This window comes from Mesorhizobium sp. M7A.F.Ca.US.010.02.1.1 (genome assembly GCF_004023085.1).
Classification (GTDB): domain Bacteria; phylum Pseudomonadota; class Alphaproteobacteria; order Rhizobiales; family Rhizobiaceae; genus Mesorhizobium.
On sequence record NZ_RZRV01000026.1, the window covers coordinates 1 to 57671 of the forward strand.

Consider the following 57671-nt stretch of genomic DNA (forward strand, 5'->3'; position numbering starts at 1 on the left):
GTTGAGATAGACCGAGGCGATGCCGATGACGCCCATCACCAGAACGGCGATGCCCGCCAGCATGGCGAGGCGCTTCACGCCAAACCCGCGGAGATTCGAGATGATGCTCTGGATCTGTTCCGGCACGGTTCAACGACTCCCAGCATGATTGTCCGCTGGAACTCTAGTCTTCGAAGCTTGTGCGAAAATGAAATCGGGCCGCGCTTGCGGCGCGGCCCGATTATCTGATGGGAAGGTGGGCGCCGGTGGCGCCCGTGATCAGCTCTTGAACAGAGACAGGATCGACTGCGAGGCGGCGTTGGCGATCGACAACGCCTGGATGCCGAGCTGCTGCTGCACCTGCAGGGCCTGGAGACGGGTCGATTCCTTGTTCATGTCGGCATCGACGAGCTGGCCGACGCCGCGGTCGATGGAGTCCATCAAGCTCTGGGTGAAGGTCTTCTGCAGGTCGATGCTGCTCTTGGCCGAGCCGAGGATGGTGGCGGAGTCGGTCAGCTGGGCCATGACCTTGTCCATCCTGGTTACCATCTGCGTGATGATGTCGTCGGTTACCCCTGGGGCCGTGATGTCGAGGTTGTAGGCGGAAATATTGTCGACCTTGGCGACCGCTCCCGCCGCCGTCTGGCCGGCTGTGTTCGCGGCGATATCCGTTCCTCCGCCCGCGATCACGCCCGCATAGGCGTTGTCGTACAGGGTCTGGGCGGCGCCCGTGGAATAGATGGAGGTTTTGCGATCGAGGGTTCCGGAATTCTTCACCTCGGCGGCGAGGCCGTAGTCGAAAAGCTTGGTGCCCTCAACATCGATGTTGATCGTTCCGATCGACACTGCGCCGGATGAGGAGCGATTGAATGAGGACACGATCTGCGAGTCGGGCTGGACGCCATCATTGGGGGCGGCAGTCTGCTTGGAGGTCACCGCCAGGAAATTCGAGCCGGAGAAGGTCGCCGCATCGGCGAACGACTTCATCTGCGTCTGAAGCGCCTTGATCTCGGTCTGGGTTTTTGCCTTGGCGGCATCCGTCTGGCCGACCATGGACAGCACCTTGGTCTTGATCTGCCCGATCGTTGTCAGCACATTGTTCATGCCGGTGTAAGCGGCGTCGACCTTCGAGGCGCCGAGGCCGAGTGCATCCTGCACGGTCGACAGGGCCGCGTTGTCGGAGCGCATCGTGGTGGCGATCGACCAGTAGGCGGCGTTGTCCGAGGCCTGCGAGACCCGGTAACCGGTCGATATGCGGGCCTGCGTCTGTTCGAGCGACTTGTTGGTGGCGCTGAGGCTTTGAAGTGCGGTTAACGCCGAAGCGTTGGTCATGATGCTCGCCAAGAAAGTCGCTCCTTCTCAAAAGCCGACATGCTCAGACATGCCGGATGGGCCTGTTCAACGGGTGGCATCGTGCCGGTCGGACCGATTCGCCAACTGTCGTAAGCTATTGGTTAACCATAACTAGCGCGGCATGGTTAACAGCCTGTTAAAAGCTGGCTTTTGAGAGTTAAGCATCGAGGGTTGCGTGGGGCTGGAGCAAAACGCAAATCGGGCCGCGCTTTTGGCGCGGCCCGATTTTTTTGTGCGAACTGTGGTTGAGCGAAGGCGATTAGCCGCGGAAGAGCGACAGGATCGACTGCGACGAACCGTTGGCGATCGACAGCGCCTGGATGCCGAGCTGCTGCTGGACCTGCAGGGCCTGGAGGCGGGTCGATTCCTTGTTCATGTCGGCATCGACGAGCTGGCCGACACCGCGATCGATGGAGTCCATCAGGTTCGAGGTGAAGGTCTTCTGCAGGTCGATACTGCTCTTGGCGGCGCCGAGCGTGGTGGCGGCGTTGGTCATGGCCTTGAGCGCGGCGTCGACGACGTTCATCTGCTGCGCGATCTGGCTATCGCTGGCAGCCGTGCCACCCGAAAAGATAGTGAGCGAGGCAACCGAATAGGTGTCGGTTGCCGCTGCTGCAGCACCCAGGGTGGGGTTCGAGGCCGTGGCAACAGCAGCGCCCGTGGTGCCGAGGCGAGCCGTGTCGAGAATACCCTTGGCGGTTGGTGCCGCGCCGGCATCGTACAGCTTGATGCTTTCCACATTGACATCGATCGTCGAGATCGAAGCCGCGCCGGTCGCGTCGCGGTTGAAGGCCGAAACAATCTTCACGTCGGCCGCGGTGCCTGTCGCAGTGGACACCGAAAGCATGTTGGTGCCGGAGAAGGTGGCGCCATCGGCGTAGGCCTTCAACTGGTTCTGAAGGGCGGCGATTTCGACCTGGGTCTTTTCCTTGGAGGCGTCCGTCTGGCCGTAGGACGCGACCAGCTTGGTCTTGATCTGGTTGATGGTATCGATCGCGCTACTCATGCCGGTATAGGCTGTGTCGACCTTGGAGGCGCCGAGGCCGAGAGCGTCCGAAACGGTGGACATTGCCTGGTTGTCGGAACGCATTGTGGTGGCGATCGACCAGTAGGCGGCGTTGTCCGAAGCCTGCGAGACCTTGTAGCCGGTCGAAATGCGGGCCTGGGTGTCGGTGAGGGATTTGTTGGTGGCATTGAGGCTCTGCAGAGCCGTCAATGCGGCGCTGTTCGTCATGATGCTGGACATGGTACTCGTACCTTGATTTTACAGGTATTTTTTACATACCGGCTCTACCGGTATGACGGTGCGGCATCATGCCCATGATCTCTCAAAATCGATCACCCGCCATCTGCGAGCGAATATGCGGGCAAGTCCCTACCAAAGGGCTAAACCGAACGGTTAATCGAAAATATATTGCTGGAATTTCGAGCCGGCGCGGCAGGATCAGTTGAAGGAGCGCACCAGGCTGCCGACAAGCAGGTTCCAGCCGTCGATCAGGACGAAGAACAGGATCTTGAACGGCAGCGACACCACTGTCGGCGGCAGCATCATCATGCCCATCGCCATGGTGATCGTGGCGACGATCAGGTCGATGACCAGGAATGGCAGCACGATCAGGAAGCCGATCTCGAATCCGCGCCGGATCTCCGAGATCATGAAGGCTGGCACCAGGATGCGCAGGTCGACGGTGTCACGCGAAACGGTCTGGCCGCGCTCGCGGGCGAGGTCGGCGAAGAGGTCGAAATCCTTGTCACGCACATTGTGCAGCATGAAGGTGCGGAACGGGTCCGAAATCTTGTCGAAGGCTTCGGTCTGTGTGATCTGGTTGTCCATCAGCGGCTTGACGCCGGTGTTCCAAGCCTGATCGAAGGTCGGCGCCATGACATAGAAGGTCATGAACAGCGACAGCGAAATCAGGATGAGGTTTGCCGGTGTCGACTGCAGGCCGATGCCGGCGCGCAGGATCGAGAAGGCGATGACGAAACGGGTGAAGCTGGTCACCATGATCAGCAGGCCTGGCGCCACCGACAGAACGGTCAGCAGGCCGAACATCTGGATGATGTAGCCGACGGTGGTGCCGTCAGCCTTGCCGATGCCGCCGAGATCGAGTTGCTGGGCCGCCGCGATGGAGGTGGCGGCGGCGATCATGGCCGTGGCGAGAAGGAGTTTTCTCATTCGAGCAGCAATGTCCTGATGAGTACCTGTTTGGCGTGACCCTGGCTGCGGATCGCGGCGCGGTCTTCGAGGTCGGCCTTCAGGTGCTGGTAGCCGCTGGCGCCCTCGATCTGATGCATCTTCAACGTGCGCACCAGGGCCAGAAGGTCCTGGTGGATGTCATCCGACATTGCCTGTGGCTGCGGCGCGTCATAGACGATGGACACCTCCATCCTGATCCAGGTGCCGGCAGGCGAGGCGATGTTGGTGGTGATCGGCGCCAGCACGACCAGTGTAGGCCCCACGACTGGCTGCTCGGCAGAAGCCGGCTGCTCCGTCTTGCCTTCATTCTCGGGCGCCGCCGGTACCGACGACGGTGCGTCGACACCCTTCAGATAGCCGCCGGACATCCAGCCCATGCCGATGGCGGCCGCCGTCACAACCAGCAGCATGCCGGCCTGAATGGCAAGGGAGGGACCCTTGCGCGGCTGGACCTGTTCGACATTTGCCACTGTGCTCTGTTCCCCAACCCTAGAACGGAAGAACCTGGTCGAGAATCTGCTGGCCGTAGGCAGGCTGCTGAACCTCGGTGATGCGACCGCGTCCGCCGTAGGAGATGCGGGCCTCGGCGATGCGTTCGTAGGGGATGGTGTTTTCGGCGCCGATATCGGCCGGCCGCACGATGCCGGCGAGCGTCAGCACCCTGAGCTCGGCGTTGACGCGCACTTCCTGCGATCCGGTGATCATCAGATTGCCGTTGGGCAGCACATCGGTGACGATCGCCGCGACATTGAGCTCAAGCGTCTCCGAGCGCTTGATCTCGCCGTCGGCGGTCGTGTCCGTGGTGGAGCTGAGAGCCCCAGCGCCCTTGCCGGCGGTGCTCCACTTGTCCCACTGCGCGCTGAGGTCGTAACCGAGCTTGCGATTGGCGGTGCGGCTCCTGTCGTTCTGGTTCTTGAAGTTGGCTCGATCGTTGATCTTGATCTTGACCGTCAGGATGTCGCCCTGGGACAGCGCCCGCGGGTCGGTGAACAGCCGGCTCTGGCGGTCGTCCCACAACGAGAATTGCTTGACCGGCGCGGGCGGCGTTTGCGGATAGCGATAGAGGGAGCCAGTGCTGCCGCCATCGATGCCGGAGCCGACCGGGGACAGGGCCGGCTCCCTGCCGACCTCCTTGAGGTTGGTTCCGCAACCCGACAGCACGGTGACCGCGCACAGGACAAGCATTTTCCGGATCATGACGGATCTACCCTTCGGGCTGCGCTGGCCATAATGCCGGTGAGCGTCGCCGCCGCCTTCTGGTCCATTTCGTTGAGGATGACGCTCGCCTTGCGTGAATCGAGCTTCATCAATATGGCCGCAGCCAGATCGGCGTTGACGATGGCCAGCCGCTCGGCGGCGGCGTCGGGTTTCATGCCGGCGTAGATCTGGACGACGCCGTCCTCGGCCCGGGCCAGGAAAACCTCGCGCCGCTTCAGCCAGGTCTCGTACTCGGCTTTTTTTGCATCCAGAGCTTTCATGCGCTCGTCGATGCCGGCCTGGAGCTGCTTCAGTTCCTCCGCCTGCAAGACATAGCGGCGGTCGCGGGCGGCGTCGGCGATGTTGGAGCAGAAGCGCTCGATCTCGCTTTGGTCCGGCGCCTTTTCCCGTGTCAATTGCCGCGGCGGCGCTGCCACCGGTGCTCCCGGCAGAACCTGGCGGACCGTCTCCTCGCCGCGTGCGGTGTCGCCGGCAAAGGGCAGCGCCGCGAGAATAGCGGTCGCAAGCAGGATCGCGGCTTTGCGGTGTCTGCCGTCATGGCGTGGGAAGGAGCGCGTCATCGGCATCGCCTATTGCAGAACCAGGTCGGCCTGCAGGGCCCCGGCCGACTTTATGCCCTGCAAAATGGCGATGATGCCGTCCGGCTTGACCCCGAGGCGGTTGAGGCCGGAAACGAGGGTCTGGAGATCGGGTCCGTCAAGCACGGCAACGCGGGCGTCGGGCCGGCTGGCGTCGATGGCGGTGAACGGTTCGACGGCGGTTTCGCCCTTGGAGAAGGGCTCGGGCTGGACGACGCGCGGCGCTTCGGTGATGCGTACGGTGAGCGTGCCGTGGCTGATGGCGACCCGTGAGATCTTGACGTCATTGCCGATGACGATGGTGCCGGTGCGCTCGTCGATCACGACACGGGCCGGCGTGTCGGATTCGACCACAAGGTTCTCGATCTCGGCATAAAAGCGCGCCGCCGAGACACCCTTCGGCCTTCTGATCTGAACGGTGCGCGAATCGCGCTCGGCCGCGACCCGCATGCCGAAGCGTTGGCCGGTGTAATCGTTGATGGCGTCCGCGATGCGGATAGCGGTCGAGAAATCGGGATTGCGCAGTTGCAGCGTCAGGATCGCCTGATCGTCGAACTCGGCCTGGACAGCACGCTCGACGATGGCGCCGTTCGGCACGCGGCCGGAGGTCGGCACGCCTTGCGTCAGCTGCTCGGCCTGTCCCTGGGCGGTAAAGCCGGACACGATGACCGAGCCCTGGCCGACGGCATAGATCTCGCCGTCCGCCGCCTTCAGCGGCGTCATGATCAGCGTGCCGCCGGAAAGCGAGGTCGCGTCGCCCATCGAGGAGACGTCGATGTCGATGCGGGCGCCCGACTGCACGTAGGGCGGCATGTTGGCGGTGACGATGACGGCGGCGACATTCTTGGCGCGTGCACTGCCGCCTTCGGTGGCGATGCCGAGGTTTTCGAGCATCGCGCGGATAGACTGTTCGGTAAATGGCGAGTTGCGCAGGCTGTCGCCCGATCCGGCAAGGCCGATGACCAGGCCGTAGCCGACGAGCTGATTGTCGCGCGAACTCTGCAGCTGGGCGATGTCCTTGATGCGCGAGGCAACCTGGCCCGGCGGCAGCGAACTCGGCCCGGTCGAAACCCGGAACATGCGGCTGGTGGTGGCCGGATCATATTCGGGATCGTTGTAGACGCCGCCATTCTTGGCGGCGAGCTCGCGCTTGGCCTTCGGCGTCAGGCCGTCGGCCAGCGCCGGCTGCAGGCCAAGCACGGCTGCCAGCATCAGGGTAAGCCCGCGTATCATGACGCGCTGACCTGGATGGTTCCGTCCGCCATCACCGTGCCGGACAGGATTTTGCCGCTGTCGATGTTGCGAACCTTGACGAGGTCGCCCGCGGCTCCCGGCTGCAGCGTCACGGCGGTGGCCGAGATCGTCAGCCCGCCGGCGATGAAGAAGATCTGCACGGAAGCACCCTGTTCGACCAGCCAGGCCTCGCGGATCGCGGTGGAGGGAATGTAGCGGCCGGGCAGCAGCGTGCGCTTGGCAACCTTGCCATCCAGTTCCTCGACCCGTGTGGCGACCGCCTCCGGCTTGTGCTTGCCGACGATAAGGGTGACCTGTTTCAGGGCAGCCAGGTTGATGGTCTCGCCGGGATAGATAACCCGGCTCGGAATAAGCACCACCTCGCCGACAGCTTGATTGCTGGCGATCTGGGTGGCCGATTGGTTGGCCGACTCCTGGGCAAAAGCCGGCAGGCCGCCGGTCACCAGCGCAAGGACGAGCGCGGTGCGGCGGAATGCGGACAGGAGGCCGGGCGTCGACATCATGCTTTACCTGATGTTCTTGGAGACCACGGAGGCCATGTCGTCGGCGGCCTGGATGACCTTGGAGTTCATCTCATAGGCGCGCTGCGCCGAGATCAGCTCGGTGATTTCCTTGACCGGGTCGACGTTGGAGGCTTCGAGATAGCCCTGCTGGATGGTGGCAAAGCCGGGATCGCCAGGCACGCCGACATTGGCTGGCCCCGAAGCCGTGGTTTCCTGGAACAGATTGTCGCCGAGCGGCGCCAGGCCGGCCTCGTTGGCGAAATTGGCGATCTGAAGCTGACCGAGGTTCTGCAGGTCGGTCTGGCCGTCGATGCGGGCGAAGACCTGGCCGGTCTTGTTGACGATGACCTCGACGGCATCCACGGGGACATTGATTGCCGGAATGACGGCAGCGCCGTCGACCGTCACCAACTGGCCGGTGGCGTTGGTGTTGAGAGCTCCGGCGCGGCTGTAGAGCGTGCCGCCGTCGGCACCCTCGATCTGAAACCAGCCCCTGCCGGTCAGCGCCAGGTCGAAACTGTTGCCGGTGCTGGTCAGTTCGCCCTGGGTGTGCACGTTGCGCACGGCCGTCGTCTTGACGCCGAGGCCGATCGAGACGCCCTCCGGCACCAGCGAGGCGTTGGAGCGGTTGGGCACGCCTTGCGTGCGGTCGACCTGATAGAGCAGGTCGGAGAATTCGGCACGGGCGCGCTTGTAGCCGGTGGTGTTGATGTTGGCGATGTTGTTGGCGATGACTTCCAGATTTGTCTGCTGGGCATTCATGCCGGTGGCGGCGATGGCGAGTGCTTTCATGGCGGAATCCTCAGATGCCCATTCGGCTGACTTCGAGATAGGCGGAAACCACCTTGTCGCGGATGGCGACGGCGGTCTGAAGCGCCTGCTGCGCGCTCATCACGGCGTCGACCACCTGGCGGGTGTCGGCGTCGCCCTTGAGCGCCTGCAACGATACCTGCTCGGCATTCTGCAGCGTGTCGACGGTCTTGGAGGCTGCCTGGCTCAGCGCCTCGGCGAAGGAGGTGCCGACATTGCCGCCGGCCGAGGGTGCCGCGCCGCCCTGGAGCAGGCTTGTGGCCGCGTCGTCGCCGCCGATCGACGGCTTGAACTGAAGCGCTCCGATACCGCTGATCATTACTGGTTCCTCATCAGGTCGATGGTCATGGAAATCAGGTCGCGGGCCTGCTTGACCACCTGAAGGTTGGCCTCGTAGGAGCGATTGGCCTCGGTCATGTCGGCCATTTCGATCAGCACGTTGACGTTGGGCATCTTGACATAGCCCTTCTCGTCGGCGGCCTCGTTGCCGGGCTGGAACTCGACTGGAAAGTCACTGGGATCTCGATCGATCGAGTTCACTGCAACAGTTGAACTGCCGGAGGCCCGGTCAAGCTCGGAGACGAAGCTGATGGTCTTGCGGCGATAAGGATCGGAGCCGGGCGCGGTGCCGGTCGACTGGGCGTTGGCGAGGTTTTCGGAAACCACGCGCAGGCGCTCCGACTGGGCGCCGAGGCCGGATGCTGCGACTTTGAGGGCTGCGGTCAGTGCGTCCATGGTCAGCTCTTCACCGCCATCATCATCATCGTATGAAAAGCCTTGACGATCGCCGTGTTGAGTTCGAAGGAGCGGCGCACCTCGCCGGCTTTCAGCAACTGGTCTTCCAGAACGACCGAGTTCTTGGACGGCATGACGACGCCGTCATCCTCCTGCGGCTTGATGGTGAAGCCGGCATTGGTCGCTGCATTGCCGAGATGGCCGGCCTGGGTGGCCTGCAGCGATACGGCGGCGCGGTCGAGCACCTTTTCGAATGGCTCGACGTCGTTTGCCGTATAACCCGGCGTGTTGGCATTGGCGATGTTGCCGGCGACTGCCGACTGGCGCACGGCCAGCCATTGCGCTTGCTTGGCGGCGAGGTCGAAAAGGGAAACGGGCTCCATGGGAATCTCCGAGCAGGTACCCAGAGACTAGGCCGCCAGTCTTGCGCGGGCCTTGCGGATGGCCGGAAGCCGGAGATCGTTTATCTGGAGAGTTCGATTACCCGGTCGGCACTGGTGACCATGACCCATTTGCCGTTGCGCTGCTCGATGGAGGACACTTGGCTGGAGTCAGGCAGTATCGAGCCGCGCTGGACGATCCAGAGGCCAGCGTCGTCCTGGATCATGGCACGGCCGTTGGCGACATGAACCATGCGGAATTTCGCCGCGTCGGCCGGAAACGGTTGCTCGTCGGGTGCGGCTGCGGGATTGGCATCATCCCGCACCGTCCCCGTGGCAAGAAGATCGAGATTGGCCGCGGGAATATCCTTTGCCGTCAGCGGCGCGCTGCGTTCGGCGACCACGCCGCCGCCCGCTCGCCCGGAATTGGAGCCGGTGCCGCCGAACTTCATCGCCTGGACGCCAAACTGATCCTGGTTGAAGAAGATGTACCAGGGAAACAGGGCGCAGATCAGGCCGAGCGTGATGCCGAGCGCGGCTATGACGAAATCGCTGCGTCGGTCGGACTTCTTCTTCAGTCGGGGAAACGGTGCCTTTGGCGGCTGCGGCCATTCGGTGCGCGGGAACAGCCCGTCGATCAGCGAGTCGCGGCTGGCCTGCGTCATCTCGGCAGCCACCGCCCGGGGAGCCCGGGGCAGAGCGGGTTCGACGGGCCTGGCCAGATCAGGATCGGCTTTGCCAGCCCGTGGCAGGATTGGCTTGACGGCTCTGGCCAGAACGGCCTCGGCTTTCGCTGCGATGGTACGGGCAGCCTTTGCCTTGGCGGTTCTCGTTTCGTCAGCCTCGGCTTGCTCCACGGCATTGGCCTCGGCGATCATGTCGCGCAGGATGCGCTCGGTATATTCGCGTTCAGTCTCCGGCATCGGCGTTCAGCTTGCTCTTGAGGTGGCGGGCGAGATCGGAGAAAGGGTCGGCCGACGGGCGATCCTTCGGCGCTTGCGTCAGCGCCTCATAGATCAGCGGCACCTGGCGCACGGCGATGTCGAGTTCGGCATCGACGCCCCCCTGATAGGCCCCAAGCAACCGGATATCGCGCGTGTCCTCGAAGCGCGAGATCATCGACTTCAGCCTTGTCACCAGCGCGCGCTGTTCGACGCTCCAGGCCTTTCCGGCCAACCGCGATATGGACGACAGCGGGTTGACGGGGGGATAGCGACCCTGTTCGGCGATCGTGCGATCGAGCACGACATGGCCGTCGAGGATGCCGCGCACGCAATCGGCGACCGGGTCGTTGTGATCGTCGCCGTCGACCAGCACGGAAATGATGGCGGTGATCGACCCTTTGCCTTCCGTACCCGGCCCGGCGCGTTCGAGCAGCTTGGGCAGTTCGGTGAACACCGAGGCCGGATAACCGCGCGCGACCGGCGGCTCGCCGGTTCCCGTCGCCACCTCACGCAGGGCGTGAGCGAAGCGGGTGATCGAATCCAGCACCAGCAAAACGCGATGCCCCTGGTCGCGAAAGTGCTCGGCGATGCGCATGGCGGTGTCTGGCGCACGCCGGCGCATCATGGCGCTTTCGTCGCTGGTGGCGACGACGGCGACGGTCTTGGCCATGCTGTCGCCGATCGTGTCCTCGAGGAATTCACGGACTTCGCGGCCGCGTTCGCCGACGAGCGCCACCACGACGGTATCGAATGCGTCGGCGCCGGCGAGCATGGCGAGCAGCGTCGACTTGCCGACGCCGGAGCCGGCAAAGATGCCGAGGCGCTGGCCGAAGCAGAGCGGCGTGAAGATATCGATGACCTTGACGCCGGTCATGAAGGCAGTGCCGACGCGTTGCCGCGCCATGGCCCCCGGCGTCGTCTGGGCGCCGCGCGTCGTGTCGTCTCCCCGGGCGAGTGGCGGGCCGCCATCGATGACCCTGGTGAGTGCGTCGATGGTGCGGCCGCGCCACGAGGCATGCGGCGCCACCACGAGCGGACCGCGGCGGAACACGGCATCACCGATGCCGGAATCGGCGCTGCGTTCGAAGGGCGCCACGACGGCCTCGTCGCGGCCGATCTTGACGATCTCGCCGCGGCGCGCACCGGCATGGCCGCGCTGCTCGACGATGTCGCCCAGCCTGGCGAAACCGGAAAGGCCGTGCACCTTGTAGTGCGTGGGCGTGACTTCGATGACGCGGCCGCCGCGCTTGAGCAGCGCCTCGGCGTCGGCGAAACGCCGCCAGACCCGTTCCAGCGCGGCAAGCCGGTCTTCCGGCGCCGGCTGGAGTTGTCTTTCGAGTGCGCGCAGGGATGGCTGGTCGAGCGACATGGATTATTTCGAGCCGAGCGTCTTGATCGCCTCGTCGGTGGACGAGTCGGTCTGCCGCATCAGGGCGGCGGTGTTCTCGAAGGCGCGCTGGACCATGATCAGCCTGGTGATCTCCAGCACCGGATTGACATTGGACTCTTCGAGAAAGCCCTGGGCAACGCCGATATCCGAGCGATCGGTGACAGGCTCCGGGGTGCGTGCCGGAACGATGCCGGAATTGCCGTAGCGGACGAAGTTCGCGCCTGGATCGAAATTGTAGAGACCGATCGAGCCGACAAGCTGATCGTTCTGGCGCAACGAACCATCGGCCCCGGCCTTGGGCGGGCCGTTGCGGGGGTCAAGCTGGATCGGCGAGCCCCCGGCATCGAGCACCGGGTGGCCCTCGAGCGACATCAACTCGCCGTTCTCGTTCATCGAAAAGCGTCCGTCGCGGGTCATGACGGTGCCGACCGGCGTCTCTATGGCGAACCAGGCATCGCCCTGGACGGCGAAATCGAAGGGATTGCCGGTCTCGCTCAAGGCACCGTGGGCGCCGGAAAGGTAGGTCTTGCCCGGAGAGGCGAAGGATACCGATTTCTGCCCGGTGCCGGAGACGACGTCCTCGAACTTCACCCCGGTGGCGCGAAAGCCGATCGTCGAGGCGTTGGCGACGTTGTCGGCGATGGTGTCGAGGCGCCGCTCGAGCGCGATCTGCGACGAAAGGGCGACGTACAGGCTGTCCCGCATGATGGTCTCAGAACCTCAGTTTCTGCATGGCCATCATCAGGTCGGTGGAGATGCCGACGGTGAGTGGCTGGGCAAACAGCACGCTGACCGAGGCGACGGCCGATGAAGTCGGGTGGTTGATCTCGTACATGCTGGTGAAGCGCGTCAGGAACTTGCCGATTTTTTCGGGGTCGGAGAAATCCGAGATGTCGAGTTTTTGCTCGAACAGCTGCGCCTGCTTGTCGACGTCGGCGGTGGCGAAGGAATCGGGCAGGCCGAGCACGGTGCGCACGACACTGGCAAGCGCGGTGTCGGCCAGCACGTCATACCAGCTGGTGATGGTCGGGGCCTTGCGATCGAAATAAAGCGCCAGCCGCACGCCCTGGTTGGTCTGACCGGCATCCTCTTCGAGGGTCTGGCGCATGTATTTGTCGACGGTCGGCTGTTGCGCCGGATTGATGGTGGTGGTGTTTTCGCCATAGGCTTCGAAGTTGAAGGCGGAGGCAAGCGCGGCATAGGTCTTGTCCGTCATCTTGTTGGCGACACTGTCGGGGTCGCGGACGCCGCCCTGCAGAACCCGCTTGATGAGATCCTTGTCCTCCGTCGCCGAATCGAGACCGAATGACGCCAGCGCGTATGTGTAGAGCCGGTTGTTCGACATCAGATCGTCGATCGACTTCACCTTGGTGATGTTGGCAAGATAGTATGTCGTCTCGCCCTTCACATAGGCCGAATTGGGATCGAGGCCGGCGATCTGCGCCTGGGTGGCATAGTTCTTGGTCACCAACTGCTGTGTCTTGTTGTAGATGGTCGCATCGGCGCCGTTGGCGGCGAAGTTGAAGGCGCTGACGAATTCGGCGTAGCGCTTGTCGGTCAGCTTGTTGGCGAAGCTGTCGGGATCGGAGACGCCTTCCTTGAGTGCCTTGACCATGAAGGCCTTGGCGTAGTCCATGTCCTCCAGCCCGTAGGCCTTCATGGCATACTTGAACAAACGGTCGTTTTTGACGAAATCGTCGATCGATTTCACCTTGGTGATATTCGCGAGATAATATTTGGTGTCGCGATCAACCACGGGCTGCTGCTCGATCCTGTCGATCGATTTTGAAATGTCCTTGGTGATGAGCTGGTAGCTGGTAAAGGTATTGAGCAAAGACGTGCCTCCGGCCGAAGCTATGCCGGCACAATACCCCTACTTCCTTGCGCGAAACTGAATCGCTTCCAAGCCCTCGATTCAAGCCTCACACAAGGCACGGGGACTATCCCTAGCTCCTGATGTGAAATGCGGAAGGACCTGTCGTGGGCATTCTGATTGGACTGGTGGTAACGCTCGGCTGCGTCCTTGGCGGCTTCATGGCCATGGGCGGCCATCTTCATGTGCTGATTCAGCCATGGGAAGCCGTGATCATCTGTGGTGCGGCTTTTGGCACCTTCCTCGTCGCCAATCCGATGAAGACGGTCAAGGACACCGGCAAGGGCATCCTCGAAGCCTTCAAGCAGGCGGTGCCGAAGGAACAGGACTATCTCGAGACGCTCGGCGTGCTGCACTCGCTGATGCGCGAGCTGCGCTCGAAATCCCGCAGCGAAGTCGAGGCGCATATCGACAATCCGGAAGAGTCGGCGATTTTCCAGGCGTTCCCAACCGTGCTGCATAACCACGACCTGACGCATTTCATCTGCGACTACTGCCGTATCATCATCATCGGCAATGCCCGCTCGCACGAGATCGAGGCGCTGATGGACGAAGAAATCCAGACCATTAAGTCCGACAAGATGAAGGCCTATCACGCGCTGGTGGCGGTGGGCGACGGCTTGCCGGCGCTCGGCATCGTCGCCGCCGTGCTCGGCGTGGTCAAGGCGATGGGCGCGCTCGACCAGTCGCCTGAAATCCTCGGCGGTTTGATTGGTGCCGCACTTGTCGGAACGTTCCTCGGCATCTTCCTGTCCTATTCGGTGGTCGGGCCGGTCGCCACCAAGATCAAGACAGTGCGCGAGAAGAAGAACCGCCTCTATATCATCGTCAAGCAGACGCTGCTGGCCTACATGAACGGTGCGCTGCCGCAGGTGGCGATCGAGTTCGGCCGCAAGACCATCTCGTCCTATGAACGGCCGACGATCGACGCCGTCGAGCAGAGCACGATGAATACCGGCACCGTCGAAAAGAAGGCCGCCTGAACGATGCGCGGCAGATCGGTCCCGGCACTGTCATGACCAGCCTGGGCAGTCCAGCGGAAGCGCGTTCGCTGATCATCGAGCGTCTGGTCGGTGACAGCGGCGAGGCCGCGCAGGTCATCGACGCAGGCCGCGCCATGGCCGAACGCGCCGTACCGCTGTTGCAGAAAAGCCTGACCAGCGAGCTTGGCGTTCCGGTCGTCGTCGAACTCAAAGCGATCGAGGTCAGCCGCGTTCCCGAGGCGCGTTCGCGTGCCGGCGACACGTTTGCCATGACCGTGATCGGCTCGTCGGCGTCCTCCGATGCGATGACCCTGGTGATCGATGCTCCGGCGATCGCGATCATGGTCTGCACGCTGTTCGGCGGCGACCCGGATCTGCCGGCATCGCCGATCGAACGCGATCTGTCGCAGATCGAAATCGATGTTTCGACCATGGTGTTCCAGCAGGTCGCGCAGGCCCTCAACGGATCGGGAAAGCGCTCGCTCGACCTGCGCCTGCCCGCGCCGCGAGCAATGTCCGGCACCGAGGCGAAGCGGTATGTGCTGCGCGATGGCGCGGCAATCCGTATCGTGCTTGGCATCTCGACGCCGGCCGATAGTGGCACCGTCACGGTGACGATGCCGCAGCGCGTCGTGCTGGCCAGCCGCGACGGAGCCGTTTCTGTCAGCGACGACGATCACGGCCCCAGCTGGCGCGCCCGCTTTTCGGAAGAGGTGATGCGCTCCACCGTGGCGCTCGAGGCCACGATGCCGCTGGCGCGGCTGACGCTCGGCGAGCTCGCCGGTTTCCAAATCGGCGACGTCATCGAATTCGAGGAAACGGCCCAGTCCCAGGCGCGTCTCAGCGCACGGGGCAAGACGCTGTTCGTATGCGAGTTCGGCAAACTGGGACAGAACTACACCGTCCGGATCAGGCATCCTTACGACGCCGGACAGGACTTTATCGACGGGCTGATGCCGGCAGCCGCCGGACGCGCCTGAGAATTTGGAGACGATCATGGCCAAAACCAAGGCGGAAGCCGACCTCGACCAGCCGGACGAGCAACTCGACCGTGCCATCGAAGAGTTGCGCGGTGTCCTGCATGAAGAGGAGCAGCGCCCCGATGCGGCGTTCAGGGCGGCCTCATCAGCCAATTCGAGCGTGATCATGAACATCCCCGTCGATGTCCAGATCATCCTCGGCAGCACGGAGATGCCGGTCTCCGATCTGATGGCGCTGCAAAAAGGGTCGACCGTGGCGCTCAATCGCCGCATCGGGGAACCCGTCGACGTCGTGGTCAACGGCCGCAAGATCGCGCGCGGCGAGATCACCGTGCTGGAAAGCGATCCGTCGCGTTTCGGCATCAGGCTGACCGAAATCATCGCCGGCACGAAGGGCGCCTAGACATGGTTTGCGGGGCTTGCCGGTGGCGGCGGAGGCGAGTGGCATGACGGCGCCGGTGACCTTGACCCGCGCGCAGAAGGCGGCCGCCATACTTGTGGCGATGGGCAAGCCGTCGGCCAGCCGCCTGCTGAAATTCTTCAAGCAGGAAGAACTGAAGGCCCTGATCGAGGGCGCCCGCCTGCTGCGGACGATTCCGCAAAGCGATCTTGAGCGCATCGTCGCCGAGTTCGAAGCCGAGTTCACGGAAGGGGCGGGGTTGCTCGATTCCGCCGACAGGATGGACACCATCCTCAACGAATCGCTCTCGCCCGAAGAGATGAGCGCGATCATGGGCGACAAGAAATTCGAGGTCGCACCGGAAGGCCCGCCGCCGATCTGGCCCGAGCTCGAAAAGCTCGAGCCGGCGCGGCTTGGTGCCTTCATGGCCGGTGAGCATCCGCAGACGGCGGCCATGGTGTTGTCGAAGCTGGCACCGCAGGTGGCGGCCAACGTGCTGCTGACACTGACCAAGCCGATGCGTGGAGAAATCATTAAGCGCATGGTGACGATGGCCAATGTTCCCGACGCTGCCGCCAGGATCGTCGAAAACCGGCTGCGTACCAGCGTGCTGGCGGAAACCTCGACCAAGGACACCTCGGCCGGGCAGGCGCGTGTCGCCAGCGTTCTCAACGAACTCGACAAGCCGCTGCTCGAGGAGGTCATGCAGGATCTGGAAGCCGCCGGCACGCCTGATCTCGACGGTGTGAGGGCCCGCCTGTTTGCTTTCGAGGACTTGCCGCTGCTCACTCAGAAAGCGCGGGTGCTGCTGTTCGACGGGCTGTCGACGGAGTTGGTCACGCTGGCCCTGCGCGGCACTTCGGCCGCACTCGCGGAATCGGTGCTGTCGGCCATCGGCGCCCGCTCGCGGCGCATGATCGAAGCCGAACTCGGACAGGGCTCGGACGGGGTCCCTCTCGCCGACATCACGGCGGCCCGCAAGACGATCGTTACGACGACGATCCGGCTGTCGCGCGAAGGCGCCTTCGAACTACCCTCGACCCAAGACGCCGCCTAAGACCGCGCCATGGCTGACGCGGTCGACAAGGATTCGAAAACCGAAGAGGCGACGGAAAAGAAGATCCGCGACACCGTCGAACAGGGCAAACTGCCCCATTCGCGGGAGACAGCGCTCTTTGCCTCGTTCGTTGCCATACTGGTGTTCACCGTCTTCTACGCCAAGGATGCGATCATTGATCTCGGCATGTTCCTGTCGATGTTCCTGGAGAAGCCGGAAGCCTGGCCGATGGACACGGAGACCGACGTCATCGCGCTCTACAAGATCGTCCTCCTCGAGGTTGGCCGCGCCGTCCTGAGCCTGATGGTGCTGCTGACCGTCGCCGGCGTCGGCGCCTCGGTGTTCCAGAACATGCCGCAATTCGTAGGCGAGCGGGTCCGGCCGCAACTCTCGCGCATTTCGATCGCCAAGGGGTGGAACAGGCTGTTCGGCATCCAGGGTTGGGTCGAGTTCCTGAAGTCACTCGGCAAGGTCGGGTTTGCCATCGTCGTGCTGAGCTTCACGCTGTCGGAAGACCACCGAAAGCTGCTCGCCGGGATGATCACCAATCCGGTCGCCTTCGGTCTCGTCATCCGCGGCATCGCCGTCGACATCCTGGTGGCGATCGTCTTCGTCATGGGGCTGATCGCGGCAATCGACATCGTCTGGTCGCGCTTCCACTGGAAGCAGGATCTGCGCATGAGCAAGCAGGAGGTCAAGGACGAGTTCAAACAGTCCGAGGGCGACCCGATCGTCAAGTCGCGGCTGCGCTCGCTGGCGCGCGACCGGGCGCGCAAGCGGATGATGACGGCGGTGCCGCGCGCGACGCTGATCATCGCCAACCCAACGCACTTCTCGATCGCGCTGAAATATGTGCGCGACGAGGACTCGGCACCCATGGTGCTGGCCAAGGGCCAGGATCTGGTGGCGCTGAAAATCCGAGAGATCGCGCGGGAACACAACATCCCGGTCTTCGAGGACGTGGCGCTCGCCCGCTCCATGTACAAGCAAGTTTCGGTCGATAGTGTGATCCCATCACAATTCTACCAGGCCGTCGCCGAACTGGTGCGGATCGTCTACTCGAAAAAGGCTGAGCGCAGACAGATTTCATGAACCGGCAACCGCACGCAAAATCCCGCGAGATCATCGTCGCCAGCGCCATCGAGCAGGTGGTGGGGGAACTCAGGCTGATCGATGTCGCCGACTACATCGCCTTTATCCGGCTGGAGCATTTCGCGTGCCTGTCGGACCTGGTCGATTCAGCGGTTGAGTTGTTCTTCATGCCGGGCACTCTACGGCTCGGCCATGGTGGTGAGGCGCATGTCGACTGGAGCGGCAGCCCGCGCATCGTGCTCGATCTGGAACTGAGGCCGCCCGGCGTCACCGTCTATTTCCAGCTGACGCTGAGCGAGCTCGGCGCATCGGTGGCGGTCAACTACGTGTCGTTCGAGAAGCCGGGCGAAGACCCGGAGCACAATACGGCGCTGCTCGAGGCGGTGATCGAAGAGGCGCGTATCCGCAAGGTCGAGCCGCTCGCCTATCGCTGACCGTCGGTCGCCTTTCGAAGCGCTGTCGAATTCCCCTATTCGATCAAGCCCAGCCGCAGCGCCTTGGCAACGGCCTGGTTGCGATTGACGGCGTTGAGCTTCTGGGTCGACTGGGTCAGATACTGGTTGGCGGTGTGCACCGACAGTTTCAGGAGCCGCGCGATCTCCTCGCTGGTGTTGCCGTTGGCGGTCAGCTTCAGGCATTCGAGTTCGCGCTTGGAGATTGCGCGCATGCGGCCGGTATCGCCCGGACGGATGCGGGCGACGGCGGCGAACAGCGAAAAGCAGCGGGCGTGTATTTCGTAGAGCGCATCCTGCTGCATGGTCATCTCCGAGCCGAGGAACACGACAAGGCCGCATTGGCCGCGGTCGGCGTGAACGGGAAAAGCGATGCCGCTGGTTCCGGGCACCAGCGCCGCCATCTGCTCGGTCCAGGTGAGATCGCCAAACAGCTCCGCCATGGCAGGGACGCCGTCATCCGTCCACCAGCGCGGTTCGGTCGAGATGCGGGTGTGGCGCACGATCTCCTCGCCGTTGGCGCCTGAGATGAACTTGGTCGCCACGGCAATGCCGGGATAGTCGGAATCAAAGCATGGGACTAGCCGCGCCCGCTCGGGCGAGGGGCTTACGAAGAAGAGGCCGAAAGCCGAGGCATTCATGTCAACGGCGATCCAGCGGCAGCGGCGCACGGCATCGGGAATGGTGACCGCGTGATGGGTTTCGGAGCCAAGGGTGAAGGCTCCGAACGGGTTGCGCTGCTCGTTGAAAAGGGCTTCGGCCGTTTCCTTGATATCGGCGTGTTTCAAATGATGCCGCTCCTGATCGCCGTGGCGATGGCCATCGCGCGGTTGCTGGCCGCGAATTTCTGGATGGCGTGGGTGATGTAGCTGTTGACGGTGTTGGAGGAGACGCCAAGGATGACGGCGACCTCGTCGGTGGTCTTGCCTTCGGAAACCCAGAACAGGCATTCGCGCTCGCGATCCGACAACGGATCCTGCATGGCGGCAGCGGCAATGAGTTGCGGGATGTGCGAGAGCGCGTAGCAGCATTTCAGCTGCGCCCGCATCAGCGCCGGCTGGTCGATGCTGCCGGCGGTCGCCGCAGAGAACAGGGCGAACAGGCGCTGGCGACCGACATTGAGGCGCAGCGAATAGATTTCGGCATGGCCGAGCACGTCGAGAAGGCGGGCTTCCTCGCCGGTGATCAATCCGTCTGTTTCTGGTGCCCGGGATGCCACCAGCGGCTGTGGGCGGATGCCCGGCGCGACGGTGAGCGCGCCTTGCGCAAGCCCGGCGATCAGCCGCTTGCCGATCAGTTCGATGGCATCGAAAATCCAGTTGGAGGAGACGATGCGCGCATCGTTGCGGTCCTGGTCGTGGACAATGGCGACCAGCATGTAGCTGTCGGCGCCGATCTCGGCGGTCAGTTGCATGAAAAAGCTGGTGAGATCGCCGCGCGACGTCAGGCGCGAGCCCAATGTGTCGGATTGAAGAAGTGCGGCGGGACTGCTCATTCTTGTTGCTTTTGGCCGGAATCGTTTCTGCTGTCCGGATGCTGGAAGCCAGCCGCCGAACCCGAATACGCATTACTTTGACGAAGACACACGCGTGGCGCAGGGCTGCGCCGAACCAAATCCCGAATCCATTCAGGGAACGCGAAGCCGTCCGCGTCTGGTGCCGGAAAAGCTCCGGAACAAGAGACTTTGGGTGGTCGCCGCGCCCCCCGAGGACCGGCTGATTCGGGTCTAATCTACCCGCAGTTGAATCTGACATCAAACGCGATTTGACAAAATCGAATCCGATGGACTCAGGTGCGACTCAGAGGTCGGTTTTCGCGCCTTGGACAGAAGACCGGGACGCGAAAGTCTTCGCCGGCCCTCTCGGCGGCTGGTCGATTTCGCCAGGCTCGGGAGCATTGAACAGATGGGCGCGCCGGTTGCTGTGCCGAAGGCTGGTGCCTTGGCCCGATAGTGGGAACCGGGCGATGTTGCCGTCCGGTCCCGGTGGTCCTTTGCTATGCCTGTCGTTGTCCCAAAATCGCTAGATGCTCCTGGACGATAGGCATTTACCGATCCTCGAACCCGGTCAGCACGCCGACCGCGTTGATGCCGATCTCCTCGACGGCATAGCCGCCTTCCATGACGAACAGCGTCGGCAGGCCGAGCCTGGCGATGCGGCGGCCGATCTTGGGATAATCAGATGTCTTCAGCTTGAACTGGCTGATCGGGTCCTTCTCGAACGTATCGACACCCAGCGAGACGATGACGACATCCGGTGCATAAGCGGTGAGCCTGGCGCAGGCATCCTCGAGCGAGGCGTTCCATGCATCCCAGTCGGTGCCGAAGGGCATCGGATAGTTGATGTTGAAGCCTTCGCCTTCGCCGGCGCCGCGTTCGTCGGCATGGCCGAGGAAGAACGGGTACTCGACCATCGGATCGCCATGCAGATTGAGCACCTGCACGTCGGCACGGTCGTAGAATATCTCCTGCGTGCCGTTGCCGTGGTGATAGTCGACATCGAGGATCGAGATGCGTTTGGCGCCCTGGTCGCGGAACCATTGCGCGGCGACGGCGGCGTTGTTGATGTAGCAATAGCCGCCCATGAAGTCAGCCCCGGCATGGTGGCCGGGCGGACGGCAGAGCGCGAAGGCGGAAGCCTCGCCATCCTTGACTAGGCCGGCGGCGGTCAGCGCCACGTCGTAGGAAGACTTGATCGCCGTCCAGGTACCTTCGACGAAGGTGGCGCCGGCATCGAAGGAATAATAGCCAAGCAGGGCGTCGATGCGTTTTGGCGGTACGTCGCCGCGCAGGCCGCGCGTCGGCCAGGTGAAGGGCATCGCCGTGCCCGTGAGGCCTGCTTCCAGCCATTGCGGCCAGACCGTCGGAAGAAAGTCGATATAGTCTGATTTGTGGATGCGCTTGGCGGCGGCGAGGTCATGTTCGTGCGGCGCGATGATGGGACCCAGTTTCTCGCTTTCGACCCGTGCCTTGATGAATTCGGCCCTCGATGGCTTTTCGAAGCCCGGCACGATGGCCGATGTGACCAGTTCCATTTGGCCGGCATGGCCGGCGTGCAGGGGGGAGAAAACAGTCTTCATAAATTCCTCTCGAAGTGTGAAATCAGTCAAGATTCAAGATTGAGATAAGGGCTCACCAGAGCGAGCCACATGGTTTCCACATCGTCCTCGATGAGGTCGAACGTCCTGCGATCCTTTTTCAGCCCCACAAGCCGGCAAACGTGTCCGACCTCCATCATCAGCACACCGAGCCGGCTGGCGATCTTGTCTTCAAGTGCCGGGTTCACATGCTGCAGCCATGCGGCGTAGAGGGCGATGATCTGGTCGTCATATTCGTTCTGGATCGGCCTGAGGTCGGCGTTGCCTGAAATGGCCTCGATCACCGGCATCAGGCTGGCGTTTTCCAGGTAGAGCCTGGACGTGTCGGTGAAGAGCCTGCGCACTTCGCGCCGAAACTCTTCACGGTTGGTGGGCGGGGCGACCTTGATACGCCTGGCGATCACCTCGGGAAAGGATGACAGCCAGCGCCGGGCGAGGTCCAGAAGAATGGCTTCCTTGTTGGGAAAGTATTGGTAGATCGAACCAACCGACAAGCCTGCGCGCTGCGCAATGGCGAGCGTCGTCGGCGTCTTGGTTCCTTGCTCCCGCGTCAAGACCAGCGCTGCGTCGAGAATCCGGTCGACTACCTTGCTGGAGCGTTGTTGCCGCGGCTGTTTGCGCGGTTCGAGCGCTATCCTTGTTTTGCGATCGAGACTGCGCTTCACGGCTTGATGTCCTCGTTCCCCGCCCGGTCTCAACATGGTGGGAGCTTGCTGTCCACAATACATTCCAGATTCGGTATGTTGACAAACGCGAATAATCAGTCGCATTCTTTATCCACGCTGCCTCTTGGGATGACAAGGGGAATTTCCAAGACAGCGCGCTGGCATTCTTTTTCGTCCCATGGCGCCACTCCGGTGGAGCGGCAGGTCGTTGGACGTGAGAGGTTGTCGGTCCCAGTCAGTCGTCAAAAGCGCGGAGTCGCGATGTCTGTCACAGGTGCGGGTCACAATGCGGATCTGATCGTCATCAACGGTCGTGTACGGACCATGGACGACGACAATCCCGCCGCCGAAGCCGTCGCCGTCAAGGACGGCGCCATCATCGCCATCGGCAGCCGCGCCTCCATCGAAGAGTTCAAGGGACCGACCACCAAGGTGATCGACGCCAAGGGGGGTTCGGTGGTCCCGGGGTTCATCGAAGCCCATATGCATTTGTTTTCGGGCGGGGCTGAACTTGCCCACCTTCAACTCACCGGTATTCATGGCTTCGAGGCGCTGCAGAAGGCGATCCGCGACTATGCGCCGACCCGGCCCGACGCGAAGATGCTGGTCGGCCAAGGCGTCGACTACACCGTGCTCGGCAGCGAGCGCGTGACGCGCCATCACCTCGACGCCATTTTGCCCGATCGCCCGTTCTGCATGGCGGCGCCCGACCATCACACCATGTGGGCCAACACCAAGGCGCTGGAAATGGCCGGCATCCTGCAGGGGCGCACGCTCGGCCCTGGCAATGAGATCGTCATGGGCGACGACGGACTGGCCGCGGGTGAATTGCGCGAAGGCGAGGCCTTTGGCCCGGTGCTCGACCTTGCCGGCGAAGGCCGGGTGCGGCTGGGGCTGTCGACCGGCGGCGAGCCGGACCCGATGCCGACGACGGCCGAGCGGGACGCCGACCGCGACATCATGCGGCGCGGGCTCGCCTGGTGCGCCCGCCACGGCATCACCTCGATCCAGAACATGGACGGCAATCTCTATCAACTTGAGCTGCTGGCCGAGATCGACGCCGAGGAAGGTTTGCCCTGCCGCGTCAAGATCCCGTTCCACTACAAGAATTTCATGACGCTCGACATGCTCGACAAGGCGTCCGATATGGCCGAACGCTACAACAGCGAATGGCTGTCGTCGGGCATGGTCAAGGTGTTCTACGACGGCGTTCTCGATTCCTGGACAGCTGTAATGGTCGAGCCCTATGCCGACCGCCCGGACTGGGTTGGCGAGCCGCTGTTCACGCCGCAACAATTCATCGATCTGGCCGTCGCGGTCGACAGACGCGGGTTGCAGATCGCCGTGCACTCGATCGGCGACGGCGCGGTGCGCGCGGTGCTCGACGGTTATGAGGCGGCGCAGAAGGCGAACGGCAAGCGCGACAGCCGTCACCGTGTCGAGCACATCGAGGTCACCACCACGGCTGATGTGCCGCGTTTCGCCGAACTCGGCGTCATTGCCTCCATGCAACCGCCGCATCCGCCCGGCGCCATGGATTTTCCGTTGGAGCCGACAGTGTCTCGCATCGGGCCGGCGCGCTGGCCGCTGAGCTATGCCTGGCGGACCTTGAAGGATGCCGGCGCGCATGTCGTCTTCGCATCCGATTGGCCGGTGTCGCCGATCGATCCGATCCTGGGCATTCAGGCGGCAGTGTTGCGCAAACCGTGGGCAGAAAGCGACCCGGACCAGAGTTTCTCACTGCATGAAGCGATCGCCGGTTACACGATCGAGGGCGCCTACGCCGAATTCGCCGAGCACCGCAAGGGCACGCTGAAATCAGGCTACATGGCCGATCTGGTGGTTTTGTCGATGGATATCGAGAACACCGCCCCGGCCGACCTGCACAAGGTGCGGCCGGTGACGACGATTTGCGGCGGCAAGGTCACCTATCAGGCCTGACTATGGCATGGGGCTTGCAGGCCTCAATGACTGATTGAACTGTGACCCAATGCCGGGCTTGCCAACCTACCGGCCATGTGGTCACATCGAACAGGGGAAGAGCTCCGCCAGCAAGAGCGGGGTCAACAGTGAGGCGTAATCGTGCCGGACAAACCGGATCGGAATGCGATTGAAGTAGTAAACGTCAGCAAAATTTTCGGATCAGGTGAGGGGCAGGTAGCTGCCCTCGACACGGTCTCGGTATCTATCCGGGAGAACGAATTCTTCACGTTGCTGGGGCCATCCGGCTGCGGCAAGACGACGTTGCTCAGGCTGATCGCCGGCTTCGACTTTCCAACCGCCGGTGAAATCCTGCTCTACAGCCAGGACATCGCGCCGCTGCCGCCCTTCAAGCGGCCGGTTAACACCGTTTTCCAGTCCTATGCGCTGTTCCCGCACATGACGGTCGCCGACAATATCGGCTTTGGCCTGGAAATGCTGGGCAAGCCGAAGGCGGAGATCAAGGCGCGCGTCGCCGAGATGCTGAAGCTGGTCAAGATGGAGGCACTCGCTGGTCGTCGCACCAGCCAGATCTCCGGCGGCCAGCAGCAGCGCGTGGCTTTGGCCCGCGCTTTGGCGCCGCAGCCGAAGGTGCTTTTGCTCGATGAGCCGCTGTCGGCGCTTGACTACAAGCTGCGCAAGGAGATGCAGATCGAGTTGAAACGGCTGCAGCACGAGACCGGTATCACCTTCATCTTCGTCACCCACGACCAGGAAGAAGCGCTGACCATGTCAGACCGCATCGCGGTGATGTCATCGGGCAAGATCCTGCAGGTCGGTTCGCCCTGGGATATCTACGACAAGCCGGCGGAGCGCTTCGTCGCCGACTTCATCGGTGAAACCAACTTCCTCACCGCCGCCATCAGCGAGATGGCCAACGGCAAGGCGCGCGCCACGCTCAAATCCGGTGCGACCATCGAGGCGACCGTGGCCCAGGGTTTCCAGCCCAAACCCAACGCCACGGTGGTGGTTCGGCCCGAACACGCCAAGCTGACCAAGGCCAAGGGCGAACTGTCGGGGACGGTCGAAAACATCGTCTATTTCGGCACCGACACCCACATCCATGTTCATCTCGACAGTGGCGAACTCTTCACCGTACGCCAGCAGAACACGCGCAGCGCGGGCTGCGGTTTCGAGAAGGGCGACGCAGTCGGCATCCTCATCGGCAGCGATGCCGCTCAGGTCCTGAAGGACTGACGATGGCGACCGCGGAAGAAGTCGCCAAGGCAGCGGAGCGGCGCGATGTCCGTGACCGCTGGCTTTTGTCAGCGCCAGCGCTGCTGGTCATTTTCCTCGCCGCGACCGGCCCCTTGCTGATCGTGCTCGTCTACTCGTTCCTGACGCCAGGCTCCTATGGCGACGTGAAGTGGCAGTTCTCGCCGGAAGCCTGGATATCGGTGTTTCTGGAACGCGATATCTTCGACGACACGCTTTCGATCGCCGCCGCCCACGTCACCATCTTCCTGCGCTCGATCAAGCTCTCGGTGGTGACGACGATCGCCACTTTGGTGCTTGGTTTCCCGACCGCCTATTTCATGGCGACGCGCAGCGAAAAGACCCGCGATCTCTGGCTGTTCCTGATCACCATTCCGTTCTGGACCAACCTCCTGATCCGCACCTTCGCGGTGCTGCAGATCATCCGCAACGAAGGCATCATCAACACGATCCTGCTCAAGCTCGGCATCATCTCGGCGCCCATCCAGATACTCTACACCGACACGGCGATCCTGATCGGCATGGCCTATGTCTACCTGCCGCTGATGGTGCTGCCGATCTATGCCAGCATGGAAAAGCTCGATTTCCGGTTGGTCGAGGCGGGGTACGACCTTTACGCGTCGCGCTTCCAGGTGCTGCGGCGGATCATCTTTCCGCTGGTCAAGCCGGGTGTCATCGCCGGCTCCATACTGGTCTTCATTCCAGCACTTGGCGCCTATGTGACACCGAGCGTTCTTGGCGGCGGCAAGAACATGATGCTGTCCAACCTGATCGAATTGCAGTTCGGGCAGGGTCGCAACTGGCCACTCGGCTCGGCGCTGTCGATCGCCGTCATGATCATCGTCATGGTGGCGCTGCTTGCCTATGTGCGCAATGCCGGAAGATCGGGGGTGCGTCATGGCTAAGAACTTTTCCATCAAGCACCAGCCAGGATTCACCGCGATCGCCGCAACCTGCTTTATCGTGCTGTATCTGCCGATCATCGTGCTGGTCATCTATGCCTTCAACGCGGCGAGCTCGACCTCCGAATGGGGCGGCTTTTCGCTGAAATGGTTTCAGTCGGCATGGCAGAACACGCAGGTCGTCGATGCCACGCTGCGTTCCTTCCAGATTGGCTCCATCGCGGCGGTGCTCTCCACGATCTTTGCCACCATGGCGGCGCTCGCCACCACCCGCACCGCGCCCTATCCCGGCCTCACCTTCAAATATGCGGCGATCAACCAGCCGCTGATGGTGCCCGAGATCGTCACCGGCGTGGCGCTGCTGATCTTCTTCTCGCGCATCAAGATCTTCACCGGCTATTCCGGCATCGGCTATCTGGTCGCCGCGCACACGGCGTTCTGCATTCCCTTTGCCTATTTGCCGATCCGGGCGCGGCTTGAGAATATGGACCTGACGCTGGAGCGTGCCGCAGCCGACCTCTACGCGACGCCCTGGAAGGCTTTCCGGCGCATCACGCTGCCGCTTCTGTGGCCTGGCATCCTGGCCGGGCTGATGCTGGCCTTCGTCATCTCGCTCGACGACGTCGTCATCACCGAGTTCGTCAAATCAGGCGGCCAGGACACGCTGCCCACCTACATGCTCGGCCAGATCCGCCGCGGCATCACACCCGAGATCAACGCGATATCGACCGCCTTCCTGCTGCTTTCGGTCGCGATCGTCACGTTGTTTTTCTTCGTCAGCAGGAAACGAGACTGAACCGAAAAATGGGAGTTAAAACCATGAACTGGAAGACAACAGCAACCGCCATGGGGTTGGCGTTGCTCGCCTCGACGGGCCTGGCCCGCGCCGACGGCGTGCTCAACATCTACAATTGGGGCAACTACACCAGCCCCGACGTGATCAAGAAGTTCGAGGCCAAATACAACGTCAAAGTGACCATCACCGACTACGATTCCAACGACACCGCGCTGGCCAAGGTTCGCCAGGGAGGCACCGGCTTCGACATTGCGGTGCCGTCGCAGACCTACGTGCCGATCTGGATCAAGGAAGGCCTCATCCAGGAGACCGATCCTGGCAAGATGGAAAACTTCAAGAACGTGGCGCCGGAATGGGCCAATCCCGATTTCGATCCGGGTCGCAAATACAGTGTTCCATGGGCGTGGGGCACGATCGGCGTGGTCGTCAACACCGATGCCTACAAGGGGCCGGCCGATAGCTGGGGTATCATCTTCAACACGCCTGACGAGCTCAAGGGGAAGGTCAATGTCGTTCCGGAGATGGGCGATGTGATGTTCGCCGCGATCAAGTATGTCGGCGGCCAGCAATGCACCGACGACAAGGCGGTGCTGAAGAAGGTGCGCGACCTGCTGGTGGCGGCCAAGCCGAACTGGATCGCGATGGAATACAACACCATCGAGAAGATGGGCGCCGGCGACTTCAAGGCGACCAGCGACTGGAACGGCTCGGCGCTGCGCCAGCGGCTGGCCAACCCGGCCATCCACTACAACTATCCGAAAGAAGGCTTCGGCCTGTGGAGCGACAACGTCGTCGTTCTGAAGGAAGCCAAGAACGTCGAGAACGCCAAGCTTTTCCAGAACTTCATCATGGATCCGGAAAACGCGGCAGGTCTCTCGGCCTTCCATCGCTACGCCAATGCCATCACCGGCTCGGACAAGTACATGCCGGCCGACATGAAGGACGCGCCCGAAGTCATCATTCCGGCCGCGGACAAGCCACGCGGCGAGCTGCAGCAGATGTGCTCGCCGGAGACCCAGGAAATTTACACCAAGATCTGGACCGAGTTGCAGAAATAAACTGGGTTCGACGGACCCGGCGGCACACGCCGCCGGGTCCGTTTTCATGTTCAAAGGACTCGGCCGTCATGGACTCCTATCGCAATTCCGATCCGCGGCCGCCGATCATGCAGGGCTCGCCGCCCGCCATGGTACCGCCGAAGCTCGACTGGGACCGGCCGCCGTGGAACCGCTGGGCGTTCCAGAACATCCGTGAAATTCTGCCGACCGCCGAAGTCTGGCGCGGCAATGGCCATCGCCACCGCTTCGAACGCGCCGAGGCCGATCTCGACGGGCTGACGGTCGAGGACAGCACAGGCGCGCCGACGACGCTCGCCGGGCTGCTCGACGAGACCTATACGGACGGCTTCCTGGTGCTCAAGGACGGCAAGGTCGCCTATGAGCGCTACTTCAACGGCATGGATGAGCGCACGCTGCACCTGTCGCAGTCGATGGCGAAGTCCCTTACCGGTTCGGTGTTCGGCATACTGGTTGGGCGCGGCCTGATCGATCCGGCCAGACCGGTAACGGACTACCTGCCGGAGCTCGGCGTTACCGGCTGGGCCGGCGCCAGTGTGCAGCATGTGCTGGACATGACCAGCGGCGTCCGCTTCTCCGAGGAATACACCGACCGCTATTCGGACATTGGGCAGGTCGATGTCGCCACCGGCTGGAAGCCGGTGCCGCCGGGCAGCGATCCGGCCTTTCGCTGGCCATCGCACATGTTCGAGCTGATCCTGGGCTTGAAGGAAACGATCCGGCCGCATGGTGCCCAATTCGAATACCGCTCGATCGAGACCGACGTGCTTGCCTTCATCATGGAACGGGTGACGGGCAAACGGCTTCCGCAGCTGGTTTCGGAAGAACTCTGGCAAAAGCTCGGCGCTGATGAAAGCGCCTGCTTCACGGTCGACAGCGCCGGCTATGCGGTGGCCGACGGCGGCTTCAACGCGACGCTGCGCGACTATGGCCGCTTCGGCCAGCTGATCCTCGACAATGGTGGCGGCGTCGTGCCGGCCGGCTGGGTCGAGGCGACGCGCAACGGCAGGCATGGGCCGGACTTCAGCCCCAGCCTGCCGGAGGGCAGCTATCGCAACCAGTTCTGGATCGAGGACCCGCGCTCGCGCGCACTGATGTGCCGCGGCGTGTTCGGTCAGATGATCCATATCAACTGGAACACCGGAATGGTCGTGGTGAAGCTTTCGACCTGGCCGGATTTCGCCAATGGTGCCTATTCCATAGCAACGCTGAAGGCCGTGCACGCTATCGCCACGGCACTTCGCTGAGCCCCACAAAGAAGAAACGACCCGGAAGGAAACGCCATGACCGGCAAGACCGTGTTCGAGACCCGCTATGGCTTCCGGCGCAACCAGGTGGTGCTCGCCAACTGGCGCGAGAACCCGTTCAACCGGTGGTCGTTCCAGAATCTCGGCGAACTGGTGCCGACCGCCCGCGTGGCGGCGACGTCGGGGGTTGTCGAAACCCCCGTGCGCGATATGGGCGGCCTACTCGGCGAGAAGGTCGTGATCGCCGGCACACCGGAGACGGTGGCTGAATTTCTCGCACGTTCGAGCACCGACGCACTGACGGTGATGAAAGGCGGCAAGATCGTCGGCGACTGGTTCGCCCCGCATATGGATTTCGGCGCCCGCCACATCATCTTCTCGATCAGCAAGTCGGTGACAGCCATCATCGCCGGCATATTGCAAGGCGAGGGGATGTTCGACCCGGAAGCGCCTGTGACGGCCTACATCCCTGAAGCCGCCGGCTCTGCCTATGGCGATGCGAGCGTGCGGCATGTGCTCGACATGAGCGTCAGCCTCGATTTCGAGGAGGCCTATCTCGATCCGGAGAGCGCTTTCGCCCGCTATCGTCGCGCCACGCTGTGGAATCCGGGCGGCGGCACGGAGAGCCTGCGCGAATTCATTTTGACCTTGCAACGCCTTGCAGAGCCGCATGGCCAGACCTTCCGCTACCGCTCGCCGAATTCCGACCTGCTCGGCCTGCTGCTCGAGCGTGCGTCGGGCCAGCGTTTTGCCGACCTGATGCGCGAGAAGCTGTGGCTGCCGCTCGGCGCTGTCAGCGAAGCCTCGATCGGCGTCGACATGGAGGGCACGGCGCGCACGGCCGGCGGCATTTCGGTGACGCCGCGCGACCTGGCGCGTGTCGGCGAGATGATGCGGCAAGGCGGGGTGGCCAATGGCCGCCGCATCGTGCCCGAGGTGTGGGTACGCGACACGACCAGCACCGGCGGCAGTGCGGACGCCTGGCAGCGCGGTGCGATGCTGCCACTGTTTCCCAAAGGTCGTTACCGGAACAAATGGTACCAGACTGGACACGAGAACGGCGCCTATTGCGGCATCGGCATCCATGGTCAGTGGCTGTATGTCGATCCCAGGACCGAAGTGGTGATCGCCAAGATGTCGTCGCAGCCGGAGCCGGTCGACGATCCGCTCGATGTCGAGATCGTCGCCTTCTTCGAGGCGCTGAGCCGCATGGTCTAGACTGGGCCCGAGCCGCCACATTAGCGCACGCTTTCCTGTGGACCCGCCGGGCTGATCAAAGCGCGGCGGTTGGCGGGCCGGACGTCTGCGCCTATGGTCGCCGCTCTTTTCGATGAGAGCAGGAACGACATGGCATCCGACATCAAGCGCATCGCAGCCATCATCGCGGCCGAGATCAACGCGCGGCCAGAACAGGCGGCCGCGGCGATCGGGCTGCTGGACGAGGGCGCGACAGTGCCGTTCGTGGCGCGCTACCGCAAGGAAGTCACCGGCGGGCTGGACGACACGCAATTGCGTGACCTTGCCGAACGGCTTGCCTATCTGCGCGAGCTCGACGCTCGCCGCGACACCATCCTTGGCTCGATCCGCGAACAGGGCAAGCTGACCGAGGAGCTTGCAGGCAAGATCGCCGCCGCCACCACCAAGGCGGAATTGGAAGATATCTATCTGCCCTACAAGCCCAAGCGCCGGACCAAGGCCGAGATCGCCAGGGAACGCGGGCTGGGGCCGCTGGCCGAGGCCATCTTGGCGAACCGCTCATTGGTGCCTGCCGAACTGGCGCTGGCCTATGTCAGCGAAGAGGTGGCCGATACCAAGGCGGCGCTCGAAGGGGCGCGCGACATCCTGTCGGAACAATTCGCCGAGAATGCCGATCTGGTCGGAAAATTGCGCAGCTACATGAAGGAGCGCGCCTTCATGCGGGCCAGGGTGGTCGACGGCAAGCAGGAGGCCGGCGCGAAGTTCTCCGATTATTTCGACCATGTCGAGCGCTGGACAAATGTGCCGAGCCACCGCGCGCTGGCGATGCTGCGCGGCCGCAACGAGGAAGTGCTGTCGCTCGACATCGAGGTCGATGCCGATGACACCTCGCCGGTGAAGCCGGTCGAGCGGATGATCGCCAATGCCTATGCCATCGGCGGCAGCCTGCCCGGCGACCGCTGGCTGATGGACGTCGCCGGCTGGACCTGGCGCATAAAACTGTCACTACACCTGACACTCGATTTGATGCGCGACCTGCGCGAGCGGGCAGAAGAGGAAGCGATCCACGTCTTTGCCCGAAACCTCAAGGATTTGCTGCTAGCCGCTCCCGCCGGTTCGCGCGCGACGATGGGGCTCGACCCCGGCATCCGCACCGGCGTCAAGGTGGCGGTGGTCGACGGCACCGGCAAGGTGCTGACAACAACGACGGTCTATCCATTTCCGCCCAGGAACGATGTGCGTGGCACGCAGGCGGAACTCGCCAAGCTCATCCGCTTGCACAAGGTCGAGCTGATTTCGATCGGCAACGGCACTGGTAGCCGCGAGACGGAAAGGCTGGTCGCCGACATGCTGTCCGACATGCCGGCGGATGGTGGGCCGAAGCCGCTGAAGGTGATCGTCAGCGAGGCCGGCGCCTCGGTCTATTCGGCATCGGCGACGGCGGCGGCGGAATTCCCTGGCCTCGACGTGTCGTTGCGCGGCGCTGTGTCGATTGCCCGGCGGCTGCAGGATCCGCTGGCCGAATTGGTCAAGATCGAGCCCAAATCGATCGGCGTCGGCCAGTACCAGCATGATGTCGACCAGTACCGTCTCGGCCGCTCGCTGGAAGCGGTGGTGGAAGACGCGGTCAACGCCGTCGGCGTCGATCTCAACACCGCCTCGGCGCCGCTGCTGGCGCGCGTTTCAGGTCTCGGCGCGTCTCTGGCCGACGCGATCGTCGCGCATCGCGATGCGACCGGCCCCTTCGCCAGCCGCAAAGACCTGCTCAAGGTGCCGCGGCTCGGACCTCGCGCATTCGAACAATCCGCCGGCTTCCTGCGCATTGCCAATGGCAGCGAGCCGCTCGATGCCTCGTCGGTGCATCCGGAGGCCTATGGCGTGGCCAAGAAGATCGTCGCCGCCTGCGGGCGCGATGTGCGGTCGTTGATGGGCGACAGTGCAGCACTCAAGGCGCTCGATCCGCGCGTTTTCGTCGATGAGCGTTTCGGCCTGCCAACGGTACGCGATATCCTGGCAGAGCTGGAAAAGCCGGGCCGCGACCCACGTCCGGGCTTCAAGACGGCGACGTTTGCCGACGGCATCGACGATATCAAGGATCTGAAGCCCGGCATGCTGCTGGAAGGCACCGTCACCAATGTCGCCGCCTTCGGCGCCTTCGTCGACATCGGTGTCCATCAGGACGGGCTGGTGCATGTCTCTCAGCTGGCCGACCGGTTCATCAAGGACGCGCACGAGGTGGTCAAGGCCGGCGATGTGGTGAAGGTGCGCGTCGTTGATGTCGACATCAAGCGCAAGCGCATCGCGCTATCCATGCGCAAGGATGGTGGCGAAGGGGGCGCGTCGAAAGGTGGGCCGCGCGATACCGGAGGCGGCAGGCCGGCACCGCGTTCGCCGGCGCCTCAGCGCCAGCCGGAGCGGCCGGCACAGCAAGGCGCGTTCGGCGCGGCGCTGGCGGATGCGCTGAAGCGGAAGTAGTTACCACGCCAGAACGGCCGGCTCCTTCTCGACCTGGCCCAGCAGCCAGTCGCGAAAACTGGCGACTGGCGGATGGCCGCGCTTGTCGTGTGGGACGACGAGATAGTAGGCGCTGCGGCTTTGCATGGGCTGGCCTGGCGCCGGCACCAATTGGCCGCGCTGCAATTCGCCTGCAATGAGGATCAGCGGTAGCAGCGCCACACCGAGCCCCGCCATGCAGGCCTGGGCGGCGGTGCCGAACTGCTCGAACTGCATGCCGGGCCCCGTCGGTGCGCTCAGGCCCTGATGCTCGAACCATTCCGTCCACGCGCCAGGGCGCGTCGCCATATGCAGCAGCGGCAACCGGCCGATATCGGCCGGTGTGGCGATGGCGCGGCCGGCGAGGAATTCGGGCGACACGACCGGCGCCACCGTTTCGCGCACCAACAGTGTCGAGTCGGCCTCAGGCCAGTCCGGCAGGCCATAGTGGATGGCGGCATCCAGCCTCTCCCTGGCGAAGTCGAAGCGGCCGATGCGGGTGACGAAATTGATGGTGATATCGGGATTGTTTTCGACGAAATCGGGGATCATCGGCATCAGCCAGCGCGTGCCGAAGGTCGGCAGAATGGCAAGGTTCAGGATGCCACTATGCCGATTGCTCATCAATCCAAGGGCTGCATCACGCAATTGCCCAAGTGCCGAACGCACCGCCTCGGCGTAGATTTCGCCCGATGTCGACAGCCTGACATTGCGGCTGTCGCGTTCGAACAGCCGGCGGCCGAATTGATCTTCAAGAAGCCTGACCTGCCGACTGACCGCGCCCTGGGTCAGATCGAGTTCCTGGGCGGCGGCGGTGAAACTGCCCAGCCGGGCCACAGCCTCGAAGGCGGCAAGGGCGCTTATGTTGGGCAAAAGGCGGCGTTGGACACTCATGATCCATTCCTATAGCTCATTGATCGGTGAATCAATTTCGTTTGATTTTTTCGAGGCGCAGGCCGATAGAACGGGCCAAGATTTTGCTTCATGCATGTCATCGTTTTGAGCGACATGCACTTGGTTGGGAGAACGCCATGGCCGCCGACAAGAATGCATTCGTCTGGGAAGATCCGTTCCTGATCGAGGGCCAGCTTTCGGAAGACGAGCGCATGGTGCGCGACGGTGCGGCGGCCTTCGCCGCCGACAGACTGGCGCCGCGGATCGAGGACGCCTACCTCAACGAGACTTTCGACACCGCGATCTTCCGCGAAATGGGCGAGGCCGGCCTGCTCGGCATCAATATCCCCGAGGAGTTCGGCGGGCTTGGCGCTAATTATGTGACCTACGGGCTGGTGGCGCGCGAGGTGGAGCGCGTCGATTCCGGCTATCGTTCGATGATGTCAGTGCAGTCGTCTCTGGTGATGTATCCGATCTACGCCTATGGCTCGGACGAGCAGCGCAAGAAGTACCTGCCCAAGCTTGCCAGCGGCGAGTGGATCGGCTGTTTCGGCCTGACCGAGCCGGATGCCGGCTCCGATCCGGGCGGCATGAAGACACGCGCCGAGAGGACAGCCAACGGCTACAAGCTGTCCGGTTCGAAGATGTGGATTTCCAACGCGCCGGTCGCCGACGTGTTCGTCGTCTGGGCGAAGCTGAAGGGCGAGAACGGCAAGGACGAGATCCGTGGCTTCGTGCTGGAAAAGGGCATGGAGGGGCTTTCGGCGCCGAAGATCGGCGGCAAGCTGTCGCTGCGGGCGTCGATCACCGGCGAAGTGGTGATGGAAGGCGTGGAGGTCGGCGAGGACGCGCTGCTGCCCAACGCAAAGGGCCTTGGCGGACCGTTCGGATGCCTCAACCGGGCTCGCTTCGGCATTTCCTGGGGCTCGATGGGCGCCGCCGAGGATTGCTGGCACCGCGCCCGCCAATACGGGCTCGACCGCAAGCAGTTCGGCAAGCCGCTGGCCGGAACGCAGCTCTACCAGAAGAAGCTGGCGGATATGCAGACCGAGATCGCGCTTGGGCTGCAGGCATCATTGCGCGTCGGGCGGTTGCTCGATGAAGGCAAGATGGCGCCGGAAATGATCTCGATCGTCAAGCGCAACAATTGCGGCAAGGCGCTCGACATCGCCCGCCAGGCCCGCGACATGCATGGCGGTAACGGCATCCAGATCGGCTACCACGTCATGCGCCACGCGCAGAACCTGGAGACGGTCAACACCTATGAAGGCACGCATGACGTGCATGCGCTGATCCTGGGAAGGGCGCAGACGGGGATACAGGCGTTTTTCTGAGCCGGCAACCGTTGCTTAAATTAGGTGCACCGCAACATCTCTGCTTGGAGAATGGCGGCCTGATGTGTCAGGGTTCGGCGAAATCGTTGAAACGCTGAATTCCGGGGCTTCATGGCAATTCTGGCAGCCGTCTATCACCTGACCCATTACAAATATGACCGGCCGGTGGTTCTCGGGCCCCAGATCATCAGGCTGCAGCCGGCGCCGCATTCCCGCACCAAGGTGCTCAGTCATTCGCTCAAGGTCGAGCCGGCGAACCATTTCGTCAATCTGCAGCAGGATCCTTACGGCAATTTCCTCGCCCGCTTCGTCTTTCCGGAGCCGGTGACGGAGTTGAAGATCGAGGTCGACCTCGTCGCCGACATGACGGTCTACAACCCGTTTGATTTCTTCGTCGAGCCGTCGGCCGAGGCGTTTCCGTTCGAGTATCCGGAAGAAATCCGCGACGATCTCGCCATCTATCGCACCCCGGAACCGGCGGGACCGCTGCTGTCGGCGCTGCTGAAGACCATCGATCGCAGCGCAGCCAACACCGTCAATTTCCTGGTCGACCTCAATGCGCGGCTGCAGCGCGAGATTGCCTATATCGTGCGCATGGAAACCGGGGTGTTCTCGCCGGAAGAGACCTTGGCCGCGAAAAAGGGGTCTTGCCGGGATTCGAGCTGGCTGCTGGTGCAGATCCTACGCAATCTCGGTATCGCGGCACGCTTCGTTTCCGGCTATCTGGTCCAGTTGAAGCCCGATCTGGTGGCGCTGGACGGTCCGCCGGGAACGGCGACAGACTTCACCGATCTGCATGCGTGGTGCGAGGTCTATCTTCCCGGCGCCGGCTGGATAGGCTTCGATCCGACCTCGGGCCTGCTCACCGGCGAGAGCCATGTGCCGCTGGCCGCCACGCCGCATTTCCGCAACGCGGCCCCGATTTCCGGCATGGCGAGCTTCGCCAATGTCGAATTCGGCTTCGAGATGCGGGTCGACCGCATCGCCGAGCATCCGCGCATCACCAAGCCGTTTTCGGACGAAAGCTGGCAGGCGCTCGACGCGTTGGGCAACAAGGTCGATGCAGCGCTTGCTGCCGGCGACGTGCGGCTGACGATGGGCGGCGAGCCGACTTTCGTGTCGGTCGACGATTTCGAGTCGGCCGAGTGGAACACCGCCGCCGTCGGTCCCACCAAGCGTGAAAAGGCGGACGAACTGATCCGTAAACTGCGCGAGCGCTTCGCGCCCGGCGGCTTTCTCCATTACGGCCAGGGCAAATGGTATCCGGGCGAAAGCCTGCCGCGCTGGACCTTTTCGCTCTACTGGCGTGCCGACGGCCAGCCGGTGTGGAGCGATCCGTCGCTGATCGCACGCGAAAAGAGCGAGGCCGATATCGGCCCGAAGCAGGCCGAAAGCCTGCTCACCGCGATTGCCGGCGAACTCGGCATCGACAAGGCCATGGTCAGCGAAGCCTATGAGGATCCGGCCGAATGGCTGCTCAAGGAAGGCAAGCTGCCCGACAATGTCGATCCGTCCAACTCCAGGCTGGAGGATCCGGAAGAACGCAGCCGCATGGCGAAAGTGTTCGAACGCGGGCTGACCAAACCGTCCGGCTATGTGCTGCCCGTCCAGCGCTGGAACAGCCAGGCATCGGATCCGCGCTGGCGCTCGGAAAAATGGAAGACGCGGCGCGGCCGGCTGTTCCTGGTGCCAGGCGATTCACCGGTCGGCTACCGGCTGCCGCTCGGCACGTTGCCCTATGTGCCGCCCGAGCAATTCCCCTATATCGTGCCGGTCGACCCGTCGCTACCACGCGGCCCGCTGCCCGCGCGTGAAGCCATACTGGCCGGACCGACTCCAGCCGAACTCGAAGGCGCCGACGAGATGGCGCGCCGCCAGCAGGCGGCATCGTTCACCGCTGCGACCGGCCAGCAGGAGCGGGTCGAGCAGGAGATCACCGAGATTGGCGGCGCTGTGCGCACCGCGCTTTCGGTCGAACCGCGCGACGGGCGGCTGTGCGTGTTCATGCCGCCTGTCGAGGCGCTGGAAGACTATCTCGAACTGGTCGCGGCGGCCGAGAACGCGGCAAAGGCGATCGGCCTTCCCGTGCATATCGAGGGCTACGGCCCGCCTCACGATCCGCGCCTCAACGTCATCCGCGTTGCGCCTGATCCCGGCGTCATCGAGGTCAACATCCATCCTGCTTCCAACTGGCAGGATTGCGTGGCGACGACGACGGCGATCTATGAGGAAGCGCGGCAGACACGGCTTGGCGCCGACAAGTTCATGATCGATGGGCGCCACACCGGCACCGGCGGCGGCAACCATGTCGTGGTCGGCGGTGCGACACCCAATGACAGCCCGTTCCTGCGAAGGCCGGACCTGTTGAAGAGCCTGGTGCTGCAATGGCAGCGCCATCCGTCGCTGTCCTATCTGTTCTCTGGCCTGTTCATCGGGCCGACCAGCCAGGCGCCACGCTTCGACGAAGCGCGTCACGACTCGCTCTACGAGCTTGAGATCGCGATGGCGCAGGTGCCGCATCCAGACCAGGGCAACGCACCCTTGCCATGGCTGGTCGACCGGCTGTTCCGCAATTTGTTGACCGACGTCACCGGCAATACGCATCGTTCGGAAATCTGCATCGACAAGCTGTTTTCGCCGGACGGACCGACCGGTCGGCTGGGGCTGGTCGAATTCCGCGGCTTCGAGATGCCGCCCAATGCACGCATGTCGCTGGCGCAGCAACTGTTGGTGCGCGCCATCATCGCACGTGCGTGGAAAGGCCCGCTCGATGGCCGCTTCGTGCGTTGGGGCACCTCACTGCACGATCGTTTCATGCTGCCGCATCATGTCTGGGCCGATTTCCTCGACGTGCTCGACGACCTCAAGCTCAACGGCTTCGAATTCAGGCCCGAATGGTTCGACGCCCAGCTCGAATTCCGTTTCCCGTTCTGCGGCGAGGTTCAGCATGCCGGCATCAAGCTGGAGCTGCGCCAGGCGCTGGAGCCGTGGCATGTGATGGGCGAGCAAGGCGCGATCGGCGGCACCGTGCGCTTCGTCGATTCCTCGGTCGAACGGCTGCAGGTCAAGACCGAAGGGCTGAACCCGGAGCGCCACGCAGTCGTCTGCAACGGCCGCATCGTGCCGATGAAGGTCACTGATAATCGCGAAGTGGCGGTGGCGGGTGTCCGCTTCAAGGCCTGGCAGCCGGCATCGGGCCTGCATCCGGCGCTGCCGGTCAACACGCCACTGGTCTTCGACATCTATGACCGCTGGTCGGGGCGTGCGGTCGGCGGCTGCGTCTACCATGTCGCCCATCCCGGCGGGCGCAATTACGACACCTTTCCGGTCAATGGCAACGAGGCGGAAGCTCGGCGGCTCGCCCGCTTCGAACCGCGCGGCCATACGCCATCCGCCTATGTGATCCGTGAAGAACAACCGGCGGAAGATTTCCCGATGACCCTTGACCTTCGGCGGCCGGCAAGACTCTGATCAGCGATGGCAAAGGGGAATCACAAGAGGGGACACGGCAAGCCGCGGACCCACAGCCTGCTGGAGCACTACCAGCCGATCGACGGCGTCGTCGACGAGATGGTCGATGCGTCAGGCAATCCTCGCCCGGTCTGGAAGCATTTTGTCGAGGCGCTCGAGGAACTCGGCGCTGAAAAGCTCGGCCAGCGCTTTGCCCGCGCCGACCAGTATCTGCGCGATGCCGGCGTTTATTACCGCGTCTACGACAAGGCCGGTGCCAATGAGCGCGAATGGCCGCTGGCGCATGTCCCGGTTCTCATCGAGGAGAGCGAGTGGGCGGCGATCAGCGCCGGCCTCGTGCAGCGCGCCGAACTGTTCGAGGAAACCATCGCCGATATCTACGGGCCGAACCGGCTGGTCGAGAAAGGCATCCTGCCGGCGGGATTGATCGCCGCCAGCCCCGAATATTTGCGGCCTGTCGTCGGCACCAGGCCGGCCGGCGGCCACTTCCTGCATTTCTGCGCCTTCGAGCTCGGCCGTGGACCTGACGGCCAGTGGTGGGTGCTGGGCGATCGCACGCAGGCGCCGTCCGGCGCCGGTTTCGCACTGGAAAACCGCGTCGCCACCACACGCGCGCTGTCCGACATCTATGGCGAGATGCATGTGCACCGCCTTGCCGGCTTTTTCCGCCGTTTTCGCGATGCGTTGATCGGCATGGCCAAGGAGACCGACGGCCGCGTCGCCATCCTGACGCCGGGGCCGCTCAACGAAACCTATTACGAACACGCCTACATCGCCCGCTACCTCGGCATCATGCTGCTCGAAGGCGAGGATTTGACCGTCTCCGACAGCCGGCTGATGGTGCGCACGGTTTCCGGCCTGATGCCGATCAGCGTGTTGTGGCGGCGGCTCGACGCCGCTTTCGCCGACCCGCTCGAACTGCGCCCGGATTCGCAGATCGGAACGCCGGGCCTGGTCGAGGCGATCCGCCAGGGCGCGGTTGCTACCGTCAATGCGCTGGGCTCTGGCCTGATGGAGACGCGCGCGCTGCTTGCCTTCCTGCCCAAGATTTCACGGGCCTTGCGTGGCGAGGAATTGCTGCTGCCAAGTGTCGCGACATGGTGGTGCGGGCAAGCTACCGAGCGCGCGCATGTGCTGGCCAATATCGATCGCATGGTGATCGGGCCGGCGCTGTCGACGAGGCTTGCCTTCGAGGACGACGATTCAACGAAGCTAGGCTCGGCTCTGTCGGCCGGGGAGCGGGCGGAACTGGTGGCGCGCATCGAACGTGATGGCGGCGATTTCGTCGGCCAGGAAGCGGTGACGCTTTCGACGACGCCCGTCTATGTCGGCGGCTGGCTGGAGCCGCGGCCAGCGAGCCTGCGCGTCTACCTGGCGCGAACGCCGGAGGGCTGGACGGTGATGCCGGGCGGTTTTGCCCGTATCGGCCTGTCGCTCGACCCGACGGCGATCGCCATGCAGCGTGGCGGCCAGGCGGCGGATGTCTGGGTTGTCAGCGACAAACCGGTGGAGCGCGAGACGCTGCTGCCGCAAGAAGGCGACAGTTTCAGCCGCACCAGGCCCGGCAGCCTGCCCAGTCGCGCGGCGGAGAACCTGACCTGGCTCGGCCGCTATATCGAGCGCTCGGAAGACACGGTGCGCATCCTGCGCGCCTACCATGTGCGGCTGGCCGAAACCTCCGACCCGGATATGCCGCTGCTCGCCGACATCAGGGATTATCTCGAACCTTTCGGCATCGATGTGGAGACAGCGATCCCGTCAGGGCTGATCGGCACGCTGGATAGCGCGGTCTACAGTGCCGGGCAGATCCGCGACCGCTTCTCGCCCGATGGCTGGCTGGCGCTGAAGGACCTGTCGAAAACCATCCATCAGTTCGCAACGACGGTCGCGCCCGGCGACGACGCGACCCGGGCGATGACAGTCATCCTGCGTAAGCTCGCCGGCTTTTCCGGCCTGCTGCACGAGAACATGTACCGCTTCGCCGGCTGGCGCTTCCTCGAGATTGGCCGCCGGCTGGAGCGCGGTATCCAGATCTCCCGCACGCTGTCGCGGCTGACCAGCGCCAAGGCGCCGGACGGCGCGCTCGACATGATGCTGGAAATCGGCGACAGCGTGATGACCCATCGCCGCCAATATCCGGTGCAGGCCGGTCGGCGCACGGTGATCGACCTGCTGGCGCTCGATCCGCTTAACCCGCGCTCCATCCTGTTCCAACTTGAAAGGCTGAAGGCCGAAATCGGCCTGTTGCCGTCGCTCGGCGGGGAGGGGCAAATGTCGCCGGCGGCGAAGGAAATCCTGCAGCTCAACACCCAGATTGCCATCAAGGAGCCTTCGGACATGACGGCAAAGGCGCTGGACGACCTCGCCTATGAAATCGGCGGCCTCTACAACAGCCTCGCCAAAGCCTATTTCGGATAAAGCATGCTCTACGACATCAGGCTTCATCTGCATTACGATTACGCTGCGGCGGCCGGCGGCGGTCGTCATCAGGTGCGCGTACTGCCGTCGACGATGTCAGGCGTGCAGCGTGTCATCGCCGCATCCCTGTCCTTTGCGCCGGCACCCAACGAGCGTTCCGACTTTTCCGATTTCTTCGGCAATAACGTCACCTCGATCGCCTTTCGCGACGCGCATGACGCGCTCGACATCAGGATGAGCGCCCGCGTGTCGGTGTCTCGGCCCGAGCCCGGGCTCGACGTGTCGCCCGATATCGCCCGGCTGAGGCAGGAGCTCGCCGCGGTGCGGTCTCTGGCACCTGATGCACCGCACCATTTCCTGACGTCCAGCACCCATGCCGGCATCGACGATGCGATCACCGCTTACGCACGCGACAGCATCGCCGGCTCTGCCGCCGGCACGGTCATGAGCCTGTGCAATCGCATCTATCGCGATTTCACCTATGACGGCGAAGCGACAACGGTGCGGACCCGGGCCAGTGATGCCTTCAAGTTGAAGCGCGGCGTCTGCCAGGACTTTTCGCACATCATGATCGCCGGCCTGCGCGGGCTCGGTATTCCGGCCGGCTATGTCAGCGGCTTCTTGCGCACCATCCCGCCGAAGGGCAAGCCCCGGCTGGAAGGCGCCGATGCCATGCATGCCTGGGTCAAGGTCTGGTGCGGGCGCGATGCAGGCTGGCAGGAATTCGATCCGACCAACGGCATGCGGGCCAGCAACGACCATATCACCGTCGGCCACGGCCGCGACTATTCGGACGTGGCGCCGATCGTCGGCGTGCTCAAGACCACGGGGGGACAGGTTGGCGAGCAAGCTGTCGACGTCATTCCGGTCGTGCTCGAAAGAGCCTGAAGCAGGTCGTACACGCAGGTATTTGCGCTGCAATTCGGGATGGACAAGACTGCTTCTCAAATAGCGATGCCGCCGCTAGTCTGTATTCGTTTCGGGGTGACGATAGTTGTATCCTCAAGCGCATGGCGCGAGGTTTTGTAATTGAGAGCAATCAGCGTCGTCATTCCTGCCTGTAACGCGGCCGCGACCATCGCTGCAACGCTGGCATCGCTACGCAGCGAAGCCGAGATCATCGGCGAGATCTTGCTGGTCGACGATGCGTCGACCGATGGGACGGCAACCATCGCGCGGGAGGCCGCGGCACAACTGTCGTTGCCGCTGCGCGTGCTGTCGGCCAAATGCCGCGATGCAGGCGGTGCCCGCAATTTGGCGCTGGCCGAAGCGGTCTATTCCTGGGTCTACCTGATCGATGCCGACGACCTGCATCTGCGGGGCGGGTTGCGCGCACTGCTCCGCAAGGCCCGGGAGCAGCCGGCGGCCGACATGATCGTCGGTGCCTACCGGCGACGGGTGAACGGCCAGGACCGGCAGATCAAGATGCCGAACGGCTACCAGGCTGCGTGCCTGGCAAATGCTTCGGCCTATGTCAAAGGCGACATACGTTCGGTCGCCGTGGGCAGCGTTCTGGCATCGCGGACCCTGATCGGCGAGACGCGGTTCCCGATCGGAATGGCCTATGACGAGGACACGCTGTTCTGGGCACGGCTGATGAGCAAGGCATCGCTCGCCATGGTTTCGCAACCTGTCATGGTCTACGAGGTTTCGCCGGTACGTTCCGATGACCGCTTTGCCATCAACCCGGTGCGGCGCTTCCTGGACTGGCGCCGGGAACTGCGCACACTCACCGACTGCAACATCCCGTTGTCGGCCCTCAAGGCCAGGGAAGGCCTTGTCGCCCTCAAGATCGCCCGGGTCCACTATGCGCGCGGCGATCTGGGCACCGCGGCGCGCTTCCTGGCGGTAGCCGCGGCCGCGCCAAAGCGGAGCTCAGAAGCTTGGCGCTGCCTGCGCTACAGGTTCAAGCTCGCGGCGCGGCGGCGTTTGTCCGCGCCGCCGATCAAGCTGGAAGGCGCTCTGTAGGCGCCAGCCAACACGATATCGGCGCGAGACGCTTTTCGGACGGCGCGTGGAACCAGCGGTCGGCCAGTGGCTTATCTACGGAATTCGCGTGGAGCCGACATGTTGCAAAAATCCGGATTGTCTCCCAGCCGACCGGCTGGCCAGGATGCTGTGTCGCCAGATGGCGCGCCCAAAAACGGGGCACAAAGCTCGGCCGACCATGCGTCGCTTAGCTATGTCAGTGATGCTGAGCCCGGTATCCGGCGGCTGAAAACAGGCAAGGGGTTTTCCTACCAGGGACCGGACGGAGGGACAGTTTCGGACACTACCAGGGCCCGCATCGAGGCGATCGTCATTCCGCCGGCCTGGAGGGATGTGTGGATTTCGCCGGACGCGGACGGCCATATCCAGGCAACCGGCAGGGACCAGCGCGGACGCAAGCAATACCGCTATCATCCGCAATGGGCCGAAGAGCGCGATGGTGCCAAATATTCGAGCCTGGTTGCTTTCGCCGAGAGCCTGCCGGACCTGCGGCACAGGATCGACAGCGATCTGCGCCGTCGTGGCCTGCCGTTCGAGCGTGTCGTCGCCGCGGTCGTCTGGCTGCTCGACAACACGATGATCCGCGTCGGCAATGCCGCCTACGCCCGTGACAACAAGAGTTTCGGGTTGACCACGTTGCGCGACCGGCATGTGGATATTGTCGGTTCAAGCCTGCGCTTTGCCTTCAAGGGCAAGTCGGGAAAGGAGTGGAAGCTGAAGCTGGTCGACCGCCGCATCGCCAGGATTGTGCGCGGCGCGCAGGACCTGCCAGGCCAGAAGCTGTTCCAGTATCTCGATGAGGACGGCAACAGGCGGCCGGTCCGCTCCGAGGACGTCAACCGCTATATCCGTGAGGCGGTCGGTGACGCCTTCAGTTCGAAGCATTTCCGCACCTGGGGCGGCACCATTCACGCCGCGTCGCTGTTTGCCCAAACGGAACTGCCGCAAAGCCCGGCGCAGCGAAACAGGGCGATGAACAGCGTTATCGACAAGGTTGCCGAGCGGCTGGGCAATACGCGTGCCGTCTGCCGCAAATGCTATATCCACCCGCGGGTCTTCGAAGCGTGGTCGCAGGGGCGGTTGCTGAATGAAATGGCGCAAGCCAACAAACGCAAACGCTCCATCGATGGTCTCGATGACGAGGAAGCTCTCGTGCTGCGATGGCTGAAACCGCGAGAAAGCTGACCAGCGCGGCCGGCTGTGGCCAAATCCGCCACATCTGGATTTTTTTATCGACGTCGTGTCGGGATCGGTCTTACTGTTTCGTCCTTTGACAGAGAAAAGGACCAGCCATGCTCTACGCAATCCTCTGCTATGCTTCCGAAGATGTCGTCTGCTCCTGGAGCAAGGCACAGGACGACGAGGTCATGGCCAATATCCTCGGCGTTCAGGAAAAATATGCCAAGGCCGGCCGGCTTGGCCCGGTGGCACGGCTTCTGCCGACGACCGCCGCGACGACCCTGAGAAAGGTCAAGGGTGAATCGGTCGTCATCGATGGGCCGTTCGCCGAGACCAAGGAACAGTTTCTCGGCTTCTACACGCTCGAATGCGCTGATCTCGACGAGGCGGTGGAGTTCGCCCGCGAGCTTTCCGAGGTCAACCCGAGCGGTGGGTCGTATGAAATCCGGCCGGTTTCGGTCTTTAACCCAACAAGGGTTTCCGCATGACCGAAATGGCCTGGATAAGCTCCGCGATCAGCGCCGCCCGCCCGCAGGCCATGGGTGCGCTGCTGCGTTATTTCCGCGATCTCGATACGGCGGAGGAAGCTTTCCAGGACGCGTGCCTCAGGGCGCTGAAGAACTGGCCGCAGAACGGGCCGCCGCGCGACCCGGCGGCGTGGTTGATCTTCGTCGGTCGCAACAGCGGCATCGATGCGGTGCGGAAGCGCGCCAAGCAGGCGCCGATGCCGGAGGAAGACCAGGTTTCCGATCTGGAAGACGCCGAGAGCGATATCGCCGAGCGGCTGGACGGGGCGCACTACCGCGACGACATATTGCGGCTGCTGTTCATCTGCTGCCATCCTGACCTGCCGGCAACGCAGCAGATCGCGGTGGCGCTGCGCATCGTCTCCGGTCTTACGGTCAAGCAGATCGCGCGCGCCTTCCTGGTTGGCGAAAGTGCCATGGAGCAGCGCATCACTCGCGCCAAGGCGCGCATTGCGGACGCCGGCGTGCCGTTCGAGACGCCGGGCGCGGTCGAGCGGTCGGAACGGCTCGCCGCCGTCGCCGCCATGGTCTACTTGGTCTTCAACGAGGGCTATTCGACCAACAGCGGCGAGGCGCCGGCCCGCGCACCGCTGTGCGAGGAGGCAATCCGGCTGGCACGGCTGTTGCTGCGGCTGTTCCAGACCGAGCCGGAGATCATGGGGCTGACGGCGCTGTTGCTTCTGCAGCATGCGCGCGCACCGGCCCGTTTCGACGAGAGCGGCGAGATCGTGCTGCTCGAAGACCAGGATCGCAGCCTGTGGAGCCGCAAGATGATCGATGAGGGGCTGGCGCTGGTCGACAAGGCGCTGCGCCATCGCAAGCCCGGCCCCTACCAGGTGCAAGCGGCGATTGCCGCGCTGCATGCGCGGGCCGAAAAGGCCGAGGACACCGACTGGAACGAGATCGATCTGCTCTATCGCTTGCTCGAGCAGATGCAGCCGTCGCCGGTGGTCACGCTCAACCGGGCCGTCGCGGTCTCGAAGGTGCGTGGACCGGCAGAGGCGCTCGCCATGATCGAGCCGCTGGAAGAACGGCTTTCCGGCTATTTCCATTTTTTCGGTCTCAAGGGCGGCCTTTTGATGCAACTCGACCGGGGCGACGAGGCGCGCGTCGCCTTCGACCGCGCCATAGCGCTTGCGAACACGGCGGCGGAAGCTGCCCATATCCGCATGCATATCGACCGGCTGATCAAGGACGGTGCGGTACGCCCAGCGGCCAAGAAGGCAAACTGAGCGCCATCTGGCTCAATCGTGCAGTTTGGGCTTAGACCATGCCGGGGTGGTGATTTTCCCTTGAACCGAGTAATGCCACGCGATGATCGTGTCTGAGGTGCCTTTGTGCACGCGGGCAGCATGGCGCCAGGCTTTGACCGGCGTGCCTTTTGTGCATGTCGTTGTCCCAAAACCGCTGGGCACTTTTGGGCGACATGCATTATGAGCGACTGGATCTGAAAGGGACAAGAATGACGATAGGCAAGGAAACGACCGAACTGCTGGCGAAACTGGGTGTGGCCAAGGAGACGCTTGTCGGCGGCGACCTGATCGTGCGCAGCCCGGTGACGGGCGAGCAGATCGCGGCGCTGAAGACGATCTCACCGGCTGACGCGGCCAAGGTGATCGATGCCGCGCACAAGGCCTTCCAGGCCTGGCGCATGGTGCCAGGCCCGCGGCGTGGCGAACTGGTGCGGCTGCTCGGCGAGGAGCTGCGTACGCACAAGGCCGAGCTTGGCCGGCTGGTCTCGATCGAGGTCGGCAAGATCCCGTCCGAGGGGCTCGGCGAAGTGCAGGAGATGATCGACATCTGTGATTTCGCCGTAGGCCTCTCCCGGCAATTGTACGGCCTGACCATCGCCACCGAGCGCCCAGGCCATCGAATGATGGAAACCTGGCATCCGCTCGGCGTCGTCGGCGTCATTTCCGCCTTCAACTTCCCGGTGGCTGTGTGGTCGTGGAATGCCGCCCTGGCACTGGTCTGCGGCGACGCAGTGGTGTGGAAGCCGTCGGAAAAGACGCCGCTGACCGCACTTGCTTGCGAAGCCATCTTCAAACGTGCGGTCAAGCGCTTCGGCGCGGACGCACCTGATGGCCTGGCGCCGGTGCTGATCGGCGATCGCGCCGTCGGCGAGATACTGGTCGATCACCCTAAAGTGCCGCTGGTTTCGGCGACCGGCTCGACCCGCATGGGCCGCGACGTCGGTCCGCGGCTGGCCAAGCGCTTTGCGCGCGCGGTGCTGGAACTCGGCGGCAACAATGCAGGCATCGTCTGCCCGACCGCCGATCTCGACATGGCGCTGCGCGCGATTGCCTTTGGAGCGATGGGCACGGCCGGCCAGCGCTGCACGACGCTGCGGCGCCTGTTCGTGCATGACAGCGTCTACGACGCCTTGGTTCCGCGCCTCAAAAAGGCCTACGAGAGTGTGTCTGTCGGCAATCCGCTGGAGACCTCCTCGCTGGTCGGGCCACTGATCGACAAGGCGGCATACGAGGCCATGCAGAAGGCGCTAAAGGAAGCCGCCGCCCATGACGGCAAGGTGACCGGCGGGACGCGGGTCGAGAACGGCCACCCCGATGCCTACTACGTGCACCCGGCGCTGGTCGAAATGCCAAGCCAGGTGTCACCGGTCACGGAGGAGACCTTCGCGCCGATCCTCTACGTGATGAAATATTCGGATTTCGACGTGGTGCTCGAAGAGCACAATGCCGTGGGGGCAGGCCTGTCCTCGTCGATCTTCACCCGAGACCTGCAGGAATCCGAGCGTTTCCTGGGTGTCGACGGATCGGATTGCGGCATTGCCAATGTCAACATCGGCACCTCGGGCGCCGAGATCGGCGGTGCCTTTGGCGGCGAAAAGGAAACCGGGGGCGGCCGCGAGAGCGGCTCCGACGCATGGAAGGCCTATATGCGGCGCGCCACCAACACGGTGAACTATTCCAAGGCGCTGCCGCTCGCCCAGGGCGTGTCGTTCGACATCGACTGAAGGGCTCGCCGGCTTGGGCATCCCGCACGGGGGATGCCCACCGGTCAGCTGCCTGCTGGCGAGTCAAAGGCCTTGACGAACGCGGCATCGATGATAGCCAGCTTGACGGCCTGGGCGGTCATGTACTCCCGGTAGAAATCGCCCGACACCCACATCACCGAATTGCCGCGCTGGCCAAGCCAGCCAACGCTGCCGAGGTCTTCGGCATCCCGCAGTTTGCGTGCCAGGTGGGTTCGCGACAGCTTGAGCCATTTGGCGAAATCGCCGATCGAGACGACGCCAGTCGGTATTGCAGCGAGGCCGGCATGGTCGGGATCGACGCCCGATATCAGCCAGTCCATGACGACGCCGCCATTGTTAAGCCAGGTGAACAGCGAAAAGGTCTGCTTGGGCTCGCGCACGGGACTGGAGGAGATCAGCCCGTCAGCCACCAGCGGTTGCACCCTGGCGAGCGCACAGGGCCGCTCCAGAAACGTTGCCAGACGGTTCGCGCCGTCGAGACTGTCCAGTGTGTGCAGATGAGCCATCATCCAGCCGGCGAGCGTGTCCAGCGTGTTCACTGTAGGCTGTATGGGGCGGATGCGGCCATCCTGAGCTGCCGAGAGGTGCTCGATGAAATTGTAGTGCAGCATCTCCTTGAGGAAGGCGTCGGCGGTGTTGCGGCTGGCGACGGAATTCTCCCGGATGACGTCGATGAAACGCGCCGCCGTCAACTGCTTGCGGTAGTCATCGGGCTCCCGTCTGAAATGCAGGGCAAGGCCGATATGCGCCATCAGCCAACGCTGCTGGGTGGCAAATATCGAGGCAAGCCTCGGGTTCGTCTCGTAGGTCTGGATAAGCGCCTGCGCCTGGGCACGGACACAGCGATGCAATGCCGGGTGACCGGCAATATGGTCCAAGGTCAGCGCCATTCTCCCCCCGTGCGTCAAGCCCCCAACGCGAAGACGCAGATCACATTTTCAGCCTTCAAGGCCCGTGTCCAGACGCGCCCGCTCTATAACAGGTTATGATCGCCAGTAGACAATGTTCACGGCCCGGGCAGATATCGATCGCGCCGATCCTTCAGCGGTCTTCCGGAGCTGGAAAACAGGCGTCGAAGGCCGCATCGACAATGGCCAGCTTAGCGGCCTGGACGGTCATGTACTCCTGGTAGAAAGTGTTCGATACCCACATCACCGAATGGCCGCGCTGGCCGAGCCAGCCGATGCTGCCGAGTTCCTCGGCAGCGCGCAGCTTGCGGGCGAGGTGGGTCCGCGACAGCTTGAGCCATCTGGCGAAATCTCCGATCGAAACCACGCTGGTCGGAATCCGGTCCAGGCCGGCATGATCGGGGTCGATGCCCGACATCAGCCAGTCCATGACGATGCCGCCATTGTTGAGCCAGATGAACAGGGAAAAAGTCTGGTTGGGCTCGCGCACCGGCTTGGAGGCAAGCAGGCCGTCCGCCACCAGAGGCTGCAGCCTGACAACCATGTCGGGCCGCTCCAGGAACCTGGCCAGCCGGTTGCCACCGTCGAGATGATCCAGCGTCTGCAGATGGGCAAGGACCCAGCCGGTGAAAGTCTGCACGGTTGCCGCCGTTGGCTGCAAAGGGTGCGTGCGCCCGTCGCCACCCGAAACATACTCGGCGACATGATAGTGCAGCATCTCCTTGATGAAAGCGTCCGCCGTGTTGCGGCTGGCCACCGCGTGCTGGTGTACGAACTCGATGAAACGCGATACCGTCAGCTCCTTGCGGCGGTCGTGCGGATCGCGCCTGAAATGCATGGCAAGGCCGACATGACCCATCAGCCAACGCTGCTGCGTGGCGAAAATGGAAGCCAGTCGCGGGCTCGTTTCATAGATGTTGATCAGCGCCAACGACTGTGCCTGGACACAGCGATGCAGGGCCGGATGGCCGGCAATGTCTTCCAGATTCAGCGCCATCCTCCTCATGTTCCGAGTTAACTCCAACAGCGGAGTCGCGTCCACATTTTCCAGCCTTCGATAGCTGTGTCCAGAGGCACCAAATGCGAAGAGCAAGCCCAACCCGAACATGGGCCGGCCACGACCGGTTCATGGGATCCGCTAACCGATTGCTATGGCTTGGAAAACCCCTCCCAATAATAGTCAGCCGGAGGGCCGCCCGTTGAATTGACGTTCACCAGAGCCGGGCATAGTTTCCGCGACATCCGAGCGGCGGGGGCACGCCTTCCCGGAAGTGAGTTCGAAAGCAGAAGCCAATTAACGAGCGATTAAATCTCGCGCGGTGGCGAAGCTTTGCCGAATTATACCTCGAAGGACGAGTGATTGAGTGAAGTATACAAGCAAGATCGCGGTTGGCAGGGATAACGACTGTCACCCAGTTTTCGGCGGGCTGGCAGCCCGTGAGGGATGGTTGATCCTGTTTGCCGTCTCGGCGTGCCTGTGGCTTCAAGCCGGCGCGTTTGCCCAGACAGCCAGCCAGATCACGCCGCCCAGCTTTCGGCCGCCGCCGGCAGCCAACACGGCAGGTGTTTCCATTCCCGAAGGTGAGGGCCTCGAGGCGCCGGCGGGCGCCGGGAAGCTCAAGGTCAAGCTCGGGGATGTCAGGGTCGAAGGCGGCTTGCCCGACGTGGCTGACGCAACACGCAAGATCGTTGCCGGCCTTGCGCACCGCACGGTGACGGCGGCGGAAATCTTTGCCGCGGCGCGAAAACTCGAAACCGAATATGGACGGGCCGGCTATGCGCTGGTGCGGGTGGTGCTGCCGGCGCAGAAGCTCAACGACGGCGCAGGGCTCCGGCTGGTCGTCGTCGACGGCTTTCTCGAACGGATCGACACCAGCAATCTGCCCGAGCGCATACGCGGGCGGGTCGAGGCAACGCTGGCGCCGCTCGTTGGACAAAAGAGCATCAAGCTGTCGGCGATCGAACGCAAGCTGCTGCTGGCTGGCGATACGCCCGGGGCCCGGCTGCGCTCAACCTTGCAGGCCGGAACAGCCAAAGGCGCCAGCGTGCTGGTCATCGATGGCAAATATCGCCCGATCGGCGGCCAGGCGACCGGGGACAACTCGCTATCGCCGTCGTTGCAGCGCTGGTCTACGGGCGTCGGCGTCGATTTCAACTCATTGCTCGGCCTCGGCGAACTCGTCTATGTCAGGGCAGGCGGCTACCCCGATGGCGGCGAGAGTGGCCTGTTCACGGATGGCCCACGCAATCGCAACTATGCCGCGGGCATCGTCGTGCCGATCGGCTATGACGGGCTGACGCTCAACTTGGAAGCCAGCCGCACGCAGGCCAATCCGACAGCCGAGCCCGGCACGCTCGGCTTCGGCAGCGCCTTCGAGCGTTATTCGGCGCGGCTTCGATATCCCTGGATCCGCAGCCGTGCGCTTACGATCAGCACCGAACTGTCCTTCGACGTGCAGAACGACACGCTCGACGCGGTGACGCCGATTTCGCTGCCGATCGCCGAGGACCGGCTGCGCATTGCCCGGCTCGGTCTCGACGGCATCTGGTTCACACCGCTTGGCGGCGTCTTCATCGGCAACGTCGTTGCGTCCTTCGGTATCGATGGGCTCGGCGCGCGTTCAGCCGCCGATGCGACGCCGCTGCTGCCACTGTCGCGTCAAGGCGCCGACGCCGATTTCCAGAAGCTGGAGGTCTCTGCCAGCTACAGCCAGCCGCTGGCCACCCATCTCGGCCTCGATCTCTACGCCCGCGCGCAGACCTCGTTTGGCAAGCCGCTGCTGCAGTCCGAACAGATCGGGCTGGTCGGCGCGAACGGTCTGTCGAGCTTCGACGCGGGCGCGCTGCAGGGCGATTCCGGCTATGTGCTGCGCGGCGAGCTGTCCTCACCCTGGTACGTGCCGTTCACTGGCGGCATCGTTTCGTTGTCGCCCTACGTGTTCGGCGCTGTCGGCCAGGTCCATCTCGAAATGCCGACCGCGCTCGAGACGGCCAACATCGTCGGCGCGTCATACGGGCTTGGCCTGAAGGTCGGCACCGCGCTGGCGGGCGACGCGACCAACGCCAGCCTGACGCTGGAATGGGGCCGCCAGCATCGTGACAACCATCTGCCGACAAGCGATCGCTTTTCGCTCAGCGGCGCCGTCCAATTCTAGAGAGATGACCATGCAGCGCAAAGCCCACCTCCCACGGCGGCACCTGAACCGCACCGGCGCGCCGTTGATGGCGCTGCTTTTGACGTCGACGGCGCTTGTCGGCTTCACGTCGGCGCGGGCACAGGAACTGCCGACCGGCGGCAGCGTAGCATCCGGCGGCGTCACCATCGCCAACCCATCGTCGTCGCAACTGAACATCAGGCAGTCGACCAGTTCGGCGATCGTCAACTGGCAGAGTTTTTCGATCGGTGCCGGCGCGACAGTCACTATCGACCAGCCATCATCCTCGGCAACGATGCTGAACCGCGTCACCGGCGGTACCAAATCGACCATTGCAGGCCAGCTCAATGCCAATGGCCAGGTGTTCCTGGTCAATCCCAACGGCATTGCCATCTCCAAGACCGGCAAGGTTAGTGCCGCCGGCTTCGTCGCGTCCTCGCTGGGCATCAGCGACGAGGATTTTGGGGCCGGAAAGCTGGAATTCGAGGGCAAGGGAGCTTCAGCCGCCGTCTCCAACCAGGGTGCGATCAGCATCGGGCGTGGCGGCTATGCCGCATTGATCGGCGGCAGCGTCGACAATGCCGGCTCGATCACCGTGCCGCTTGGCAAGGTCGGGCTCGGATCGGGTGAGAAGGCAACACTTGATTTGTCCGGCGACGGCTTCCTGCAGGTTTCCGTGCCGAGCAAGGCTGACGGCAGCAATGCGCTGGTCAGCAATTCCGGCTTGATCAGTGCCGATGGCGGGCTGGTCGAACTCAAGGCGGCTGCGGTGCGCGATGCCGCACGCCAAGCCGTCAACATGTCCGGTGTCATCGAGGCACGCACGGTGTCTGGCCAATCCGGTGCCATCGTGCTCGGCGGCGATGAAGGCTCGGTCGAAATCACCGGCATGCTCGACGCTTCGGCCCAGACCGGCGGCAAGGGCGGCAAGGTCACGGTGACCGGCCGCAAACTGAAGCTCAGGGCGGCCAAGGTCGATGCCTCGGGCAAGGATGGCGGCGGCACGGTCAGGATCGGCGGTGACAAGCAGGGCAAGGGCACCTTGCAACGCGCGGTCGCAACCGAGATCGATGCGAAGACGACAATCAGTGCCGATGCGACCGGCAACGGCACTGGCGGCACGGTCATCGTCTGGTCGGACGAGCAAACAAAATTCGCCGGCAAGATTTCCGCACGCGGCGGCGATGACGGCGGCAATGGTGGCTTCGCGGAAGTGTCCGGCAAACAGCGCCTCGACTTCACCGGTGAGGTCGACCTGCGGGCACGGTTCGGCGACACCGGCGACCTTTTGCTCGATCCCTACAACGTCACTATATCGAACGCTGCCGGCAACACCGGCGGCAGCATGTCCGCCAACACCAATGACAGCGTCATCAACGTCACCACGCTGCAGAACCTTCTTGCAACGGCAAACGTCACCATCTCGACCGGCAGCGGCGGTTCCCAGGCCGGCGACATCACCATTGCCGCGCCGATCGCCTGGAACACCAACACGCTGACGCTCAGCGCCTCTCATTCGATCGTCTTCAATGCGAACGCCACGATCGGCGGCGTCGGCGGACTGGCGCTCATCACCAACAATGGCGGCACCGGCGGCACGATCTCCTATGCCTTGGGCGCATCGGCGACCTTCACCGGCACGCCCGGTGCGCAGGCGCTGTCGGTCAACGGCCAGAGCTACACGCTGATCTATGATGTCAACGGCCTGCAGGCGATCAACAGCGGGCTCACCGGCAGCTACGCGCTGGCCAAGAATATCGATGCCAGCTCCACGTCCAGCTGGAATAGCGGTCTCGGCTTCATATCGCTGGGCACCGACGGCAACAGCAACATCCAGAACGGCGGCAACGGCTTCACCGGCTCGTTCGACGGGCTCGGCCACACCGTCGACAGCCTGTCGGTAACGCAGTCCGCTGCCCAGTATGTCGGCCTATTCGGCTATATCGGCGCGGGCGGCCTGGTCCAGAATGTCGGCGTCACCAATGTGACGGTCCGGGGGTTTAGGACCCTTGGCGGGATCGCCGGGTTCAATGCCGGCACGGTGGCCCAGAGTTATTCGACTGGTCAGCTGTTCACCACGCAATACGGGTCCACCTCAGGCGGTCTGATCGGCGAGAACGATGGCGCACTCTCCGACAGCTTCTCGACAGTGGTCATCAACGCACGCGACACAAATGCCGCGGGCGGCGCGGTGGGCTTCAACAATTTCGGCACCATCGATCGCGTCTATGCCATGGGCGCTGTCGATATCGGCAGCGGCGGCGCGGCCGTCGGCGGCCTCGTCGGATCGAATTATGGCTATTCGTTTGTCGGCGAGGGCGGCAGGATAACCGACAGCTATTCGACCGGCGCGGTCAGCGGCGGATGGAATGTCGGCGCGTTCATCGGCAACAACCTTTACGATGGCGTGATCACGGGCGCGTACGACACGTCGACATCCGGCCCCTACAACACCACATCCAGCGCCAAGCCTGCGATCGGCGGTGGCACCACCGGCCCCAATGTCAATGTCGTCGGCCTGTCGACCTCCAGCTTCCAGAATGGCGGCGCCAATGGACTGAGTGCCGCCTTTGGCGGCGGGACTGGCGGCCTCTATCCCTATCTGAAGAGCTTCTACCCCAATGGCGTCCAGGCGATCTCCGGAATTGCTTACAAGGATGCCGGCAACACGCCGCTGATTTCCGGTACCGGCCAACCCTATTACACAAAGAATCCCGGGCTGGTGTCCGTCGTCTCCGGCGGCGTGAACCTCGGCACAGTCTCGACCGGCGTCAACGGCTACTATTATCTCGCTCTGCCGGCCGGCGCGGTCTCGAACTCGGTGCTCGCTTACACCGTTGCCGAAGCGGACTCGGGCGCCAAGAATGGCGTGACCTTCCGGACCGGCCTGTCCGGCAGCAATGTCTCGAACCTCAACGTCTATGGCGACTGGCGGCTCGACGAGGCGGATGGCTCGATCGCCTCGCTGTCGGCGCTGAGCAGCGCCTATAGCGCGGCGATTGGGTCAGCCTCTGTCGGCAGCCTGTCCTTCGCCAATCGCCAGATTGAAACCGCAGCAGCCACCTTCGCCCTCAACCAGGCGCTGTCGGTCGGCACCGGCACGCTGGCGCTGTCGTCGAACGGCGTGGTGACGCAGACTAGTGGCCTGACGGCGGCGTCGCTGGTTCTCGGTGGCACGGGTAGCTTCACCCTGACCAACGCCGGCAACCAGGTCGGCAACGTCGCCGGCAGCGCCGGTTCCGTCGATCTGCGCGATGGCGCAAGCCTGACGATCGCCAGTGCTTCCAGCGCCCGCGGGGTTACGGCGACCGGGGTGAACACCACCGGTTCGGTGAAGCTTCAGACGACGGGCGATTTGACCATTGCGGCAAATGCGACAATCAGCGGAACGGATCCAGTGCTCTCGGCCGCTGGCCTGTTCGTCAACAACCGGGGCAGTGACGCCGTCGCCGCCACTAGCGGACGCTGGCTGATCTATGCGGCAAATCCCACCGGCAATACATTCGGCAATCTGGACAGTGGCAACACGGCCGTCTGGAACACGTCGGCGGGTGGTCCGGTGAGTGCGACAGGCAACCGCTATGTCTTTGCCTATCAGCCGACACTGACCTTCAAATCCAGCAATGCGACCAAAACCTATGGCGATACCGCCCTGCCGGCACTGACCTATTCAGTGGCGGGCTACCAGGCAGGCGTGATCGGCGCCTATCTCGGCGACACCGCCGCCACGACCTTCAGCGGCGGCCCAAGCGTCACGTCCGTCAACCCGCCGGGCAATACACAGGCCGGAGCAGGATCCTATGCAATCACCGTCGGCGCCGACAATCTCGCGGCGTTGAGCGGCTATGGCTTCGCCTACAACAGCGCGGGCCTGCTTACCATCGGCAAGCGCGCGGTGACGGTGACGGTGACGCCGGGCCAGGGAAAGATCTATGGAGACGCCAATCCATCATCCTATGCATACACCGTTTCGGATCTCGGCGCCGGCACGGCCTTGGTCGGTAGCCTTAGCCGCACGGCAGGGAACAGCGCCGGGACTTATGCCATCAACCAGGGCAGCATCACCAACACCAGCAATTCGAACTACGACATCACCTATGTCGGCGCCAATTTCACCATCGCCAAGCGCGCGATTACGGTAACGGCCGATGCCAAGAGCCGTACCTATGGCAACTCCAATCCGACGCTGACCTATCAACTCACAACAGGCAGCCTCGTCAGTGGCGACAGCTTGGGCGGTTCGCTGACGACATCGGCGACGACGGCATCCGGTGTCGGCAGCTATGGCATCGCGCAGGGCACACTCAACAACAACAACTATGCGATCAACTATGTCGCCGCCAATTTGTCGGTGACGCCACGCGCCATCACGGTGACAGCCAACGCCAAGAGCCGCACCTATGGCGACGCCAATCCGGCGTTGACCTATCAGCTGACATCAGGCAATTTCCTCAATGGCGACAGCCTGAGCGGCGCACTGGCAACAACGGCGACGACGGCATCCGGTGTCGGCAGCTACGGCATCACGCAGGGCACACTCGCCAACGGCAACTATACGATCAGCTATGTCGGCGCCAATCTGTCGGTGGCGAAGCGCGCCATCACGGTGACAGCCGATGCCAAGAGCCGCATCTATGGCGATGCCAATCCAGCGCTGACCTATCAGCTGACCACGGGCAATTTCGTCAATGGCGACAGCCTGAGCGGCGCGCTGGCGACGTCGGCCACGACAGCATCCGGTGTCGGCAGTTACGGCATCACGCAAGGCACACTCGCCAACAGCAACTATGCGATCAGCTATGCCGGCGCCAATCTGTCGGTGACCAAACGGGCGATCACGGTGACGGCCGACGCCAAGAGCCGTGCCTATGGCGACGCCAATCCGGCGCTGAGCTATCAGCTGACCTCGGGCAATTTCGTCAATGGCGACAGTCTCGCCGGTGCGCTCGCAACCACAGCGACGACAGCATCCGGCGTCGGCAGCTACGGCATCACGCAAGGCACACTCGCCAACAGCAATTATGCGATCAGCTACGTCGGCGGCAATCTCGCGTTGACCCCGCGCGCGATCACGGTGACGGCCGATGCCAAGAGCCGCATTTATGGCGATGCCAACCCGGCGCTGACCTATCAGCTGACATCAGGCAATTTCGTCAATGGCGACAGCCTGAACGGTGCGCTGGCGACTTCGGCAACGACAGCATCCGGTGTCGGCAGCTACGGCATCACGCAGGGCACACTCGCCAACAGCAACTACGCGATCAGCTATGTCGGCGGAAACCTGTCAGTGGCACAGCGCGCGATTACGGTGACGGCCGATGCCAAGAGCCGTGTCTATGGCGGTGACAATCCAACGCTGACCTATCAGCTGACCTCGGGCGATTTCGCCAATGGCGACAGTCTGAGCGGTGCGCTGGCAACGACCGCCACGGCATCATCCGATGTCGGCGGCTACAGCATCACGCAAGGCACGCTTGCCAACGGCAATTACGCCATCAGCTATATCGGCGCGGACCTTTCGGTGACACAGCGCGCCATCACGGTCACGGCCGATGCGGGCCAGAGCAAGATCTATGGGGACAGTGATCCGCTGTCCTACGGCTATGCGGTTTCCGGTCTTGGCGGCGGGACGGCGCTGGTCGGCACGCTTGATCGCGCCGAGGGCGAGAATGTCGGGACCTATGACATTGGCCGCGGCACCCTCAGCGATGCTGCCAACGGCAATTACGACATCACCTATGTCGGTGCCGGTTTCAGCATCGGCAAGCGATCCGTGACCGTCACTGCCAGCTCGGGTCAGGGCAAGACCTACGGCAATGCCGATCCGTCGTCCTATGGCTACACCTTCACCGATCTCGGCAATGGCGCGGCGCTGGTTGGCGCTCTCGACCGCACGACCGGCGAAGATGTCGGCGCCTATCAGATCGGGCAGGGCACACTCGCCAACGCGGCC

Annotated in this window: 48 protein-coding genes (1 of these 48 running past the window's edge); 25 read left to right on the forward strand and 23 right to left on the reverse strand. The window is 63.4% G+C overall.

The features are described 5' to 3' along the window. Positions 1-258 precede the first annotated feature (258 nt). The 16 genes from EOA19_RS23205 to EOA19_RS23280 form a co-directional block, all read right to left on the reverse strand. Positions 259-1323 (reverse strand): flagellin, encoded by a 1065-nt coding sequence (locus tag EOA19_RS23205; protein ID WP_127290416.1) that lies wholly within the window; start codon positions 1321-1323, stop codon positions 259-261. A 268-nt stretch (positions 1324-1591) separates the two neighbouring features. Further along, on the reverse strand, positions 1592-2578 hold the full coding sequence (locus EOA19_RS23210) for a flagellin (RefSeq protein WP_128304916.1): 987 nt from the start codon (positions 2576-2578) through the stop codon (positions 1592-1594). A gap of 198 nt (positions 2579-2776) precedes the next feature. Further along, positions 2777-3508: a flagellar type III secretion system pore protein FliP gene (fliP, locus tag EOA19_RS23215; RefSeq protein WP_128304917.1), complete on the reverse strand. Its 732-nt coding sequence runs from the start codon at positions 3506-3508 to the stop codon at positions 2777-2779. Continuing rightward, entirely contained in the window at positions 3505-3999 is a 495-nt protein-coding gene (locus EOA19_RS23220) for a flagellar basal body-associated FliL family protein (protein ID WP_128304918.1), read from the reverse strand. Before EOA19_RS23220 ends, fliP begins: the two co-directional genes overlap by 4 nt. A 19-nt stretch (positions 4000-4018) precedes the next feature. Further along, positions 4019-4726 (reverse strand): flagellar basal body L-ring protein FlgH, encoded by a 708-nt coding sequence (gene flgH / locus EOA19_RS23225; protein WP_128304919.1) that lies wholly within the window; start codon positions 4724-4726, stop codon positions 4019-4021. Further along, on the reverse strand, positions 4723-5313 hold the full coding sequence (locus EOA19_RS23230; protein WP_032908856.1) for a MotE family protein: 591 nt from the start codon (positions 5311-5313) through the stop codon (positions 4723-4725). The genes flgH and EOA19_RS23230 overlap by 4 nt, the downstream gene beginning before the upstream one ends. A 3-nt stretch (positions 5314-5316) precedes the next feature. Beyond that, on the reverse strand, positions 5317-6558 hold the full coding sequence (locus EOA19_RS23235; RefSeq protein WP_128304920.1) for a flagellar basal body P-ring protein FlgI: 1242 nt from the start codon (positions 6556-6558) through the stop codon (positions 5317-5319). Continuing rightward, positions 6555-7082: a flagellar basal body P-ring formation chaperone FlgA gene (flgA, locus tag EOA19_RS23240; RefSeq protein WP_128304921.1), complete on the reverse strand. Its 528-nt coding sequence runs from the start codon at positions 7080-7082 to the stop codon at positions 6555-6557. The genes EOA19_RS23235 and flgA overlap by 4 nt, the downstream gene beginning before the upstream one ends. Positions 7083-7085: 3 nt before the next feature. Next, on the reverse strand, positions 7086-7874 hold the full coding sequence (gene flgG, locus EOA19_RS23245; RefSeq protein ID WP_013529795.1) for a flagellar basal-body rod protein FlgG: 789 nt from the start codon (positions 7872-7874) through the stop codon (positions 7086-7088). 10 nt (positions 7875-7884) lie between these two features. Further along, entirely contained in the window at positions 7885-8211 is a 327-nt protein-coding gene (locus EOA19_RS23250) for a flagellar hook-basal body complex protein FliE (protein ID WP_127290400.1), read from the reverse strand. After that, positions 8211-8627, reverse strand: a complete 417-nt coding sequence (flgC, locus tag EOA19_RS23255; RefSeq protein ID WP_013529797.1) for a flagellar basal body rod protein FlgC — start codon at positions 8625-8627, stop codon at positions 8211-8213. The genes EOA19_RS23250 and flgC overlap by 1 nt, the downstream gene beginning before the upstream one ends. A gap of 2 nt (positions 8628-8629) precedes the next feature. Then, a complete protein-coding gene (gene flgB / locus EOA19_RS23260; RefSeq protein WP_127257833.1) occupies positions 8630-9010 on the reverse strand; it encodes a flagellar basal body rod protein FlgB in 381 nt (126 codons plus the stop codon). Positions 9011-9090: 80 nt separating this feature from the next. Then, a complete protein-coding gene (locus EOA19_RS23265; RefSeq protein ID WP_128304922.1) occupies positions 9091-9930 on the reverse strand; it encodes a hypothetical protein in 840 nt (279 codons plus the stop codon). After that, positions 9917-11320 (reverse strand): flagellar protein export ATPase FliI, encoded by a 1404-nt coding sequence (gene fliI / locus EOA19_RS23270; protein ID WP_128304923.1) that lies wholly within the window; start codon positions 11318-11320, stop codon positions 9917-9919. The genes EOA19_RS23265 and fliI overlap by 14 nt, the downstream gene beginning before the upstream one ends. 3 nt (positions 11321-11323) lie before the next feature. Beyond that, positions 11324-12046, reverse strand: coding sequence for a flagellar basal-body rod protein FlgF (flgF, locus tag EOA19_RS23275; protein ID WP_023809998.1), 723 nt, complete (start codon positions 12044-12046; stop codon positions 11324-11326). Positions 12047-12053: 7 nt separating this feature from the next. Then, positions 12054-13175: a DUF1217 domain-containing protein gene (locus EOA19_RS23280; RefSeq protein WP_128304924.1), complete on the reverse strand. Its 1122-nt coding sequence runs from the start codon at positions 13173-13175 to the stop codon at positions 12054-12056. 146 nt (positions 13176-13321) lie between these two features. Here EOA19_RS23280 and motA point away from each other — a divergent pair, with 146 nt between their 5' ends. The 6 genes from motA to EOA19_RS23310 are packed head-to-tail and all read left to right on the forward strand — an operon-like array spanning position 13322 to position 18160. Continuing rightward, positions 13322-14197, forward strand: a complete 876-nt coding sequence (gene motA / locus EOA19_RS23285; protein ID WP_023809996.1) for a flagellar motor stator protein MotA — start codon at positions 13322-13324, stop codon at positions 14195-14197. Between the two features lie 32 nt (positions 14198-14229). After that, complete coding sequence (locus tag EOA19_RS23290; protein WP_128304925.1) at positions 14230-15177, forward strand: FliM/FliN family flagellar motor switch protein; 948 nt, start codon at positions 14230-14232, stop codon at positions 15175-15177. Positions 15178-15193: 16 nt separating this feature from the next. Beyond that, positions 15194-15580: a flagellar motor switch protein FliN gene (gene fliN, locus EOA19_RS23295; RefSeq protein ID WP_023809994.1), complete on the forward strand. Its 387-nt coding sequence runs from the start codon at positions 15194-15196 to the stop codon at positions 15578-15580. 43 nt (positions 15581-15623) lie between these two features. Further along, a complete protein-coding gene (locus tag EOA19_RS23300; RefSeq protein WP_128304926.1) occupies positions 15624-16634 on the forward strand; it encodes a flagellar motor switch protein FliG in 1011 nt (336 codons plus the stop codon). 9 nt (positions 16635-16643) lie between these two features. Continuing rightward, entirely contained in the window at positions 16644-17726 is a 1083-nt protein-coding gene (flhB, locus tag EOA19_RS23305) for a flagellar biosynthesis protein FlhB (protein WP_023809992.1), read from the forward strand. Beyond that, the gene (locus EOA19_RS23310) at positions 17723-18160 is read left to right on the forward strand and encodes a hypothetical protein (protein WP_023809991.1); all 438 of its coding nucleotides are present in this window, start codon (positions 17723-17725) and stop codon (positions 18158-18160) included. The genes flhB and EOA19_RS23310 overlap by 4 nt, the downstream gene beginning before the upstream one ends. A gap of 35 nt (positions 18161-18195) precedes the next feature. Here the strand turns inward: EOA19_RS23310 and EOA19_RS23315 are convergent, their stop codons facing one another. The 4 genes from EOA19_RS23315 to EOA19_RS23330 form a co-directional block, all read right to left on the reverse strand. Next, positions 18196-18966 carry a helix-turn-helix transcriptional regulator gene (locus EOA19_RS23315; RefSeq protein WP_128304927.1) on the reverse strand — a complete coding sequence of 257 codons (771 nt, stop codon included), beginning with the start codon at positions 18964-18966 and terminating at the stop codon, positions 18196-18198. Further along, complete coding sequence (locus EOA19_RS23320) at positions 18963-19673, reverse strand: LuxR family transcriptional regulator (RefSeq protein ID WP_128304928.1); 711 nt, start codon at positions 19671-19673, stop codon at positions 18963-18965. Before EOA19_RS23320 ends, EOA19_RS23315 begins: the two co-directional genes overlap by 4 nt. Positions 19674-20224: 551 nt before the next feature. Further along, positions 20225-21256 carry a histone deacetylase family protein gene (locus tag EOA19_RS23325; RefSeq protein WP_128304929.1) on the reverse strand — a complete coding sequence of 344 codons (1032 nt, stop codon included), beginning with the start codon at positions 21254-21256 and terminating at the stop codon, positions 20225-20227. A gap of 26 nt (positions 21257-21282) precedes the next feature. Further along, complete coding sequence (locus EOA19_RS23330; RefSeq protein WP_128304930.1) at positions 21283-21939, reverse strand: TetR/AcrR family transcriptional regulator; 657 nt, start codon at positions 21937-21939, stop codon at positions 21283-21285. A gap of 261 nt (positions 21940-22200) precedes the next feature. On the opposite strand from EOA19_RS23330, the gene EOA19_RS23335 reads away from it, so the two are divergent. The 8 genes from EOA19_RS23335 to EOA19_RS23370 all read left to right on the forward strand — a co-directional run bounded on the left by EOA19_RS23335 (position 22201) and on the right by EOA19_RS23370 (position 32827). After that, complete coding sequence (locus tag EOA19_RS23335) at positions 22201-23880, forward strand: amidohydrolase (RefSeq protein ID WP_128304931.1); 1680 nt, start codon at positions 22201-22203, stop codon at positions 23878-23880. A 141-nt stretch (positions 23881-24021) separates the two neighbouring features. After that, positions 24022-25116 (forward strand): ABC transporter ATP-binding protein, encoded by a 1095-nt coding sequence (locus EOA19_RS23340; RefSeq protein WP_128304932.1) that lies wholly within the window; start codon positions 24022-24024, stop codon positions 25114-25116. A gap of 2 nt (positions 25117-25118) precedes the next feature. Further along, positions 25119-26039: an ABC transporter permease gene (locus tag EOA19_RS23345; RefSeq protein ID WP_023809984.1), complete on the forward strand. Its 921-nt coding sequence runs from the start codon at positions 25119-25121 to the stop codon at positions 26037-26039. After that, entirely contained in the window at positions 26032-26832 is an 801-nt protein-coding gene (locus EOA19_RS23350) for an ABC transporter permease (protein ID WP_023809983.1), read from the forward strand. Before EOA19_RS23345 ends, EOA19_RS23350 begins: the two co-directional genes overlap by 8 nt. A 23-nt stretch (positions 26833-26855) precedes the next feature. After that, entirely contained in the window at positions 26856-27890 is a 1035-nt protein-coding gene (locus EOA19_RS23355) for an extracellular solute-binding protein (protein WP_023809982.1), read from the forward strand. Between the two features lie 68 nt (positions 27891-27958). Beyond that, positions 27959-29155, forward strand: coding sequence for a serine hydrolase (locus tag EOA19_RS23360; protein WP_128304933.1), 1197 nt, complete (start codon positions 27959-27961; stop codon positions 29153-29155). Positions 29156-29191: 36 nt separating this feature from the next. Then, entirely contained in the window at positions 29192-30373 is a 1182-nt protein-coding gene (locus EOA19_RS23365) for a serine hydrolase (protein WP_128304934.1), read from the forward strand. Between the two features lie 129 nt (positions 30374-30502). Continuing rightward, positions 30503-32827 (forward strand): Tex family protein, encoded by a 2325-nt coding sequence (locus tag EOA19_RS23370; protein WP_128304935.1) that lies wholly within the window; start codon positions 30503-30505, stop codon positions 32825-32827. On the opposite strand, the gene EOA19_RS23375 is transcribed toward EOA19_RS23370, so the two are convergent. After that, positions 32828-33739, reverse strand: coding sequence for a LysR family transcriptional regulator (locus EOA19_RS23375; protein WP_128304936.1), 912 nt, complete (start codon positions 33737-33739; stop codon positions 32828-32830). Between the two features lie 137 nt (positions 33740-33876). On the opposite strand from EOA19_RS23375, the gene EOA19_RS23380 reads away from it, so the two are divergent. The 9 genes from EOA19_RS23380 to EOA19_RS23420 all read left to right on the forward strand — a co-directional run bounded on the left by EOA19_RS23380 (position 33877) and on the right by EOA19_RS23420 (position 47634). Continuing rightward, complete coding sequence (locus tag EOA19_RS23380) at positions 33877-35073, forward strand: acyl-CoA dehydrogenase (RefSeq protein ID WP_023809977.1); 1197 nt, start codon at positions 33877-33879, stop codon at positions 35071-35073. A gap of 111 nt (positions 35074-35184) precedes the next feature. Next, complete coding sequence (locus EOA19_RS23385) at positions 35185-38544, forward strand: transglutaminase family protein (RefSeq protein ID WP_023809976.1); 3360 nt, start codon at positions 35185-35187, stop codon at positions 38542-38544. A gap of 6 nt (positions 38545-38550) precedes the next feature. Further along, on the forward strand, positions 38551-40962 hold the full coding sequence (locus EOA19_RS23390) for a circularly permuted type 2 ATP-grasp protein (RefSeq protein ID WP_023809975.1): 2412 nt from the start codon (positions 38551-38553) through the stop codon (positions 40960-40962). 3 nt (positions 40963-40965) lie between these two features. Next, positions 40966-41850, forward strand: a complete 885-nt coding sequence (locus tag EOA19_RS23395; RefSeq protein WP_128304937.1) for a transglutaminase family protein — start codon at positions 40966-40968, stop codon at positions 41848-41850. A 141-nt stretch (positions 41851-41991) separates the two neighbouring features. Continuing rightward, positions 41992-42930, forward strand: coding sequence for a glycosyltransferase family A protein (locus EOA19_RS23400; protein ID WP_128304938.1), 939 nt, complete (start codon positions 41992-41994; stop codon positions 42928-42930). Between the two features lie 99 nt (positions 42931-43029). Continuing rightward, entirely contained in the window at positions 43030-44136 is a 1107-nt protein-coding gene (locus tag EOA19_RS23405) for a DNA topoisomerase IB (RefSeq protein ID WP_128304939.1), read from the forward strand. A 107-nt stretch (positions 44137-44243) separates the two neighbouring features. After that, positions 44244-44618 carry a YciI family protein gene (locus tag EOA19_RS23410; RefSeq protein WP_023809971.1) on the forward strand — a complete coding sequence of 125 codons (375 nt, stop codon included), beginning with the start codon at positions 44244-44246 and terminating at the stop codon, positions 44616-44618. Beyond that, positions 44615-45889: an RNA polymerase sigma factor gene (locus tag EOA19_RS23415; protein ID WP_023809970.1), complete on the forward strand. Its 1275-nt coding sequence runs from the start codon at positions 44615-44617 to the stop codon at positions 45887-45889. Before EOA19_RS23410 ends, EOA19_RS23415 begins: the two co-directional genes overlap by 4 nt. A gap of 209 nt (positions 45890-46098) precedes the next feature. Then, positions 46099-47634 carry an aldehyde dehydrogenase family protein gene (locus EOA19_RS23420; RefSeq protein WP_206638108.1) on the forward strand — a complete coding sequence of 512 codons (1536 nt, stop codon included), beginning with the start codon at positions 46099-46101 and terminating at the stop codon, positions 47632-47634. A 44-nt stretch (positions 47635-47678) separates the two neighbouring features. Here the strand turns inward: EOA19_RS23420 and EOA19_RS23425 are convergent, their stop codons facing one another. Both EOA19_RS23425 and EOA19_RS23430 read right to left on the reverse strand, forming a co-directional pair. Beyond that, positions 47679-48545, reverse strand: a complete 867-nt coding sequence (locus tag EOA19_RS23425) for a hypothetical protein (RefSeq protein WP_128304941.1) — start codon at positions 48543-48545, stop codon at positions 47679-47681. A 151-nt stretch (positions 48546-48696) separates the two neighbouring features. Continuing rightward, complete coding sequence (locus tag EOA19_RS23430; RefSeq protein WP_164893012.1) at positions 48697-49560, reverse strand: hypothetical protein; 864 nt, start codon at positions 49558-49560, stop codon at positions 48697-48699. Positions 49561-49927: 367 nt separating this feature from the next. On the opposite strand from EOA19_RS23430, the gene EOA19_RS23435 reads away from it, so the two are divergent. Both EOA19_RS23435 and EOA19_RS23440 read left to right on the forward strand, forming a co-directional pair. Beyond that, positions 49928-51718 carry a ShlB/FhaC/HecB family hemolysin secretion/activation protein gene (locus tag EOA19_RS23435; RefSeq protein WP_245486269.1) on the forward strand — a complete coding sequence of 597 codons (1791 nt, stop codon included), beginning with the start codon at positions 49928-49930 and terminating at the stop codon, positions 51716-51718. A 10-nt stretch (positions 51719-51728) separates the two neighbouring features. Next, positions 51729-57671, forward strand: partial view of an MBG domain-containing protein gene (locus tag EOA19_RS23440; RefSeq protein ID WP_164893013.1) — the 5' portion only. It continues 738 nt past the right edge of the window; 5943 of the gene's 6681 nt are visible here — the first part of the coding sequence; it begins with the start codon at positions 51729-51731; the stop codon falls past the right edge of the window.

Excerpts from the sequence above, each read along its gene's own strand:
- EOA19_RS23210 (WP_128304916.1), bottom strand. The coding sequence starts at position 2,578 with ATGTCCAGCATCATGACGAACAGCGCCGCATTGACGGCTCTGCAGAGC.
- fliP (WP_128304917.1), bottom strand. The coding sequence starts at position 3,508 with ATGAGAAAACTCCTTCTCGCCACGGCCATGATCGCCGCCGCCACCTCC.
- flgH (WP_128304919.1), bottom strand. The coding sequence starts at position 4,726 with ATGATCCGGAAAATGCTTGTCCTGTGCGCGGTCACCGTGCTGTCGGGT.
- EOA19_RS23230 (WP_032908856.1), bottom strand. The coding sequence starts at position 5,313 with ATGCCGATGACGCGCTCCTTCCCACGCCATGACGGCAGACACCGCAAA.
- EOA19_RS23235 (WP_128304920.1), bottom strand. The coding sequence starts at position 6,558 with ATGATACGCGGGCTTACCCTGATGCTGGCAGCCGTGCTTGGCCTGCAG.
- flgA (WP_128304921.1), bottom strand. The coding sequence starts at position 7,082 with ATGATGTCGACGCCCGGCCTCCTGTCCGCATTCCGCCGCACCGCGCTC.
- flgG (WP_013529795.1), bottom strand. The coding sequence starts at position 7,874 with ATGAAAGCACTCGCCATCGCCGCCACCGGCATGAATGCCCAGCAGACA.
- EOA19_RS23250 (WP_127290400.1), bottom strand. The coding sequence starts at position 8,211 with ATGATCAGCGGTATCGGAGCGCTTCAGTTCAAGCCGTCGATCGGCGGC.
- flgC (WP_013529797.1), bottom strand. The coding sequence starts at position 8,627 with ATGGACGCACTGACCGCAGCCCTCAAAGTCGCAGCATCCGGCCTCGGC.
- flgB (WP_127257833.1), bottom strand. The coding sequence starts at position 9,010 with ATGGAGCCCGTTTCCCTTTTCGACCTCGCCGCCAAGCAAGCGCAATGG.
- EOA19_RS23265 (WP_128304922.1), bottom strand. The coding sequence starts at position 9,930 with ATGCCGGAGACTGAACGCGAATATACCGAGCGCATCCTGCGCGACATG.
- fliI (WP_128304923.1), bottom strand. The coding sequence starts at position 11,320 with ATGTCGCTCGACCAGCCATCCCTGCGCGCACTCGAAAGACAACTCCAG.
- flgF (WP_023809998.1), bottom strand. The coding sequence starts at position 12,046 with ATGCGGGACAGCCTGTACGTCGCCCTTTCGTCGCAGATCGCGCTCGAG.
- EOA19_RS23290 (WP_128304925.1), top strand. The coding sequence starts at position 14,230 with ATGACCAGCCTGGGCAGTCCAGCGGAAGCGCGTTCGCTGATCATCGAG.
- fliN (WP_023809994.1), top strand. The coding sequence starts at position 15,194 with ATGGCCAAAACCAAGGCGGAAGCCGACCTCGACCAGCCGGACGAGCAA.
- EOA19_RS23300 (WP_128304926.1), top strand. The coding sequence starts at position 15,624 with ATGACGGCGCCGGTGACCTTGACCCGCGCGCAGAAGGCGGCCGCCATA.
- flhB (WP_023809992.1), top strand. The coding sequence starts at position 16,644 with ATGGCTGACGCGGTCGACAAGGATTCGAAAACCGAAGAGGCGACGGAA.
- EOA19_RS23310 (WP_023809991.1), top strand. The coding sequence starts at position 17,723 with ATGAACCGGCAACCGCACGCAAAATCCCGCGAGATCATCGTCGCCAGC.
- EOA19_RS23320 (WP_128304928.1), bottom strand. The coding sequence starts at position 19,673 with ATGAGCAGTCCCGCCGCACTTCTTCAATCCGACACATTGGGCTCGCGC.
- EOA19_RS23325 (WP_128304929.1), bottom strand. The coding sequence starts at position 21,256 with ATGAAGACTGTTTTCTCCCCCCTGCACGCCGGCCATGCCGGCCAAATG.
- EOA19_RS23335 (WP_128304931.1), top strand. The coding sequence starts at position 22,201 with ATGTCTGTCACAGGTGCGGGTCACAATGCGGATCTGATCGTCATCAAC.
- EOA19_RS23345 (WP_023809984.1), top strand. The coding sequence starts at position 25,119 with ATGGCGACCGCGGAAGAAGTCGCCAAGGCAGCGGAGCGGCGCGATGTC.
- EOA19_RS23350 (WP_023809983.1), top strand. The coding sequence starts at position 26,032 with ATGGCTAAGAACTTTTCCATCAAGCACCAGCCAGGATTCACCGCGATC.
- EOA19_RS23355 (WP_023809982.1), top strand. The coding sequence starts at position 26,856 with ATGAACTGGAAGACAACAGCAACCGCCATGGGGTTGGCGTTGCTCGCC.
- EOA19_RS23360 (WP_128304933.1), top strand. The coding sequence starts at position 27,959 with ATGGACTCCTATCGCAATTCCGATCCGCGGCCGCCGATCATGCAGGGC.
- EOA19_RS23365 (WP_128304934.1), top strand. The coding sequence starts at position 29,192 with ATGACCGGCAAGACCGTGTTCGAGACCCGCTATGGCTTCCGGCGCAAC.
- EOA19_RS23370 (WP_128304935.1), top strand. The coding sequence starts at position 30,503 with ATGGCATCCGACATCAAGCGCATCGCAGCCATCATCGCGGCCGAGATC.
- EOA19_RS23375 (WP_128304936.1), bottom strand. The coding sequence starts at position 33,739 with ATGAGTGTCCAACGCCGCCTTTTGCCCAACATAAGCGCCCTTGCCGCC.
- EOA19_RS23380 (WP_023809977.1), top strand. The coding sequence starts at position 33,877 with ATGGCCGCCGACAAGAATGCATTCGTCTGGGAAGATCCGTTCCTGATC.
- EOA19_RS23385 (WP_023809976.1), top strand. The coding sequence starts at position 35,185 with ATGGCAATTCTGGCAGCCGTCTATCACCTGACCCATTACAAATATGAC.
- EOA19_RS23390 (WP_023809975.1), top strand. The coding sequence starts at position 38,551 with ATGGCAAAGGGGAATCACAAGAGGGGACACGGCAAGCCGCGGACCCAC.
- EOA19_RS23395 (WP_128304937.1), top strand. The coding sequence starts at position 40,966 with ATGCTCTACGACATCAGGCTTCATCTGCATTACGATTACGCTGCGGCG.
- EOA19_RS23405 (WP_128304939.1), top strand. The coding sequence starts at position 43,030 with ATGTTGCAAAAATCCGGATTGTCTCCCAGCCGACCGGCTGGCCAGGAT.
- EOA19_RS23410 (WP_023809971.1), top strand. The coding sequence starts at position 44,244 with ATGCTCTACGCAATCCTCTGCTATGCTTCCGAAGATGTCGTCTGCTCC.
- EOA19_RS23415 (WP_023809970.1), top strand. The coding sequence starts at position 44,615 with ATGACCGAAATGGCCTGGATAAGCTCCGCGATCAGCGCCGCCCGCCCG.
- EOA19_RS23425 (WP_128304941.1), bottom strand. The coding sequence starts at position 48,545 with ATGGCGCTGACCTTGGACCATATTGCCGGTCACCCGGCATTGCATCGC.
- EOA19_RS23430 (WP_164893012.1), bottom strand. The coding sequence starts at position 49,560 with ATGGCGCTGAATCTGGAAGACATTGCCGGCCATCCGGCCCTGCATCGC.